Genomic DNA, 57,671 nt, shown 5'->3' with positions numbered 1-57,671 from the left:
CGTTTAAGAATTGTATTACCTCCTCTTGATATTCAGCATAGAGCAGCTCAATTATTAAATGCTGTTCAACATTTATTAATGAATAAAGATTCTTTAGTCGCAGCGATAGAGGACCTTCCACAGTATTTCAATAATATTTCAAACCAAGTAAATCAGCATTCAAAAAACTTACATCATAGCTTTGAACAGCTCCAACATGTATATGCTGATATGTTACATAAAGTTTTTAATGGAGATTTTCTAAATGATTCTTTTCAAAGGTTGAGCAATTAACATAAGTCGGTGCAAAATGGATTGGACAATCCTTGCACCGACTTATTAAATTTCAATAATAATCGGTAAAATCATTGGCTTTCGTTTGGTTTGGGTAAATAAATATTGTCCAACAGCTCTTTTAATTTCCCGACGTAGGACATGTATTTGCTGTCTGCTTTCTTCTTGAAGCTCATTTACGATTTCTTTGGTAAGCACATTGACCTTAGTTAACAGTGCCTCGAAATCTTTAGCATAAACAAAACCACGTGAAATGGTATCAGGTTCTGAAATAAAAGAACCATCTGCTTTATTGAGTGTTAATACAATAACAAGCATTCCATCTTCTGAAAGTTGCTTGCGATCACGGAGGACAATTCCCTCTACTTCACCTATGCCAATCCCATCAACATACGTATCACCAGCTGGAATTTTACGCGTTTGCCTTGCCTTCGCATTTTCAATGTCCACGACATCTCCATTTTTCATAATAAAGGTATGTCCCTTTTGAACACCAATAGATTCCGCTAATAAACGATGTTGATGTAACATGCGATACTCACCATGAATAGGGATGAAAAATTTAGGCTTCATAAACGTCAGCATCAGCTTCAAGTCTTCTTGATGACCATGTCCTGAAACATGCATACCTGTATGACTGGAAGAACCATAAATCACCTTAGCACCAAGCTGAAACAAATTGTCTACAATACGAGAAACGCCCTTTTCATTACCTGGAATCGGAGAAGCGGCAAGAATGACTGTATCATCTGGCAGAACTTTTACCTCACGATGGTTGCCATTTGCTAATCGAGCAAGTGCTGCAAGAGGCTCGCCTTGGCTACCTGTGCAGAGGACCACGACTTCTTCTGGGGGGAGGTATTTAACTTCTCGTGCATCAATTAACAGATCTTCTGGCACAAATAAATAACCTCGTTCAATCGCAACATCCACAACATTGACCATGCTGCGCCCAACTAAAGCTAACTTCCTATTGGTGGCAATTGTTGCATGTACGATTTGTTGGATACGATTAACATTTGAAGCAAAGGTAGAGATGATTACTTTCCGTTCAGCATGTAAAAAGGCTTCCTCAATATGATGCCCTACCAGTTGCTCTGAGGGTGTCAAACCTGGTCTTTCTGCATTTGTACTTTCCGAGATCAGAACTAGCACACCCTTTGAACCGATTTCCGCCATTTTATGAATATCAGCAAACTGGTTATTAACGGGCGTTAGATCAAATTTAAAGTCTCCCGTATGGACAACATTTCCTTCAGGAGTAGCTAAAACGATTCCTAAACAATCGGGTATACTATGATTGGTTCTAAAGAAATTAATATCAATTTGTCCTAAATGTAGAGCTGAGTCAGCGTGAATTTCAATTAAATCCGTTTCTCTCAAAAGCTTATGTTCCTTTAGCTTTAATTCAATAAGTCCGAGAGTGAATCGAGTAGCATACACAGGGACATTTAATTTTTTTAGTAAATAAGGAATCCCACCAATGTGATCCTCATGCCCATGTGTGACAATTAATGCCTTAATTTTTTCCTTATTATCAAGTAAATACGTAATATCAGGAATGATAAGATCAATTCCAAGCAGGGTTTCATCTGGAAATTTTGCTCCGCAATCAATAATAATTATGTCATCTGCATATTGTACTACATACATATTTTTACCAATTTCATTGATGCCACCTAGGGCGAAAATGGATAATAACTGTTTACTTGTGGACAACGTATTCCCTCCTATAGTTTTAAATAAAGCTATCAAATAATTGCTTTTGCCATAGGTAGTATAGCTTTTAGCATTTCATCCTATACGAAATTTGCAATGCTTAATCTTACTACTATGAGATGTAGCATTATGAAAACGTTTTAAGAGAATGGGGAGGATTGAAATTTAAAGCTCCGATGGCGGATTATATGTGGCGGGAAGAGCAATACTATTTAACGAAGCTTGCGCAGACTAGAGGATAAGATAATGAAAACAAGAGGCTATCTAATTTGTATAGATAGCCTTTTTAGTTAGGGATGAATCACTACTTCTGTACCGATTGGCACAATACTGGCAAGCTCTTCAACATCTCGATTATGCATACGGATACAACCATGTGACACAGCATGCCCAATAGAGCTAGGATCATTTGTGCCATGAATTCCGTAGTGTTCTTTAGAAAGACTCATCCACATCGTGCCAAAAGGACCGCCAGGGTTTGGCGCTTTATTAATGATAATAAAACTACCTACTGGTGTTTCGTGAAGCATGCGTCCAACTGCAATAGGGTATTGTTTTTGAAGGATATTGTTTCTATATAAACGTAGCCAGCGATTATTGGTAGAGATCTCGATACGGTAAGGAATTGTCTCGGGGTCGGGCAAGCCAGGGATGACGATTTGTTGACCAATGACAAGATGATCAGGCTGAATTCCTGGGTTCGCAGCGATAATGGATGCTAAAGGTGTACGGTAATCTTGAGAAATTTGAGCAAGGGTTTCACCAGCTTTGACTGTATGAATCAATTATTGTTCCCTCCAATGCAAAGGTTTATTGCTCTACTATATGCATCATATGTTTTATGTAATTTTAGGAATGCAAGGTTTTTCAGTTTTTGGACAGAATAAGCGGTGACATTGCAGGATTAAGGGGCATAAAGATGAAGGAATTTAAAATTACGTATTTTTTTGATGAGATACATTATGTACGAAGATTCATTTATCTTGATTCAGCAGAAAACGTCCACCTCTATAGGTGGTGAGATGAATGTAAAAATGTTCTCTTTGATTTAGTGGGTGTCCAAACACCAACTGAATCAAGATAAAAGCCCCAGCGGATGTCACAGATTTTGAAGATGAGCTTTTCGAGCAAGCTCGAAAAAAATCTGGACGCAATTACGCCTCAGCGTAATTGATATTGAATCGCAACAAGAGGCAGAGAAATTAGTGAAAAGTGAACGTGATCAATATATTTCCTTTACCGATAGTAGGGGTATATACCATGAACTGCACACAAAACATGTACGAGTTATTCAAATAGCTGAGTATCACCGAATTGATAAAAGCGCACAAGGGAAAGACACATAATCTGTCCAGCTTTACACACATTATAGGAAAAGGAGTGTGACAGAATGGATATCGAAAAAATACCACATGAAAAGAAAATGTTCATGAATTTAAATAGCAAGGACAAGCCTGACATGGTTGAATCAGATACAATTAGTCTTTTCGATTTGCATGAGGATATGCAAACTGTAGATGCCATTCCTATAGAGGAGCTCAATAAGCGAGTGAAAAGAGAAGGCGATGAATTGATTGAAATGCAGCAAGATGAATTATAGGAGGTAGAAATACAATGAATCATGAAAAAGAAGCCCAATTTACATCTGCAGGCACGAATATTAATGAAGTGAAGCAAAAAAATGCAGACGCAGGATTATCCTATAATGAAGTGAAGGCATTGTTAGCAAGAAGTGGTGGGCATGGAACATCCATTTATAGTGACACAAATACTGAAGAAGTAAAACAAGACATACACAAGCATCAACAATAAGCGTTTTGGGAGGAGCAAGGTATTGAGTGCTCTTCCTTTTTTACTTTACAATGGGAAAAGTAAAGGAGTTGTAGGAGCATGTCAACTGGAGAAATGAAATGTCCATTATGTGGGGGAGAAAATCATTGTGGTGTGGCAAAAGGCGAAAAAGAGTGCTGGTGTATGACAGTTAGCATTCCAGAACATCTGTTAAATGCAGTGCAGGGAGAGCCAAAAATATGCATTTGTTCTACATGTATAGATACATATAAGAAAGAGCAAGTATAATTTTTTACGATGATGATGGCTGGTAAAAATTGAGCAATTGGTACAATTGTCTATCGCACAACAACCTAGCAGGCATACATTACTCTGAAAGGAGTGTGTCTAATGGCTAAACCAATTGAACTCAGTAATGTGACTAAGGCATATCTAGAGGAATATCAGCGAATCCTCAAAAAAATGATGCAGGGTATGACCTATGTTACCATTACTTGTAGTATCTCAGAAAACTTTATTAAACAAATCCTCCCTCATCAAGTTGCAGCAATCCAAATGTCTGAAAATATTTTACGCTATACAACGAATATCCCTGTACAAAATCTCGCATTAGAAATCATTCGAACACATACAGAAATGGTTGAGAGTCTTGAAGCGATACAAAATCGTTGTTGTGTCGTGCAAAATTCAGAGTATGAATTATACGAGTATATGTGTGCTTATAAAGAAGTTACAGAAGCTATGTTCAATGCAATGTGTGCACCGCCAGTCTCCAACAGCATTAATATCAATTATCTGCGGGAAATGATTGTCCATCATCAGGGTGGTATACGACTGGCACAAAATGTGCTTAGATTCTGCATTTGTCAAGAATTAATTCCAATCCTACGATGCATGATTCAAACGCTATGTGAGCAACTAGAAGCCATGGAAAAGCTACTGGATAGCTTACAAAATTGCGATTGCGAGTGCTAGCACTAACGATAAGTTTATATGGGAAGAAGGCGCTAGGATCAAACGTGATTTTAGCGCTTTTTCTGCGTAAAGACAGTGTTTAACTAGGAAAATAAGAAATTGTCAATAAAGTGGACGAAAAAATAATAAAGTGTAAAGAATTAAATGAGAATCTATTTTTGTCTTTCTATTGTTGGTAAAATATATATGTTTTATTAGTTGAAGGTAATGAAGAGAGATCTATTATTGGCTTTAAAATATTGGTAATTTTATTTTACTTTAATTTAATACAACTAGGAGTGGGAGCAATGTTCAAAAGGAAGAAGATTAATCAAAGTTATGATTATTTCTCGGCTACAAAAAATTCAGACATCGAAACAAATGAACGCTTTAAAGAAAAATTAGATTTCCTTGCTTTATCAAGAATTAGAAGAGAATCTGTTGGGTTTTTACGTAAAATTTACGAGAATAATCGACAGTATATACTCGATAATTTTTATGCTCGTCTACTGGAAATTCCAGAGTTTAATCATGTCATCAATACACATTCAACAGTAGAGCGCTTGAAAGGGTTGTTTGATTCACATTTTATTAGCTTATTTGATGATGAATTAGATTTAGATTATGTCTTTAAGCGACGTAAAATTGCCTATGTTCATGCTCGAATAGGGGTACTACCGAACTGGATGATTTCTGCCTATACACTGATTAACCAATTAATCATTCCGCTTATTGTTAAAGAACTATCACGTGATGAAGAAAAAATGCTGGATGTTTTATTGTCCTATGATAGTTTAGTAACAATTGATCAACAAATCATTTTAGAGACCTATATTGAAATTCAAGCAGGATCTGTTGTCAATGGGTTAGGGGAAATTATTACTTATAATACACAGTTAGATACCATTAAGGAACTGATTGAATTTCAAGAGATTCAGCAACAGGAGATTGTTGCAGCAGATCAATTAATGCATGAGTTAGACGAGAGCATTGAAGAAATTGCCACATCAGTTGGTGATATCTCAGAGCAAACAAAGCATGCCTTTAAAAAATTAAATCAGGATTTGGAATCATTGCAACAAGTATCATCTATTTTACAGACAACCGATGAAGGCCATAAATCAATGCAGGAAGATATTAAGCGTTTAGTTGAACGTGTAAATAGTGTAGCGAAGTTGATGGAATTAATTAAGAAAATTGCAGATCAAACAAATTTATTGGCTTTAAATGCATCGATTGAGGCGGCTCGTGCTGGAGAAGCAGGGAAAGGCTTTGCGGTTGTTGCGGAGGAAGTTCGTAAACTTGCTGATGATACAAGTACATCTGTTAAATCTATACATACAGATATACAGGAGCTACTTCATATTACCCATAATATTAGTTCATTGACGACTCAATTTTCACAAGATTTACATCAAGGTGTTACAGATACCTTATATATTTCACAGACGCTAGCAGAGCTGAATAAAAATTTACAGCAGCAAGGTGCCCGCTTTGAGGAAATAGCCACAACGACAAAGGTACAAGCACAATCTGCTACAACTATTTCTGAACGTAACCATACAATTACGGAGAGTATGCAAAAAAGTAAGGTAATTGTTTTTGATATGGGCTCTGCTATTTATAAGTTAAGTAAAATGATTGATGGATATCGATCCACGACGATTTCTAAAAACTTTATTATTAGCCAAGAGGATATTATTGAATTAGCCATTACTGACCATCTATTGTGGAGATGGAAAATCTATAATTTGCTATTAGGCTTTGAAACGATGACGGAGCAGGATGTAGGGTCTCCAAAAGAATCTCGCCTTGGCGAATGGTATTACGGCACAGGAAAAAAACTGTTAGGTAATGAGCGTGTCTACGCAGAGTTAGAACAGCCATTTATTCACGTTCATGATATTGCAAAAAAAGCAGTCCGTGAATACAATGTAGGCAATAAAACGGGCGCTGAAAAATACCTGAAAGAAATTACGGATGAATCGTATGTTGTTATTGAAAAATTAAAAGCGTTAAAGGAAATTTTATTGAGCGAGAAGAAGCAATATATTCATTAGAAAATTGAGAGCAAACTAGTATGTAGACTAGCTTGCTCTCATGTTGTTGAAAAAAGATCATGTCACTAGCAGAAAAAGACCTTTTAGCAGGGTGAGGGGTTGATTTCCGTTCCGCCAGCGTCCTTTCCAGGGGGCGTCCGATGAGCCGCTTCACTCACTAACGTTCGCTCCAGGGTCTCCTCTGTGACGCTAAATCCCCTAGGAGTGACGCTGGCTCCACTCCAATCAACCATTCTGCAAAGTGTCTTTACTTTTTTTCATAATCAAATCGCCTATTATCTGTATTCTTAGAGGGGATAAGCTCTTATTTTCAGTGTGGAGAAGTGATGCGTGACAACACCTCTTCATAAAGAGTAGTGAGCACCTTCACTTTATTTGAATACCTATGCTAAAAAGTCAGTGGGTTGAAGTGGAAGGCTACTTGACTCCCGTGGGATAGCGAGTCAGGCGAAGCCCTGCACGGAGCGGTAGCGGAGGAAGCGATTCGGCGCTCGCCCACAGGAAAGCAAGCAGCCTGCAACGGAAATCCATTTCTACCTTTCAATTGACTGTTTTGTTTTTCAACACTAAAAGAGCAAGCTAGTTTATAGAACTAGCTTGCTCTTTTATAGATGAATAGGTGGGACACACATAAATGTCACTGTTCGGTTTTTGCTATCATAAAGACACCATTCACGGTGATTGATAACAGAGCCTACATTAACGCCATATTGTTTGTCCTGTAATGCAATAGGCTGCCCATAGCGAATACGAATCGGTAACTTTTTTTGCTGATGATAAAGGCCTGATTCGTGACTATGCCCGAAGAAAAATAATGGTTTTTGAAAAGGTGGGAATGTTGGCTGCCAGCTTACATTCCACTTAAATTGATGTCCGTGCATAAGCGTGGCGCCATCAATCTCCATTGTCTCAGGTAAAGCTTTAAAACGTTCGATGCCAGTAACCTGCGTAATGCGTTCTTCTTGATTGCCTCGTATTGAGGGGAAGGTTAGTAGTTTTTCAAATTCACTTTCTACTATGGCCGCCTTTTGCAAAGGTAAGCCAGATAGGGTTTGTGCCTTTTTCTTACTGACAGTGCATTCATATAAATCACCTAACCCGATGATTTTTGCTTCTTCTGCTGTTTGTTGAATATGAGCTAGAACAGCTTGAGTGTCTTCTATATTAGAATGTAAATCTCCTAAAAGTGCATAAAGCATTTAAACCCGGCCTTTCCTTAAAATGATCGTACAAGTATCATACACCCAATAGAAATTGCTAGAAAAGTAAAATGTCTAAGAATATTTCGTTACTTCAATTACATATTTTGATTGTGTGGAAAAATTGCCAAGAAATTCATTGCTTGTTAAAATATAATCATAATTTTCTGAATTTTAAGAAGTTTAATAGTTTCCCATTCGTGTCTTTTCCGTAATAAAAAATGAATGTATGGAGGGCTTATAATGACGATGTTTATGACAGAGATTCTAGAAAACTATGCAGGGCAGCAACCAAATGCAATTGCAACATTGTATGATGGAAAAACGTTAAGCTATCATGATTTTTATCAACGTGTAGAAAGATTTGCGGCTTACTTGCAGGAACAAGATTTTGAAAAAGGTGATGTGATTGCCTTATATACGCTCAATTCAGATTTATTTTTAATCGCTTATTTAGGTGTCCAATTAGCTGGATTTATTGTGATGCCTATTAACACTAAATTAGCTGCTCCTGAGGTTGATTTTATTTTTAATCATTCACAAGCAAAAGGCTTAATTTTTGATGAAAGATTGACACAGGCATTAGAGGACGTTTCTTATTCATTCCAACATACGATTGGATTTCAAGAAATGAAAAACATAATAGAATACGACAAACGTGAAAGAAAAATTGTGCAATTGGAGGCTCATGACACAGCTGTGGTCATGTATACATCTGGTACAACAGGTAAACCCAAAGGCGTTATGCTCACACATCAAAATATCGTGGCTACCGCAGATATATGGTCGTCTTCTATGAATATGTCTAGCAAGGATAAGATGTTTATTTGTACGCCATTGTTTCATTGTGCAGGTCTTCATGTTTTTGCTATGCCTATGTTTTATCAAGGGGGAACAGTAGTCATTGAAGAAGCATTCTCACCAACTAAAACGTTAGCTCAAATTGCAGCTACTGAGTCAACCATTTTCTTTGGTGTTCCATCTATGTATACCATTATTTTAAATACTCCTGAATTCAAGGAACATAGCTTTAATCATTTACGTTTATTATGTTACGGGGCTGCCCCAATGCCTTATGAGCTCGTAAAGCAAGTGAAAGAAGCATTTCCAAATGTAAAGGTTCAAAATCTTTATGGTCAAACTGAAAATTCACCTGCAGCTACCTCTTTATTAGATACGGATGCATTGACGAAAATTGGCTCAGTTGGAAAACCATTAGCACAGACAGATGTACGTGTAGTTGATAGCGAAGGAAAGACCGTACCAGCTGGCGAGGTCGGCGAAATTTGCGTAAGAGGACCACAAGTAATGAAGGGCTATTTGCGCAATCCAGAGGAAACAGCAAGAGCGATTAGAGATGGCTGGCTGTACTCAGGCGATTTAGGACGTTTTGATGAGGAAGGCTATTTATATATTGTAGATCGAAAAAAAGATATGATCATCCGTGGTGGAGAAAATATTTACCCAATCGAAGTAGAAGAAGTTCTATATCAAATGTCAGAAATTTTAGAAGCAGCAGTGGTTGGATTGCCACATGAAGTATATGGAGAAGTACCAAAAGCATTTGTGGTGTTGAAGGAAGGCAAGTCTCTCGATGAAAATTCGATATTATCCTATTGTCAAACACGACTTGCCAAATATAAAGTACCGTATGAAATAGAATTTTTAGCAGAATTGCCACGCAATGCCTCTGGTAAGGTACTAAAGCATACATTACGGCCGAAAGTGACAACGATTTGAGTCGGTTCAATTATTTCTCAGCATAAATGTTATCCAAATTTTTAAGTTTACTTGAAAAGAAAGAGTCTTGTGTACTTGCCGCTCGCTTTCGGTACAAAAAATAGGTGCTGAATCAAGATAAAATAGGAACGGCTATGAAAGTATCGTATAATAGAGTCTACGACAAATTGAATAAAGAGAATGGCGAAGGGTTTGCTCTTCGCCTTAGAATAGGAGCGGAATTTGTCTTGTGGACGGGGTATAAACGCCTTTTACTTATTGGCATTTTGATTATTATGTTACTTTCAGGCTGTCAGCCATTTTCACAGCAAGATGCTGAACAAAAAAATCAATTAACAGTTTTAACAGTAGAATTTAATAGCGGGGCACCTATTCCAAATCTCTTCCTCACGGTGACAGACGTACAAACAGGTGATGTAGTGGAAGAAGCAATTGGTTCAGAAGAGGGAGAGGCTGTATTTTCGAAGCTAAAGGCAGGGCGAGAATATGCAATTGCAGCAACGACACTTGAAAATAGTTCGACAAACAATAATGGGTATACGACAATCGAGAATTTCACATATGATACAACAAAGCCATACTATCGTTTGCAAACACACTTTTTAAGAGACGAACAGGAGTTAGATGTCCCTGTTGTCATGCAAAACCCTGAGCTTCCACATGGCTGTGAAATTACATCACTCACAGCCGTATTAAATTATTTTGGAATGAATGTGTCAAAACTTGAAATGACTGACAAGTATTTACCAAAGCAAGAAATACGCACAGCGGGCAATCAACGTTTTGGACCAAACCCAAATGAAGCTTTTGCAGGTAATCCTCGTGATAAAGCGCGTGGTATGTATGTTTTTGCTGCCCCAATTGTCAAAGCGGCTGAGGCAGTCATTACAGATAAACAAGCTGACTTACATGTCAAAAATATGAGTAACGCCTCACAAGATGATATTTTACAGCTTGTTCGTGAAGGCATTCCTGTTGTGACATGGGTGACGCTAGATTTATCGAAGCCTAAACGAAATGCAGAAAGAGGCTGGATTTATAAAGGTGAAACAACTCCACATGATGCTTTTATGAACTTACATGCAGTCGTCTTGACGGGGCATTTAGGTGATAAAGTAGTCGTAATGGATCCTTTAAAAGGGTATGTTACTTACAATGTCGATCAATTTTTCAAAAGTTATCAGGAACTAGGCAAACAGGCTGTAGCTGTTCATAAATAAATAAGCTACAAATCGTTAGTATGTTACACTAATAAAAAAGTAAAAGTGAGTTGAGTAGAATGGCCATTGAGCACGTTTTTTTACCGGTTTTACTTGGAGATGAAATGAATGCTTATGGCATGGCCAGAGCATTTTACGAGGCCTATGGTGTGAAGCCACTTGCACTAAACCATACGAACATGGAAAAAATTCAACAAAGTGATTTATGGACTTTTCGTGAGATACCGCGACTTCATATCGAAGAAAGGTTTGTGACCGCGTTAAAAGCCATTGCGGAGGAGTTCCAAGACAAAAAATTACTGCTATTAGCTTGTGATGAATTTTATGTCAAAAAAATCGTAGAACATAAAGAGGAGTTAGCAGAGGATTTTCTAGTTCCTTATGTAGACGCCACACTTGCACATCAACTTTTAACTCGTGAAAGTATGTATGAACTATGCGCACAATTTGGTTTTCAATACCCTGCAACACATGTATGCACGGTGAATGATTATGAAGACTACGACATGCCATTTGATTATCCAGTTGTCATTAAGCCAATGAATATGACAAAATATGCTACATGTATTTTTCCTGGTAAGAAAAAAGTATATATTGCATATGATAAGGATGAAAAGGACAGTATACTACGTGCTATCTATAAAGAATCAGCTTATCGAGATGATCTGATGATTCAACAATATATTCCTGGAGAAGATGCTAATATGCGTGTTGTGAATGCGTATATTGGACAAGATGGGAAGGCAAAACTTCTTGCGGTGGGTAACCCCATTTTAGAAGAGCATTCTCCAGAAGGCATTGGGCGTTATGTAGCAATCATGACAACCTATCATCAGGAATTAATGGATAAAGTGAAGTCATTCCTTGAAGCGATACAATTTCAAGGCTTTGCCACATTTGATATGAAATATGATGAACGTGATGGTCAATATAAATTGTTGAGTATTGAATTACATAATGTACTTTCCAATTATTATGTGACGGCCAGTGGCTATAATTTAATGCAGTATGTCGCGAACGATTTTGTTCGTGGAAGTAAACAATCACTAACATATGTGAAGAACAAGCATCTTTGGACCATTGTGCCAAATGGTGTGCTGTTCAAATATGTACAAAATGAACAACTAGTCATTGAAGCGAAAAGTTTAATACGTCAAGGTATGGCTACAGATTCTATTTTTAATTATAAGGATATGAATGCAAAACGTTGGTTGAATGTCACGCTTGATAATTTAAGCTTTTATCGCAGCTATAAGAAATATTTTAATAATAAAGGTCTGTCTAACACATGAAAAAACAAACTTTAGGAATAATTGGTGGCGTTGGTCCACTTGCAACAATGTTTATTGGAGAAATGATTGTAAGACGTACGAAAGCACAAAAAGATCAGGAGCATTTACATACCATCATTGATAATGATACAAATATTCCTGACCGTACGGCTTTTATTTTAGATAATACAAAGGATAATCCAGTTCCAGTTATTATTGAGGATGCAAAAAAACTAGCTGCGGTAGGAGCAGACATAATTGCTATCCCATGTAATACGGCGCATACGTTTTATCATGAAATTGAAGAAGGTTCTCCTATACCTGTATTGCATATGATTCGCGAAACAGCGAAGCGTGCTGCTGATTTAGGAGCGAAGCGTGTTGGTATTTTAGCAACAACAGGCACCTTAACATCACGGATGTATCAGGAAGCGCTTGAGGAGTTTGGTATTACACCCGTTGTTCCAGACAATGAGATGAGATCATATGTGATGACGATCATTTATGATTACGTCAAGGCTGGGAAGGATGTTACGTTAGAAGACTGGCAACCAATAGAAGAGGCGATGTTAGCATTAAATTGTGATCGTATTGTATTAGGGTGTACAGAGCTTTCTATTGTGAATAGAGATTTGAAGCTAAGTGACATTTATATTGATTCATTAATCGTTTTAGCTGAATGTGCCATTTTGGCTTGTGGTTATGAATTAGTCGATTAGTCGTTGAATGAATTGAAAAGAATCTGCTTGCTTTTCACGGGTAAGCTACAATTCTTGAAAGAGTTGTGGACAGGCTTACTTTTTCGTGTCGAGTGAAGCAGATTTTTTATGAAAGGAAGCAATGTTTTCTTGAAACGATTAGATAATTGCTTTCGTACATATAAAGTAGGAACCTACGGAGTGTGTTAAACTAGTGTCAAGTAGATAGAAGGTGGGAAATAACATGTCAGTCATTAATTTATTAAAAGAAGAAATACAAGCAAAATGGAACTTTGAAACACCCATGAAAATTCAAGATGAAATGATACCAGCTATGCTTGAGGGCAAAGATATTGTAGCAGAATCTCCAACAGGATCAGGTAAAACGTTAGCATATGTCTTACCATTATTAAATAAAGTGAATGGGGCAAAAAAGCAAACACAAGGACTGATCGTAGCTCCCTCGCAAGAGCTTGCTATGCAAATCGTAGAAGTCATTCGTGAGTGGACAGCTGGCACAGATATTACGGTTCAGCAGCTGATTGGTGGTGCCAATTCTGCTCGCCAAATTGAAAAGTTGAAGAAAAAGCCAACGATTGTTGTTGGAACACCTGGTCGTTTAAACGAATTAGCACGAGCAGGAAAATTAAAACTAAAAGAAGTCGAAACGGTTATTTTAGATGAATGTGATCAATTACTAAGTCGTGAATACCGTGTTGTTATCAAATCCTTTATAGAAGGTTCTGCCTATGGCCGACAAGTTGTTGTTGTTTCGGCTACTATTACAGAGGAAATTGAATTAGTGGCAAGTCGTATGATGTTTGAGCCTCTACGTTTTAAAATTAAACCTGAGGATATGTTAAAGGTCGGTAAAGTTGTTCATTCTTTCTTGAAAGTAGAAGAACGCGATAAAACGGATTTCCTACGCCGACTTTCCCATACAGAGGGCTTAAGAGCGTTGGCTTTTGTTAATAATATTGATCAATTATTAATGAAGGAAACAAAACTACAATACCGTTCAGCACCGATTGTCACACTCCATTCGGATATGAAGAAAGAAGAACGTAAAAAAGCGTTAGATGCATTCCGTAAAGGAGACGCACGTATTTTAATTGCGACAGATATTGCAGCTCGTGGTTTAGATATTGCTGGTTTAACACATGTTATTCATGTTGATGTCCCACGAACAATTGAGCAGTATTTGCATCGTTCTGGTCGTACTGGACGTGCGGGAGCAGATGGTGAAGTATTAACGTTATTATCTTATCGTGATGAAAAAACCTATAAAAAGTGGACAAGGGAAATTCCAGGCAAGCCTGTGCAAAAAATATGGCATGATGGCGAGCTAATTGAAGGCAATTCTAAAACAATTGGACAGAAGCGAGGGAAATAGTATGACATTTGAAGAGAAATTACAGGCATATGCAGAGCTTGCAGTAAAAGTGGGTGTTAACATCCAACCAGGCCAGTACTTATTAGTCAATACATCTGTGGATGCTTTAGATTTTGCCCGTTTAGTTGTAAAAGAGGCTTATAAGGCTGGTGCAGGCCGTGTTCATGTAAACTTTTCCGATGATGAATTGGATCGTGCTTATTTTGAGCATGCTTCCGAGGAGGAATTTAATCGCTTCCCTGAATGGGTTGTGAAAATGCGTGATGAACTTATTGAACGTAAAGGGGCTCTACTATGGATTGATGCAGCAGATCCTGATAAGCTAACAGGAATTCCTGCAGACAGACTCGCAACACATCAAAAAGTATCAGGGGCAGCATTGAAAAACTATCGCAATGCAGTCATGAAGGATTTAATTGCTTGGTCCATTGTAGCCGTTCCTTCAGCTAAATGGGCGGCAAAGGTATTCCCTCAATTAACAGAAGAGCAGCAGGTGCCTGCATTATGGGAAGCTATCTTTAAAACGGTGCATATCGGGGAAGGCAATGCAGTTGACAATTGGCGTCAGCATGTAGCTAATTTAGAATCGCGTGCAGAGCTTTTAAATAATAAAAAGTATGCAAAGCTTCACTATACGGCTCCTGGTACAGATTTAACAATCGCTTTAGCACCACAGCATAAATGGCTAACTGGTGGTAGTAAAACACCAGAAGATAATGTCTTTGTGGCCAATATGCCAACAGAAGAAGTTTATACACTTCCAATGAAACAAGGTGTAAACGGTTATGTTAGTAATACTAAGCCATTAGTTTATCAGGGCAATATCATCGATGGCTTTAAATTAACATTTGAAGAGGGCAAAATTATTAAGGCAGAGGCTGAAGTAGGGCATGATTTATTGCAAGAGCTTATTCAAGTAGATGAAGGCTCAAGCTATTTAGGCGAAGTGGCACTTGTCCCTCATGAATCACCAATTTCAGCGTCGGAGATTTTATATTTCAATACGCTATTTGATGAAAATGCTTCAAACCATTTAGCTATTGGTGAGGCATATCCGACTTGCTTAGAAGGCGGTAGAGACCTAGAAAACGGCCAACTTGAGGCATTGGGTGCCAATATTTCTGTGACACATGAAGACTTCATGATTGGCAGTGGTGAAATGGACATTGATGGTATTTTACCGGATGGTACGGTTGAGCCCATTTTCCGTAAGGGTAGCTGGTCTTTTTAATCTTTAGACGAGAAGAAACGGAGGAGAGCAGATGAAGCGATTTTGGAGCTTGTTAGGTATAACGATATTATCCATGACATATTGGACTTCATCTGCTTTTGCTCAAACGGAAAACTATGTGGCGATTGGAGATTCCTTAGCTGCTGGTCAAACACCCTACCAAGAAATTGATGCAGGGTATAGTGATTTGATTGCCATGAAATTAAGCTCGATCGGTCAATTATCATTTTATACAAAAGAACTTGCTTTTCCTGGCTTTACTACGGCAGATGTATTAGAACGAATCCAATCTGAGGAAGCACAAAATTTATTAGCAAATGCGACACTTATTACGGTTTCGGCAGGGGCCAATGATTTATTACGTCTTGTCCAAGTGAACCCAAATGCAGGGACCTTAGCTTTTTCACAGCTTCAGGCAGATTACGCTTTAAATTTGGCAAGAAAAAATATGATATCGATTTTGGATGAATTAGAAGAACGTGCGCCTAAAGCAAAGATCTATGTCATGGGCTATTATTTTGCTTATCCAACAGTTCATCCGACGCAAAAAGAAGGAACCAATGCTCAGCTAGTTAGATTAAATACGATTTTACAACAACAAGCAGAACAAGCTGGAGCGGCTTATATAAATGTCTATGACGCCTTTGGATTGAATGCGACCAACTACTTACCAAATAGTGCTGATGTCCATCCTAATATCGAAGGCTATCGTCAAATGGCTAACTCATTTTTACGGGTTTATAGTGGTAGTGATGCTTTAAACATCTCTTCATTAGAATTACCAGAGCCAAATCCCATATCATTTGAGGAAATCCTAAAGCAACAATCGTCAGTGAAACCTCAGAAGCAAAAAGTGGCACAACATCAAACTTCTCTTACGACTTACGTTATTCAGGGATTCCCAGGATATAAGGCATTTATCAAATACATCTAAATAACCGATATCTAAGGCATCTTACCTAATAAGATGCTTTTTTCTATGAAAACCAATTTTGGCTAGAACTACTAAACCGTTAGAAAGCACTAGATAGGGAATAGTCATGCTAAAATATAGAGAAGACTAGGAGGTACAAGAATGAAAATATTTCATACAGCAGATTGGCATTTAGGAAAGCTTGTTCAAGGTGTCTATATGACAGAAGATCAACATGATATTCTTCAACAATTTATACAAGCGATAGATGAGGAAAAACCAGATGTAATTATCATCGCAGGTGATTTATATGACCGTTCGATGCCTCCTATTGAGGCAGTTAATTTATTAAATGATGTATTAGCGAAAATAGTATTAGAGAAGAAGATTCCTGTTTTAGCAGTGGCGGGAAATCACGATAGTGCAGGACGTTTAAATTTTGGCAGTCGTTTAATGAGGGATAGTGGTTTATATATCAAGGGCCAATTTACAAAAAATCATGCACCTATTGTTTTGAATGATCAACATGGAGAAGTACATTTCCATCTAGTACCCTATGCAGAGCCAGCTGCCATTCGCAACATCTTTGAAGAAGAATCAATCCGTTCTCATCAAGACGCCATGCAAAAAATTATTGAGCATATCACGGAAGACATGGACACAAGTAAGCGACATGTTTTTGTTGGACATGCCTTTGTGACGAAGTATGGTGAGGAAGAAGCCAATACAAGTGATTCCGAGCGACCACTTTCCATTGGAGGTTCAGATTGTGTAAATGCAGCTTTATTTAAACCTTTCCACTATACGGCACTTGGGCACTTACATAAGGCACATTTTGTCTTAAACGAAACCATTCGCTATGCAGGCTCTCCATTAAAATATTCGTTATCTGAACATTTACATGAGAAAGGCTTTTTAATCATCGATTTAGATGAGCAAGGTAATAGCACAGTAAGTAAAAGAAAACTTGTGCCAAGAAGAGATTTACGAGTAGTAGAAGGTCAGTTGGAGGACTTATTAAGGCAAACACCAAGTGAGGACTATGTATTTGTTAGATTGACGGATACAATATCTGTGACTTCACCGATGGAACGCATTCGTAGTGTGTTTCCGCACGCTATGCATGTGGAACGTAAGGTGCTAAGGCAAGATGCGCCACGTGAACTACAAGTGGTGGAAGCTGAAAAACTAGAGGATATTGATTTATTCCGTTCATTTTTCACCGATATTATTGGCATTCAGCCAGATGAAGATACGGAACGTCTTTTCACAGAGATGCTACAGGAATTATTAGATGAGGAGCGAGAGACAGTAAAATGAAGCCATTAAAGTTAACAATTACTGCATTTGGTCCATATAAAGACACGGAAGTAATTGATTTTCAAGAACTAGGAGAACATCGATTGTTTGCTATTTCTGGTAAAACTGGTGCTGGGAAAACAACCATTTTCGATGCTATTTGCTATGCTCTTTACGGATCAGGCAGTGGGGAGGATCGTCAGGATACAGCTTTACTGAGAAGCGGCTTTGCTCATGATGATGTCTATACAGCTGTAGAACTCATCTTTGAAATGCATGGAAAAGTCTATCAAATCGTAAGACAGCCAGGTCATATTAAAGAAAAAAATAAAACGGTTACTGGGAAGAAAATAGAGCTAGCTGGAGTAAAAGAGGGAAAGCTTGATTATAGTATTGTAGAAAAGCAGCAAACCCTTGAAGTCGATAAGAAATTACATGAAATTATAGGTCTCACAAAAGATCAATTTAGCCAAATTGTGATGTTACCTCAAGGTGAATTTCGTAAACTATTAACCTCTGATTCTACAAATAAAGAAGTAATTCTACGGAAAATCTTTAAAACAGATCGTTTCGGCGTCATGGCAAAAAAGCTTGATGCCAAACGTAAAGAGGCAGAAAGTGACCTTGAGCGTGCCAAACAATTAAAAGAGCATTTACTTGGTCAAATAGTCGGCGCTTTACCACAACGTTCTTCCTCTTTATTCACATTGATTGCTGATAATACGGGAAATTTACATCAGCTGACGCAGGCACTTGATGAGGAGTTTAGCTTCTATAAGAAATGTATAGAAAATGAACAGCTACAATACGATGAAGCTTATAGCCTTCATCAAAAAGAGCAAGAATATTATCGCTTAGCTAAAACGCTTAATGAACAATTCGATGAGCAAGCTAATAGACAGCAACGACTACAGATGCTGTTACAAGAGCAGGATAGATACCAAGCAAAGGAGCAGGAGATCGCTTTAGCAGAACAAGCAGAGCGACTTGTGCAGCTAGAACAACAAGGCAGGGATTTACGTGCTGAACTGAACGTAAAAGAACAAGCCTTTCAACAAGCGAAAGTTAAACAACAGCAGGCAGAAGAACAGTTGCAAGGTGCACAAGAAGAATATGCAGTAGAAGAGGCTAAAGAGCCTGAACGTCAGCAAATCTTACAGCAGGAAATGCAGTTACAGACGTTATTGCCCAAATTTGAAGCGTATGAAAATAATGTACAACAGCTGCAAATAGCGGAGCAATATGTTGAAACAGCAAAACGAGCAGTAATTGATAACCTTATGCTTTTGGAAAAAGAACAAGAGCAATTGAAGCATTTTTCTCAAACGGTGGAGGGCTATGAAAAACAGGGTGAGCCATATGAAAGCTACTTAGAACAGTTACCGAAACTACGGGAACAGGTAGCTTTAGTCAAGCAGGTTGAGAAATATAAAAATACAGTAGAGTTAGCAAAGCAGGATGTAGCCGCTTCAGCTATTCTCTATCAAGAAAGCAAAGAGGCACTTCAGCTATTGCAGCAACGGTGGTTGACGAGTCAGGCTAGTATTTTAGCCAAACAGCTGAAGGAGGGGGACCCTTGTCCTGTCTGTGGTAGTATGACTCATCAGAAAGCACACAATGAGCAACTGGAAGTTATCGAGCTTGCTGAAGTAGAAACATTAAGAGCGAAGGCATCTTCAGACGAGCGTAAATATCTAGAAAAAGAGGCATTTTTAGCATCTGCACAACAACTTCTTCAAGATGCATGTCAACAACTTGAGGCACAGCATATTAAACAAGAAGACCGAGCACAGATCACCGCTACTTTACATGAAGTGGAGAAAGAAATTGCTACCTTAAAAATTATTCATAACCAATTAGCTGATTTGCGATTAAAAATAAAACATCAGCATGATCGAATAGAACAGCTACGAAACAAGCAGAGCAAACTAGAGCAATATTTAGCGGAGCAGATGAAAGAATGGACAGGATTACAAGCGGTTGTAGAAGAACAGCTGAAGCAGATGCCAGCTAACTTACCAACTATACAGCAATTAAAGCAACAACTTACTGATGTCAGCAAACAGAAAGAAAATCTGCAAAAAAGATGGCAAGCGAGTCAAGAAAATTTGCATGTGGCAAAGGAAGCGGCTAGCAATGCAAAATTAACTGTAGAAATTGCCAAACAGTCTTTTGAGGAATTACAGCTCAAAATGAATGAAAAGCTTCAGCAATTTTCAGCAAATATGCAGGAAATAGGTTTCAATAGCTACGAGGAATATGCTACTGCCAAACGGAGTGCCATGCAATTAGATGCCATTCGAAAAACATGCAGCGACTATGCTTTACAAGTACACACTTTGCAAATCCAAATTACCGAAGGGGCTACATATCTTCAAGGGAAAGAGAAGCAAGATTTAGTGTTGATGGAAGCAAGGGTAGAACAGCATCGTATTTCCTATGAGGAAGCATTTAAACGTTTGCAACAGATGAATGGCTTTGCACAAGCATGCCAGGGCTTTATTGAAAAGGTAGAAGAAATAGCGAGAGAGCTTCAATTACTTGAACAGGAAGCAGGGCGAGTAAAGGAACTCTATGGATTATTAAATGGACAAAACGCGAAAAAGCTATCCTTTGAGCGTTATATACAAATTAATTATTTAGATCAAATTACAGAAGCTGCCAATATACGGCTGTATCATTTATCAAACGGTCAATTTGAGCTCAGACGCTCAGATAGATTGGAAAAGCATGCAAAGCAGAGTGGACTTGGTCTTGATGTTTATGATGCCTATACGGATCAATTACGAGATGTTAAAACATTATCAGGAGGCGAAAAATTTAATGCTTCGCTAAGTCTTGCTTTGGGAATGGCAGATGTGATTCAAAGCTTCCAAGGTAATATTCATATTGAAACGATGTTTATTGATGAAGGCTTTGGTTCACTCGATGAGGAATCACTAAATAAGGCAATTGATACATTAATTGATTTACAGGATTCTGGTCGTATGATTGGCGTTATTTCTCATGTACCTGAATTGAAATCTGCGATGCCAGCAGTTTTACATGTAGAAAAAACATTGAATGGACATAGTCAAACACATTTTGAAGTGAAATAAAACGAAGGCGTATTTCCGAAAAAAAGGAATACGCCTTCGTTTTATTTTTTTCGAGGTGTGGCTGTAGGCGTTGTTCCCTTTTTTGCAGCCATTACTTTTCTGACGATAGGAATAACAATCGGTGCTAACTTTACGGCGGTTTTCACAACGTTTGATACTTTCATCCAAAAACAGCTCCTTTTACAATTACTACTACCTGTTTCTCTTAAAAATAAAACATTAACGGATAACGCGAACAGCCTGAATAATATTCCAGATCACAATACCAAGTGAGACGAGGGCATAGATGGCGAATGAAGCAAACCAAATAATCATCACTGTATTATTACTGGAGGTTGGATCTAAACTAAATGTGGAAAAAACAAAGACAATAAAGAACAGGATGCCAAAAACAAAAGGAATTAAATGAGAGACAAGTGCACGAATCGAATGTTTTTTTACATCACTATCTTTTGTCACAATGTACACAATTAATGGAACGATGAAAGGGGCGAAGAAAATACTAAGATAACTAAAGGCAGCTAAAATTTTTTGATTCTCCATAGTTGTACCTCCTTTTTTAATATTTACGCATGAATAATAGCAAAGTTTCAAAAAAATAATGTATGGAAGAGGTTGTAATCCTCCTATCCTTTGCGTACAATGAAAATGTTCAAATAAATTCAGATGTAACGACCACAAGGGGAGCTGATGATGTCAGCTGAGACTGGGCACGTAATGCCTTGACTCTTCGAACCTGTAAGTTAACGCTTGCGTAGGGATGTGGATAGAAACCGACACTTGTACGATGTGAGGCTCTGTCCTGGCATCGTTTTTTTCATTCTTGGGGGAAAATGGTGTCAGAAAGAGACATATCAGTGCATTTCTATTCCTGCTCTTGTATCCTACATCGGAACAAAGGAGAGAATATGTATGGACAAAAAAAGACTGTTAATGCTAGTGGAGATTGCGATATTTGCAGCGATTGGGCTAGTACTTGATCAGGTATCCTTTAAAGTATGGGCACAAGGTGGCTCAGTTAGTCTTGTCATGGTACCTATTATGTTAATCGCGTTTCGTTGGGGCCTAGTAGCTGGGCTAACAACGGGACTACTTGTGGGTGTTATGCAAACAATGTTTGGTTCCTATATCGTGCACTGGCTACAAGGATTACTAGATTATGGTGTTGCTTTTACAGTTGTAGGATTAGCGGCAGTTGTACGTGGACCAGTGTTGGACGCTGCTAAACATATGAACAAAACAAAAATGGCACTTTATATTATAATAGGTACCGTTTTCGCAGGCTTCTTACGATACGCGGCACATACAATTGCTGGTGCTGTATTTTTTGCAGAATATGCTGGCGATCAAAATGCTTGGATCTATTCCATCATCTATAACGGTACATATATGCTACCAGCAACTATATTAACGGCAATCGTTGGTGTTCTTTTATTCACAGCCGCTCCACAATTAATGCAAAGAAAAGCTTAATGCAAGTCCCTTCACATGAGTGGGGGGACTTTTTTATTGTGAATAGCTCTTTTAGCACTTTGCAAAGTAGGAAAGCATACAATATTTAAAGCGTTTATCGTTATACGCATAAAAAGTTATGTTATATTAAAGAATAGATATTAGATGAAAGGGACGTTATAGATGATTGTAAAAACACAAGAAGAGATTGAAGCTTTTAAAAAAATAGGACGCATTTGTGCTGAAATTCGCGAAGCGATGAAAGCTGCAACAAAACCAGGTGTTACAACACTTGAACTAGACGAAATTGCTGGCCGCATGTTTGCGGAGGCAGGCGCTATTTCTGGACCGAAGGGAGAATATGATTTCCCTGGGTATACATGTATTAGTGTCAATGAAGAAGTGGCGCATGGTATTCCAGGAAAGCGTGTTATTCAAGAAGGAGATATTGTGAATATTGATGTTTCTGGCTCCTTAAACGGCTACTTTGCTGACACAGGTATCTCATTTGTTGTTGGTGAAGGCTATGAAGACAAAGAAAAGCTATGCCGTGTTGCCAAAAGTGCCTTTGATCGAGCAATGACAAAGGTAAAGGCTGGATCTAAATTAAATCAAATTGGTAAAGCAGTTGAACGTGAGGCGAATGCTAATGACTTAACTGTTATTATGAATTTAACAGGTCATGGCTTAGGTAAATCTTTACATGATGAGCCAAATCATATTTTAAACTATTATGATGCATGGGATTCTACCATTATGAAAGAAGGTATGGTGCTTGCGGTTGAGCCATTTATCTCAGCAAAAGCAGAGCATATTGTAGAAGCTGGTGATGGCTGGACATTCGTGACACCTGATAAATCACTTGTAGCTCAAATCGAACATTCAGTCATTGTGACAAAGGATAAACCAATTATCCTAACGTCATTAGACGAAGAATAGGATATAATGAAAAATCCTGCTAACCAATTTATTTTTGGTAGGCAGGATTTTTTTTAATAAATAAAATGCCAACAAAGAGAACACCACATAAAAATAAGGCGGCTGTAGTGACAAGTAGCTCATCAAAACCATTATGTATGGCGATTCCAATATAAGCCCAAATAAAAACACTTGGATACATAACATCAAAGTGATGGAAACGGATATGTAGCGCAATGGCTCCTCCTAATGTTAGTAAAATCACTGCCCAAAGAGGCGTACTAAGACCAAAGCCGTTCCAACCATAAGCCGTTAATGTAAAGCTTGTATTTGTGATAAAAATAAATGTCATCCATGCTAAATAAATGGAGAAAGGAATACGACCAGACAAGGCTTTGTCCTGAAGAGGGTACGTATTATACAGCATAAATAAATACAAGACTAAGAGTAATGTAATGCCAAGAGAAACAATAAATAACTCATGATGCCAGACGTATACCGTCAATGCTTGCAATATATTTATGCAACTAAAGAGCGCAGACTGTTTCAAAGTTGTCTTTTTGATGTTCATAACTAACCAATAACCGAGTAATAAATAAATGATAATCCAAATTACATGACTTATACTAACCGGTGCAAATACTACAGAAAAACGATTAGCGATTTCTAGCGAAGATTGACCGTTGATGTTCACGAAAAAGGATGAAAAGGTTAGGATGATTGAGACAAGATAAGAGATTGTCATCATGATAAACCGAGGCATGTTTTCCTCTCCCTTCGTGTTAGATTGTATAGGGAAAAGACAAATAAGTATAGTACTGTCACTTTTTTTATTATAACGGAAATTCCTAACAATGTATCGTGTTGTTTTACTAATAATATCTACAATTTACCATGCCTGATAGGCATCCATATATTTCTTTAGTACAATAAGAATATCCAAATAAAAGGAGTGAAGTTTCATGGCACAAAATTTGAAAAATCTAGACCTATCCATTGAACTAGACAAAAAGATGTATAAAAAGAAATTAAAAGTACTCCAATATGAAATGTTAAACGCGCAACAGTTTTTATTAAAAAATAAAATTGGCTTAATCTTGGTATTTGAAGGAATGGATGCGGCTGGTAAAGGTGGCGCTATTAAACGATTAATCGAACGCGTCGATCCACGCGGTTATGTTGTACACCCTATATCTGCTCCTCAAGCACATGAATTACGCTACAACTATTTACAACGATTTTGGAGAAAATTGCCTCAACATGGACAAATCGCTATTTTTGATCGCTCATGGTATGGTCGCGTATTAGTAGAACGCATTGAAGGATTTGCAACGAAGGATGAATGGTCTCGTGCTTATGAAGAAATTAATAATTTTGAGAAGATCTTAACTGCAGGAGATTACATAATTATTAAGTTCTGGCTTCATGTTTCAGATGAGGAGCAATTAAAACGCTTTAAAGAACGTGAACAAAACCCTTATAAATCTTGGAAGCTAACAGCTGAAGATTGGCGCAATCGTGATAAATCGCCACAGTATATTGAAGCAGCAAATGCAATGTTTGAAAAGACCGATAAAAAAGATGCTCCATGGATCTTAGTCGCTGGAGATGACAAAAAGTATGCACGTGTTCAGGTGCTTCAAGAAACAATTGCACACATCGAACGAGAAGCTCAAAGACGTGGTCTTCATTTAACAAATGTGTTAGACAATGCACAACTAGAGGATGCTGAATCATCCAGTTTGGAAATAGTAAACGAGAACAAGAAAGAACAAAAAACTAAATAATTGAATTGTGCTGCTATGACAATAAGACATGAGCTGTTTTGGTTGTAGCAGCATCTTTTTTTACATACAATAAAATATAAATAGGGTTTTCAATCAATGGATTGTAGCCAATGTAACAAAAAGGAATGTATTGATATTTATTGGAAGGCTAGTGTGGAGAATGGTGCTTAAAATTTGGAATCTATTAAGAAAAAAGGGTGGGAATGTGGTAACGATAAAGGGGGAAAAATGCTACATCCGCACATTCCAAGAAAAAGATGCACGAAGTTTAATGGGTCTCGTAAGCCGTAATAAATACTTTTGGTCTATATATGAGCCACTGCAAAGACCTGAATACTATACAGTTGACGCTCAATACAAAAAAATTCAAGAAAGTCTCTATTTAATGGAGTCAAAGCGAGAATTTACGTTTGGTATTTTTGAGCATGGTACAAACAATCTAATAGGACATATTGCACTTTATGCTGTAAAACGCTTACCATACTCAAGTGCATTTGTTGGCTATGCGATGGATGAAATTTACGTAGGGAAGGGCATTGTCACAGAAGCTGTGAATATGGTGGTTCGATTCGCATTTGAGCAAATTGGTCTACATCGTGTAGAGGCATATGTGTCAACACAAAATAGCGCCTCCATGCGTGTCTTAGAGAAGGCTGGATTTCAACAGGAAGGTCTGCTAAGAAAGCTGCTGTATATCAATGGTCACTGGGTAGATCATTATATGTATGCACGTTTAGAGGATGAATAGAATAACAAGTGCCTATCTCCCGTAGTGAGGGGTAGGCACTTGTTCATTTATTACTGTACATCAAAAAGTCATTTTATTGTTTGTTACCATCTTCAATTATATCTAGATGACCTGTATTCGGATCAATAATTAAACCATGGACAGGCACGTCTTTTACCATTAAAGGGTGATTACGAATTGTATCGACACTTTTCTTAACACTTGTTGCTACATCACCGAAACCTCGTAAAAAATCCTTTAAATCAAAACCAGAATATTCCAACATTTTGATGGTTTCTGGATCAATGCCTCGCTTCACCATTTCGCTTAGCATGGCATCAGGATCAACCGCGCTCATACCACAGTCATAATGTCCCACGACATACACTTCATCGGCTTGTAGGCCGTAGACAGCAACTAATAAACTACGCATAACTGCACCGAAAGGATGGCTCACTAACGCACCAGCACTTTTCACTATTTTTACATCGCCATTACGCAAATTCATCGCTTTTGGTAAAAGCTCTACAAGACGAGTATCCATACAAGATAAAACAACAATACGTTTATCAGGATATTTCGTAGTGATGAATGGTTCATATTTTTTTTCTTGTACAAACTCTTTGTTAAATTCTAGAATATCTTGTAACATTGTCATGAATATTGCTCCCTTCCTTACAAAAAATATTGTAGAGCAAAATTTTCAATATGCAAACAATAAAGACTTTATTCAGATAATTTTTACAATAAAGGAGCAGTTTCTTACGCTTTAGTAGATTAAATAACTTGTAAGCGATAAAAAAACAGCTACCTATATAGTAGCTGTTTTTTACACATTAAAATTTTTCGTTTGGCTTTGGATCTACAGTTACTGAAGACTTGCTATCTAAACCAACTTGTAGGTAGTGGATGAAGAATCCCGTTGAAATTAATAAAACTGCTGAAAAGCCAAGAACAGTTGTAATGAACATTATTAGAGCTCCTCTCTACTTAAATGATCTACTAAATTTCCCTAAAACAATTATACAATAGGTTACTAGGAAAATCTAAGGATAATTTATGACAACCTTAACATACTTAGCCTAGAATACTATTAGTAGGAATGGATTATTTAGAATGCCCAATTTCCATTGCGGAATATTGGGTCTATTTGATCATCCTGTGTTATTCCATCTATATTCATGTTGCTCGATCCGATCATAAAGTCTACATGTGTCAAACTTTGGTTAAGTCCATGCGCACTTAGCTCCTCAGTAGTCATTTCTTTACCACCCTCAATGCAAAAGGCATAGGCACTACCAATGGCTAAATGATTGGATGCATTTTCATCAAACAATGTATTGTAAAATAATAAGTTCGATTGTGAAATAGGTGATTTATGTGGTACTAATGCTATTTCCCCAAGGTAATGAGCACCCTCATCCGTTTCAATAAGGGAAGCTAAAATTTCTTGGCCTTGCTCCGCCTTGACGTCAATGATCCGACCATCTTTAAATGTTAATGTGAAATTGTCTATAATATTGCCGCCATAGCTTAAAGGCTTAGTGCTTGTTACATAACCATTAACACCTGTTCTTAAAGGTGCTGTAAAAATTTCTTCAGTTGGCATATTGGCCATAAATGTTTGGCCTTGTGTGCTAATACTACTACCGCCTGCCCACACATGATGTGGAGGCAGCTCAATTGTTAGATCCGTGCCTGGAGCAGTATAGTATAGTGACTTAAATTGCTTTGCATTTAAATAATCAGCTTTGCTATGTAATTCCTGATCATGGGCATGCCAAGCTTCAACAGAGTTTTCAACGTCAATACGTGTTGCTGCAAAGATAGCTTCCCATAATGCATCTATTTGTTGTTCTTCTGGTAAGTGAGGAAATACTTTCGCTGCCCAAGCCTTAGAAGGTGCAGCAATGACTGACCAGCTAAATTTATCTGCCTGTAGCCACTGATAATAGTTTGCAAGTGCTTGACCAGATGCTTTTTGGAATGTCATGATTCTATCACGTTCAATTCCTTTTAATAAATCTGGATTTTGAGAACTAATGCTTAAGAAAGCAGCACCGTGTTCAGCTAACCATTCACGTTCCTGCACTTTCCAAGGTGGGAAGAAATCAAATGAGTCTTTTGGTGCTCCTTCATAGCGAGCACGTACAAGTTCATCATCGGATATATCGACAAAAACTTGTTTTGCACCATTTTTATAGGCTATTTTAGTAATTATTTGTGCAAGTTTTAGATTATCAGTCGAACAGCTTATATAAAGATACTGATCTTTTTGGATATTTACTCCTACTTTCACCGCTAACTCTGCATATTTTAGTAATTTTGTGTCCAACGATAATAACAAAATCATATCCCCTTTCAATTTAAGACAGTTAAGTGTAATATTCTTAATTCAATATAATCAAAAATGGTCGAAATGTGAATAAAAAGCATTAATTACATCGAAAAATATATGAAATACATTTATACTAGGATTATATATTTAAAATATGGAAAAAAAGACGAAATAACATTAGATAGTAGATTTGGAGGTTCTAGAATGGATAAGTCGTCGATTATAGGGTTAATACTTGCTTTTGTAGCATTATTAACAGGGATGGTAATGAAGGGTGTTAGTTTATCTGCATTTTATAACCCTGCAGCTATCCTAATTATCATTTTTGGTACTATGTCCGCAGTAACAATTGCCTTTCCGATGCAGGAGTTAAAGCGTGTACCAAAGCTATTTAAAATTCTTTTTAAAGAAACAAAATTAGCGAATGATATAGAGATTATTAAAATGTTTTCACAATGGGCTGACTTAGCTCGTCGTGAAGGGTTATTAGCGCTTGAAAGTAAAGCCTCAGAAATTGAAGACCCATTTTTGAAAAATGGTCTTACATTAGCAATTGATGGTCAAAATGCTGACTACATACGTGATGTTCTAACGGAAGAAGTAGAAGCGATGGAAGAACGTCATACTAGTGGAGCAGCTATTTTTACACAAGCAGGTACATATGCACCTACTTTAGGGGTTCTTGGTGCAGTAGTAGGGTTAATCGCCGCATTGGCTGATATGAACGATATCGAAAAGCTAGGACATGCTATTTCAGCTGCCTTCATGGCTACATTACTCGGTATCTTTACAGGGTATGTTTTATGGCATCCATTTGCGAACAAGCTAAAGCGTAAGTCTGCTTTAGAGGTAAAACAAAAGAGAATGATGATTGAGGGTATCCTTTCAGTATTAGAAGGGGAGGCTCCTCGTGTAATTGAACAGAAACTTTCATCATACTTAACGATGGAAGAACGTCGTCAAATTTCTGGTGAAAGCGGGGCGGGTGGCCTTGGCAAAGAAAGCTAAGAAAAAAAAGCATGATGAACATATTGATGAATCTTGGTTAGTTCCATACGCAGATATTTTAACTTTACTGCTAGCCGTGTTTATTATTTTGTTTGCCTCAAGTTCAGTCGACCAAGAAAAGCTAGAAAGAATGTCGGCAGTTTTTAATCAAGTATTTGATGGTGGAACTAGTTTTCTAGAGCAACCTGCACCAGTGCCTACTCCGAATGCGGATAGCGACCAAACGCCACAGCAAAACTCTGCCTATTTAAAGGATCAACAGGAGTTAGCTGAAATAAAAGATAGTGTGGATAATTTTATTGCAGTCAATGAAATGGAAGATCAATTTGCCACAGAAATGACCGATGAAGGGCTGCTTGTGACAATCCGTGATAGTATTTTATTCGATCCAGGGCAAGCAATAGTTAAGCCTGAGTATGTCCCTATTGCCAAAGAGCTATCAACTATGCTGGTATCTGATCCAGCTCGAAATATTGTTATTACAGGTCATACAGATAATGTACCAGCAGGTCCGAACTTCTCATCAAACTTTGAGCTATCTGTATTGCGTGCAACGAATTTTTTAAATCTTCTTATTGAAAGTAATGACCAATTAGATCCTACGCGCTTTAGTGCAAAAGGAAACGGTGAGTACCGTGCGATTGCACCGAATGACACAGCCGAAGGACGCGCAAAGAATCGTCGTGTAGAGGTATTAATTCAACCATTAGTTACTGAGGATGGTTCAGAAACGAAGAGTACACAGTAATAAAAAAGCTATTAGCAGCAGACAAATGTCTTTCGCTAATAGCTTTTCATTTTACCTATTTACGTAAAGATCCTAACTCAGCAACAATCGCTTGCATTTCACTTGGACTAAAAGTTTCTCTTTTCATAACCATTTCATATAAATACACTAAATCTTCATAATTGGCTTCATCGAAGTTTTCTGATTTCATCGCATCGACATTCACCATGCGAAGCTTGTCCTTCATTTGATCGACCATATACACAACGTTTTCTTTAGATGGAACTGATAAATCCATTTTTTACCCTACCTTTCATAATCCTCGCACATATCATTTCATTGAATAAAAAAAATGTCAACTCCGTAATTGGACATTGCTTTAAAAATAGACTGTTATTGGGTAGAATAAGTGCAGTAGACTGTTTATTTATGAAATAATAGGGAATATGCAACTATACAAGCAGGGGGTTTTAATATGGGTCAAAGTAAATTATTCGCATCTATTGTAGCAGGAGCAGCAGTAGGAGCAGCATTAAGTATGTTAGATCGTGCTACACGTGAAAAAACAATTGCCTCAACAAAAAAGATGAAGGAAGCCATCTCATACTATGCAGCAAATCGAGAAGAATTGCAGGTTTTGGTTGAGGAAAAAGTATTAGCGGCAAAGGTGCTTTGTGAAAGCGTGTCAGATAATGTCAACACAATTGCTGAAAAGGTGGATGAATTTAAGGATTTACCTTCCACGATACAGGGAATGATTGAAGATACGAAATCAGCCTTTACTTTACCTGATAAGGAGTAAAGGTCGTTTTAGGAGGAATTGTATGGAAAAGAATAAAGCAACATTGCATAACGCTTTTGGGTTTGTAAAATCGTTTGTCTCTCCAGAGGAGGGAGCGATTGATATTATGACATCCAAGGGCTTTATCCAAGATTTAATAGGTCGGCTCAAGCGAGTTGAAATATCTGCGCTTGCTGCACAATTGGCTTATTTCTTTTTACTATCGTTCTTCCCCTTACTTATTTTCTTAGTGACACTACTACCATATCTTAACTTAGAAACGACACAGGTCTATGCATTTTTAGTGAATGTATTACCTGATGAGGTGTATAAGCTTATTGAAAATACACTGAATGAGATTTTAACGAATCGAAATAGTAGTTTATTGTCCATTGGGGTTCTCGGTACAATTTGGTCTGCATCTAAAGGCATTAATGCACTCATTCGTTCTTTAAATAAAGCCTACGATACAGAGGGGAGAGCAGGTATATTGGATAGGGGCTTATCATTAGTTTTTACAATCGCCCTCGTCATTGTTATTGCTGTTGCTCTCTTATTACCCGTCTTCGGACAGCAAATTGGACATTTCCTATTCTCAATCGTCGGAATAGAGGAGCAATTTGAATCGGTCTGGCATAGATTAAGATGGTCGATACCGCCATTACTGATTTTTGTTGTTTTAATGGGCATCTATTGGTTTGTGCCAAATACCAGTCCACGTTTGAAAGTAATGGGCGTATGGCCAGGGGCGGTGTTTGCTACACTTGCTTGGTTAGCAGTCACATATGGTTTCTCTTTTTATATTAATAATTTTGCAAATTATTCTGCTACATATGGTAGTATTGGTGGCGTCATTATTTTAATGCTCTGGCTATACTTTACGGGAATCATTTTAATCTTTGGTGGCGTATTAAACGCTACCATGCAGAAAAGAGCACTTCAAAAGGAAATTCGTCGATAAGGAAATAATAAGCATTAACAAAAGCCTCGCTAAACTCATAAAGAGTAGCGAGGCTATTTTAAATGCACCAATTGTTCAATGGGTGTTTACACAACGACTGAAACAATATTGAAGCCCCATCGGATGTCACAGATTTTTTCGAGCAAGCTCTAAAAAAATTAGGACGCAATTACGCTGAGGCATAATTGATGTTAAACATTTTTATTGAGCATACGTAAACCATTTAGAATAACTAGTATTGTACTCCCTTCATGCCCGATTACGCCTAAAGGTAAGTCGACTACTTGTAAAAAGTTAGAGGCAATTAATAACATAATGACCCCAATAGAGAAGAAAATATTTTGTTTCACAATACGTTGCATTTTACGTGATAAACGAACAGCATAGGCGATTTTCGATAAGTCATTTTTCATCAGCACAACATCGGCTGTTTCTAGCGCAACGTCTGTTCCTTCACCCATAGCAATGCCAGTAGTTGCCGTAGCCAATGCAGGGGCATCATTAATACCATCGCCTACCATGCCAACGAATTGATGCTGTGTAAGTAGGCGTTTCATTTCAGTAACCTTCGTTTCAGGCAGACATTCTGCGACATATTCAGTAACGCCAGCTTCCTGCGCAATAACTTTGGCCGTTTTTTCGTTGTCACCTGTAAGCATCACTACTTGAATACCAAGCTCTTTTAATAATGTTACAGCTTTCTTAGCCTCGTTGCGTACAGTATCTTTTAGCGCTGTTAATGCAACAATCCCATGTTGATCCCGAATGAAAATAACTGTTTTGCCCTCGGCTGCAAGTTTTGTAGCCGCATTGTTGGCAAAATCACTAGCAAGCTGTGCACCAACAAACTCTGGTTTACCTACTTGATAAGCTTCATTATGAATCGTTCCTTTTATCCCCCAGCCAGGAATATCTTCAATCGTTGCTTGTGGCAATGCGTGGATTCCCTCAGCCTTAGCATACGAGGTAATAGCTTGGGCAAGGGGGTGATTGGATTGAGATTCGATTCCTGCAAGAATTGCTAAAGCCATATCACGCTCTACGCCATCTCGGACAATAAAATCTGTAACAACTGGTTTGCCTTGAGTTAAAGTACCTGTTTTATCGACAGCCAAGGCACGTAATACACTAAGATGCTCTAAATGTAAACCACCTTTAAACAGCACACCATTTTTTGCACCATTTGATATAGTAGCGAGTGTGGCAGGCATAATGGATGCTACGAGTGCACAAGGAGAAGCAACCACTAATAACACCATTGCTCGGTAAAATGTTGTTGTCCAGTCCCAGCCAAGCAAGAAGTGGGGAAGAAACATCATAATGGCAACACCTAGTAAAACAAATTTTACATAGGTCCCCTCAAACTTTTCGATGAATTGTTGAGAGGGAGATTTTTCACTTTGAGCACTTTGGACGAGCTGTATAATTTTTTGGAAAAGTGTTTCTGAATTCGCCTTTGTCATTTCCATTGTAATTGCACCATTTAAGTTTACTGTGCCCGCAAATACTTCGTCCCCTTCGCTTTTTGAGATAGGCAGTGGCTCTCCACTTATAGCTGATTCATCAATGGACGACTGGCCTTTGAAAATAATACCATCTGCTGGAATACGTTCACCTGGTTTAATCAATAAATGATCACCGATTTGTAATGTGGACACTGACACCTTCATAGGCTCAAATCCACCACGCACTAACCAAGCTTCTTCTGGCTGTAAATTCATAAGGGCTGATATTTCGCGATGACTTTTATTCATCGCATATGTTTCTAGTGCACCACTTACCGCAAAAATAAATATAAGGATAGCGCCCTCTGTCCAATAGCCTATTGCGGCTGAACCAATCGCCGCTAATACCATCAACAGCTCAACATTTAGCTTTCGTTCTTCTATCGTTTCTTCAATACCTTCTTTTGCTTTCGCGAAACCACCCACACAAAAGGCAATTAAATACAGTAGAACAGAAGCCGTTGTTTGTCCACCAGTGTCTAAACGCCATGCAAGTAAGATGAAAATACCGGCCATCAATGCAGCGATTAATTCTGCATGTTCTTTTATTTTCTCAATTAAATTTATATTTTCTCGATTAGAGTATTCCAATCATATCCCTCCTGATAATGAAAATCAATATCAAAACCTTTATTAAATAACATTTTATAGAGATGTTCAATTGAAAATGGATTTCATTTACCATCTCTTTTATTTAGAATTATTATAACAAAGGAATTTGTAAAAATAAAGTGGGAAGTTTGAAGGAGATTGAAATAATTTGAAAAAGACTTTTAAATAGAAAAAGGCACAGTCTATTCACTAGGAATATTCTGTGCCTTACAAAATTGTGCAATAAAATGGGTTACTGCTACCTATTATTTAATTAGAAAACTCTTTCCGCATGCAAAGCAAGCTTTTCTAATGATGATTTATCCACATCTGCATGTAGTGAGTTACCATGTGAGTCCATTGTTACAACTGCTGTAAAGTTTTCAACATTTAAGTGCCACATAGCTTCAGGAATACCAAATTCCATTAAATCAACACCATCAACGCCTTTAATGCAGTCTGCATAGTACTGAGCTGCTCCACCGATTGCATTCAAGTAAACGCCACCATGTTCATTAAGCGCTTTTAATGTTTTTGGTCCCATTCCACCTTTACCAATGACAGCACGGATACCGAATTTTTTCATGATATCTCCTTGATAAGGCTCCTCACGAATAGAAGTAGTTGGACCAGCCGCTTTTACTGTCCAATTGTCTTCTTCATCCTTAGCCATTACAGGTCCACAGTGATAAATAACTTGTCCATTTAAATCAACTGGTGCATCGTGGCTCATTAAATGGTGGTGGATGGCATCACGGCCAGTATACATACGACCAGTAATAGAAACGACATCACCAACTTTTAGTGAACGAATTTGTTCTTCAGTAATTGGCGCAGTAAGTTCGACTACATCTGTAGTTGTATCTTCTGTTGTAGCAGCTACTTCATTTTCTTTGAAGGTAATTTTTTCACCTTCTTGGTAGTGCCAGTTCATAATTTCGCCAGTTTGAGGATCGATATCCACAGCCATACGACGGTAAGCCCAACAATTATACGCTACTGATACATAGAAAGAAGCAGGGATACGGTGCATTACGCCGATTTTACATCCTAGTAATGTTGCTTCACCACCGAAGCCCATTGTACCGATACCAAATGTGTTAGCTGTTTTAACTACATACTCTTCTAATTTTGCAAGATCAGCATTTGGATTTGTATCTTCAACATGACGGAATAATTGCTCTTTTGCTAAATCATAGCCAGAAGAACGGTCTCCACCAATACCTACACCAATGAAACCAGCAGAACAGCCTTGACCTTGAGCTTGGTAAACAGAATGTAAAATACATTTACGAATACCATCTAAGTCACGACCTGCACGACCAAGACCTTCTAATTCACATGGTAAACTGTACTGAATGTTTTTATTTTCACAGCCGCCACCTTTTAGAATTAATTTAATTGTGATGTAATCTTTTTCCCATTGCTCAAATTTCATTACTGGCAAACCATCTCCAAGGTTGTTCCCACTGTTTGCACCAGATAATGAATCCACCGCATTTGGACGTAATTTAGCATCTGCAGTTGTATCATTGATTGCTTTTTTGATTGCAGCTTTAATTTCTAATTGGTTTACGCCAACAGGAGTATAGATTTTGAAAGTTGGTAATCCTGTATCCTGGCAAATTGGTGACACGTTATCTTCTGCCATAATAATATTATTCGCGATTGTGTCTAAGCTCATTGCTGCACGTGTACCAGCATTCTCAGCTTCTTTTGCTTTTTTAATAGCACGACGTACATCCTTAGGTAAATTCGTAGATGTTTCAGTAATTAAATCGTAAAGACTTTTCTCCAAAGTTTGTAGATTCATTGGTATTGCCCCCCATAGAAAAATTGATTATTTCCACGTTACATTATACTCTTTTCAACTAATGAAAAAAAGAGTCCTTATTTGGTAGGTGAGTATTGATTTTATAGAACGTTTGTTCTAAAATGAGGATAAATCCATAATTAGGAGGAACTTGTATGGCTGCTAAAACATTACTTGAAATACCAGAAGCGTTTGAACAATATAGACCGTTAATAGAAGGAACAGTGAAGCCTGTTGTATTGGTTGATACGGAGATAAGAAAAACATCTTTGTTTCAAAGTAAGTTTGCAGGAGATCCTTATTTTCCGTTGGCGATGGAATATCCAAAAAACACGAAGGGACAACCGTTAAAGCTATTAGCTCAAATTAACTTTGCAGAGGTACCAAAGCACCTACCCCATTTCCCAGAAGAGGGAATACTGCAGTTTTATATTGATGGTTATGACGATGTTTTAGGAATGGATTTTGATAATGGGCAAAATCAAGAAGGCTTTCGTGTAATTTTCCATGAACAAATTACCCAAGATGAAGCACAGCTTATTCAAGACTTTTCATTTATAGAAATAGATGATGAGGAACTATATTTTCCCGTGGAGCGTGAAATGGCATTATCCTTTAAGGCAGATGTTGAACCGATGTCGATTGATGATTTTAGGAGCAATGACATGTACGCAAGTATCTTAACAGCTTTGGAGAATGACGAGGCATTAGAAGACGGCTTCTATGATGCTATGACTGGTGATGGTCATAAAATAGGGGGGTATCCATTCTTTACGCAAGAAGATCCACGAGCATATGGTGATTATACAGATTCAATCATTATGCTGTTACAGATAGATAGTATTGGTGACAATATTCTTTGGGGCGATTGTGGTGTAGGCAATTTCTTTATCACAGAGGAAGAGTTAATCAATAAAGATTTTAGCAAGGTACTTTATAATTGGGATTGCCATTAAAAAACAAGCGAGCACACGATGCTCGCTTGTTTTTTATTCATTATTGTTCACGAGCATGAAACTGCTCCATTTTGTCCTCTAAATCATCCATCATTTGGATTAAGCGATCAATATCTTCTAACTCAGCTGTTTCAGGGTCAAGGGCATCTAATACTTCTAAAAACATCTCAAGACGCTCTTTTAAATAGGTTACTTGCTGCTCTTTATCAGTGATTGGCTTTGACATTCGTACACCTCATTTCATCCCTTTCATCGTAGCTGATTTGAGCTTAAATTTCAATGTTTAGGTAAACACCTAGGACTAAAAGATTAATTTCAAAAAACAATAGACAGAATATTTACAATATTGAGGATGTATGTTAAAGTTGTTTTAAGATAAAGTAAAGGAGCTGATCAAAAAAAGTCATTTGCAACGCTAACTCGAAAAGGAGGGAGTTTAAACAAGTACTCGGTAATACTCAAAAGCCGAAATTCGTGTTTATACAATTAAATGAGGATAAGTATTAGTTAGGCCTTAGCGTAAAATCACATGTGGTGAGCGCTAAGGCTTTTTGGTATGCTGTTCTTTGGAAGAATGACTTGATGTTGGAGGAAAAAATGACGTACTTCTCAGATTACAGCAAAAAAAGATTTACCATTTTAGTATTAATTGTATCCATATCAGGCTTTTCACAAGGAATGCTATTACCGCTTATTTCGATAATATTTGAACGAGATGGGGTATCCTCTGCATTGAATGGCTTGAATGCAACTGGCTTATACATAGGAACATTACTAATTTCACCATTTATCGAGCAGCCCTTACGCAGGTGGGGCTATAAACCGATTATTTTAATTGGTGGAGCACTAGTTTTTGCGTCTTTACTTGCATTTCCTTTATGGAAAAGTGTGACTTTTTGGTTTGTCCTTCGTTTATTAATTGGTGTTGGCGATCATGCCCTGCATTATGCAACACAAACATGGATTACAAGTACAGCAGATCATAAAAGCTTAGGGAAGGGAATGGCCATCTATGGCTTGTCATTTAGCATAGGTTTTGCCGTTGGACCACTGATGGTGAAGCTAATTGAAATTGCTGAAGCCCTACCGTTTATCGTATCTTCGATTATGTGCCTATTTGCATGGTCCTTTGTATTTTTCTTACAAAATGAAAAGCCTGAGCGTTTAACAGGTGACTTAAATGCCAGAGGATGGCAACGGTATAAAATGGCTATCTTATTTGGGTGGATTGCCTTTTTAGGTCCTTTCGTTTACGGGTTTTTGGAATCTTCGTTAAATGCCTTATTCCCTGTTTATGCATTACGCAAAGGTTTTGAAGTCGGCATGATTCCTATCATTTTATCTGTGTTTACATTTGGTGGTATTTTAACGCAAGTGCCGCTTGGTGCACTAGGAGATAAAGTAGGGAGAAGGAATATTTTGATGATTGGGTCATTTGGTGGCGCAATTATGTTCGCGATTGCAAGCTTTTTAGAGCATTCACAATTCGCTGTGGCTGTCGCCTTTTTCTTAACGGGTACGCTAGTTGGCTCGATGTTTTCTTTAGGGATTACATTTATGGCTGATTTGACACCAAAGGAGCTACTGCCTACGGGGAATTTACTTTGTGGAATTGCTTTAAGTATTGGTAGTTTAACAGGGCCATTTTTAGGTGGGGTTTATTTAGAATATGTAAAAAATTATAGCTTCCTTTTACTAGTGGCAATGCTTTTGCTAGCTGTTGCAATAGTTTTACTTATATTTGGACGCCACAAGCATCAACAAACAACGATGGCAAAATAAAAAGAGCGGGGCTCATCTCCCGCTCAAAAAACAAAAAACGCCCAGCAAATCCGTGCTGTTATGGCGTTTTTTGGCGTAACAAGGATGTTCCGTCCAAGTTACATAGGTTTGGCACCTAGAAAGTTATTATACAGGCTTGTTCTAATGAAATCAATAAAAAAGAAAATGGGGAATTTTGGACATTATTCATCTTTCTATTTATAATGAAAGAACACTTGCTTAAAAAGGAGGTTTTATTATGACTGAAATGAAAAAGCTATCTATCCACCGTGCCTTAACAGAATTAAAGATGCTAAATCTACGAATTGAAGCAGCCACAAATGAGGTTAGCGTAGTCGTAGCTAATCGAAAAAGCAATCGTAAAATTAATGGTGTAGACATTCATGAATATGAAAAGCAAATGCAAGCATCCTATGATAAAGTAGTAGGCTTAATGAGCTATCGAAATAAAATAAAAGCGCTAGTTGTGCAGTCCAACGCAAACACGAAGGTGATGGTGGGCAAGGAGGAAATGACTGTAGCTGAGGCAATTGAGCGGAAACAATCCATTCAATACGAAAAGAATTTGCTAGAAATTATACAGCATCAGCACCGCTCAGCAATCAATACCGTTGCCAAAGAAAATGATGCATTACCTGGAAAACTGGAAACCTATTTAATTAACATATTGGGCAATAAAGATAAACAATCGCCAGAGGAAGTCAAATTACATACCGAAACATTTATGAAAAGAAATGAGTTTGAAATCATTGACCCCCTAAATGCCAAACAGCAAATAGAGAGATTGAGCAATCGGATTGAAGAATTTGAAACAGAGGTTGACGCTGTCTTATCAGAATCGAACGCTACAACCTTTATTGAAGTGCAAGTTTAACAAGATTTGCATGGCCTAGCGAAAATGGAAAACGAAAAGTCGCTCGCGCTTCAAGGCATGTGTGCGAGTTAAAACGTAAAACATGCCTTACACAAATGGTAACTTTCAACTAAACTGATTTGAAAGCTCAAAGGTGAAAGATGAAAGTACAAAGCTTACGTGTCAAAGTTCTTTTGATAAAAGCTGAAAGTTTAACATTTAAAAATCATTTAAATCCTGGGATATCGGTTAAGGTATCGACTTTTCTGGACCATCCATCATCCACCAGGCAGCTTGTGCTGTGCATTAGAAAAAAACGTTTCCTGTTATATGGAAACGTTTTTTTCGTTACTTAAGAAAAAAGCAAATTATAATCTATGTCAATCATCTAATTATTTTACATAAAAAAAATAATAAGTAATATATGGTTTGATATACCATAAATGACAATTAAATCAGAATAAACTAGTACTAATAAAGCAAAAAGGAGGTGGATAATGATGTCAGAAGAATTTTTTGAAATGAATCAGGTTGATATTGAAATAGACTTATCTCAGCAAATGAAAGATTTATATGATGAGGAAAAAATGAGCTTTGTAGGCTCAAAAGAAGAAATGTGGGAGAAATATATCAAACATCCTTCGAAATGTAATAGCCCTTGTAAGAAAAAGTTCTCTACATGTTTTATAAAAGAGGCACCTGTGAATTTACTTGCTGTTTCTAAATATGGATTCAATGCATCAGCTGATTTTTCAAGACTTCATTGTATAGTGAAGCCGTGTACTACTTATGCAACAATAAATATTCCAGGTTGTCCTCCAGAAAAAGTGAAAACTAAATTAAATGCAGTTCATATTTGTGGACAATTAGGTTATTGGTTTAATTTTAAGGAAGTTTTTATAGATGGTTGTAAGAAAAAACTTGACTTTAGAACTGCAGCTGGTCAAGGATCAACATCTGTAGATCAGGTATTGTGCTATTTACCTGAATGTGAATCAGATTGCCCGATAGACCTTTGTCATTCAAAAATTTCAGTTCATTTAAGTGATTTTATTAGATGTGAAGATAAAGTGTATTTAGTTTATCATATCGAATTTACTCTCCCACCATGCCGTAAATATAAATGTCATGATTGAGAAGTTAGAATATGACAAAGAGAATGTAATAATTGTTTTTTATAAATATAAAATAGCTATAATAAATTATAAATGAATTGACTAAGGGGGACCTAAAGTTCAGTCCCTCTTTTTTTATGCACTTCAATTAACTTAAAAAGGTGCAGTCCGCAGTTTGCAGAACAGCACCTTTTAGTCGTTATTTCATTTCTGTCTATCGGTTTTAAGAATCATGGAACAGACGTATTCCACCTGCATTGTTCGAATCCTCTTTTTAGTTTTCAACCATCAAATGAAATTGTATTCCTAGTCCTGAAATCCCCATTTCACTAAATTGCTCTAATTGGGTCGGAATTTTGGATAGTATAGTAGGATATAAGGAATCTATTGCAATGATTCCAATCTAAAGATAAATAATTCTTTAATACTTGTTTACTTTGTCATAAGCAACCTCCTTAATAGTTATTAAATTATGTATCTTTGTTAATTTTGTTATATTAATAATATAACAGATGTTGATAGAGTTCAATAATACCCATCTATTTGATTTACTTCCAAATTTGTTAAACACACAAAAAACAGATAACTGTAATTAGTTATCTGTTTATAGTCGCCAATAATTTTATGATTTCTTCTGATAATCTGATTTAAGAACCATGGAGCAAACACATTCAACCTGCGCAGTCTGTGCGAACATATCGACTGGCTGAATATACTCAACATCATACAGCTTCGCTAATTGTTGTAAGTCCTTTGCCAAAGTGGATGGATTACAAGAGGTATAAACAAAACGCTTAGGTTTTAGTTTAAGGACTGTTCGAATAAATTCAGGTGCTAGTCCTGTGCGTGGTGGATCTACCGTAATCACATCTGGAGTAAATCCTTCCTTGCGCCATTTTGCTAGGACACTTTCCGCTGTACCAACTGCATATTTCGTATGCTTGAAGCCATGGTTGCGAGCATTTTTACGAGCATCCTGAATGCTTTCAGGAATGACATCCATTCCACGAACTTCTTTCGCTTGATCTGCTAACCATAGTCCAATTGTGCCAACGCCACAGTATGCATCAACTACTGTTTCTTTTCCTGTTAAAGCAGCAGCCTTTTTAATTTCATCATAAAGATGAACTGTTTGTGTTGGATTTAGTTGGAAGAAGGCGCGTGCTGATAAATCAAAAGCCAATTCGCCAAGCTCTTCATGAATTGTTTCTTTGCCGTCAAGTACAATGGTTTCATCACCGAAGATTAATGATGTTTTTTCACGGTTAATATTTTGTGCAATGGATACAATACTTGGATCGATTTTTTTAATACGTGTAATCAATTCAGCTAAATGAGGGATTTCTTTTCGTGTTGTGACAAGAACGACTTGTGTCTCACCTGTACGAATCCCTGTACGTACAACAATCGTACGCACTAAACCATCTAGCGTACGACCATCGTAAATAGTGATATTTAGCTTTTGTAAAATTTTCCGAGTGGCTACGGTAATTTTAGAAGTAATGGGGTGCTGAACAAGACAATCATTAATGTTTAATAGCTTATTGCTTCCTTCAGCAAATAAACCTGCGTAAACACGCTTGCCTTCTTTACGCACTTGGAATTGGCTTTTATTACGGTAATGCCAAGGGTCATCCATACCAAGTGTTTTTCGCACTTCAATCGTTTCAACTAAAGGTTTGGCATAACGCTCTAATGCTTGCATAACAATGTCACGCTTTTCTATTAGCTGTTTGTCATATGTCATATGCTGAAGCTGGCAGCCGCCACAGTCATCGTACACTGGACAAGGTGCTTCCTGACGATGCTTTGAAGCTTTACGAATGGCTAAAATCTCTGCTTCAGCAAAATTACGCTGTGTTTTCGTTATTTGAGCTGTGATTTCTTCTCCAGGAATAGCTCCCTTTACAAATACCACATTACGTTTATAAAATCCTACACCTTCACCATTAATGCCTAGCCTTTTTATTGTGAGTGGGAATTTTTGTCCCACGGTCATTGTTGTTTGCTGTGTCAAACATTCCACGTCCCTGCTCTATAATGTCATCTCCCCATTATAGCGAAGGAGCAGGCGATTGCAAAGCAACAGGGAAATCTTCATATTCTAATACTAAATCGTCAAGCGATAAGAAGGTATAACCCTGTTTTTTAGCTTCTGCAATAAACATTGGTAAAGCTTCTGCATTATCCTGTGCCACTGTATGCATTAAAATAACGGCACCTGGATGCAATTGTTCCATAAGTGCATTATAAGCATAATCTGCACCACGACGCTCATCCTTCATCCAATCCTTAAAGGCCACAGACCAGAAAATATGACGATAGCCTTCAGCATTGCCCACCTCTAGCACTTTTGCATTAAAAATACCTTCAGGTGGACGAGCATATGTGGTACGATCGATGCCTGTCAGTTCACGTAACTTGCCATCAAATTTTTTCCATTCGGCACGTATGCCATCCTGTGAGAGTCGTGCCATATTAGGGTGACCATATGAGTGATTCCCAATAATATGACCATCCTTCACCATGCGTTTCACTAAATCGCTGGCACTGTCTAAGTAATGGCCTGTTAAAAAGAAAGTTGCAGGTACATTCTCTTTTTTCAATGTATCCAAAATACTTTCAGTAAAGCCGTTTTCATAGCCATTATCAAATGTTAAATAGGCAATTTTTTTATCTGCCTTTCCTTTATAAATCGCACCATATTTGTCGAGTAACTGATCGAGTTGTGCCCCTGCCTCTGCTTGTTCACCGTTTTTAGCTCGCTTAAAGCCCCAATGATGTTCATCAGAACCAGCAGCAAAATATGGATTAAAGCTAATTCCTGCGGCAATAATAAAAGTAGCAATTACCGCACCTACAATATGTTGTTTCCACATAAAAAACGCATCCTTTCTTTTTCATTAGAATGCGTAATTACTAAAAAAATTATCCAACTTAATTTTTTCTAATCTTGAGCCTTTAACAAATTTTCAAGTGCCTGCTTTAAATAAGGGTATTTAAATATAAAATGTTGTTGTTCTAAAAGGGTTGGCAGCACATGTTGTCCTTCTAGTACAAGTGTGCTTTGTTCGCCGAGAGCACAACGCATCGCAAAGCTAGGAACAGGTAGCCAATGACGTCTGTCCATGACTTCTGCAATCGTTTGACCAAATTCCTTCATTCTCATCGGGTGCGGCGCTGTTATATTAAATGGACCGTGAACATCTTCATTTGTAATAGCGAAATAAATCGCACGTGCTACATCTTCAATATGTACCCATGAAAGCCACTGCTCTCCAGAACCAATCGTTCCACCTACATGCATTTGATAGGGCAATAGCATGGGTGGAAGTGCACCACTATCTCTCCCTAAGATGACACCAAAGCGTGCAAGAGCCACACGTATACCTAACGCCTCTGCTCGTTTCGCATGTCGTTCCCAATCATGAACAGTAGTGCCCAAAAAATCAGTTGCATAATCCGTAAAATCTTCATTATAGATGGCTTGAGTGGAAGTAGGATATATACCAACTGCACTAGCATTGACAAGTACTTTTGGCTTTATCGTGAGCATGTCCATTATGCGTACTAATTCCAATGTTGCATTCATTCGGCTCCAATAGATAGCTTTCTTTTGTTTTTTTGTCCAACGACCATTATTTAATGAAACACCTGCTAAATTCACAAAGGCATCCACATCTTCAAATATTGCCAAAGGTTGCTCGTGCTGTTGCAGCCATTGTACATAGTGAACGCCATTTTCTAGCTTTGACTCATGACGTGTTAAGACAAAAAGGTCATGTCCATTGTTCTGCAATAGCTTTATAAGTGCCTTTCCAACAAAGCCAGTGCCACCTGCAATAACGATTTTCATAACAAGCACCTCTTTTCTAATCGAATAAAAACGCTTCCTAATAAGTTTATCATGTAACAAGAAAGTAAACATCTTTAGGCATTCATTGCAGAGCATAAGAACTACTCGCGGAAGGGGAGTGAATACTCGCAAATGAAGGCAAAATACCCGCGCTAAATGTCAGAACCCCCATAAAGAAATGCTATAATGACAATAGTGAGGTGTTTGCTATGCGTATGATTACGAAAATTGCACGTCAAAAAAACAATCCTGAACGCTATAATATCTATTTAAATGAAGAATATGCTTTTCCGGTTGATGAAGCCATTCTCATTCAGTTCGGTTTAACAAAGGGAAAGGTGCTCGATGAATTCGAAATCCAGGAGATTGCCTATGAAGATGAGATACGTAAGGCATTTAATAAGGGATTAAACTTTCTCTCTTATCAAATGCGAAGTGAGCATGAGGTAAAGAAAAAACTACTCGCATTAGAATTTGGAGAAGCTGTGGTGTTAGAGGCGATCCAAAAGTTAAAATCCTATGGCTTTATTAATGATGAAAACTATTCGAAGGCATTACTTAATACTAAGAAAGCTACGATGAAAAAAGGACCAAGAGCCATTAGACAAGACCTGATTAAAAAGGGCATTGAGAAAAACTTGCAGGATGAGGTGCTTGCTACATATAGTTTTGAGGAACAATTAAAACTGGCAATGCAGTTAGCGGAGAAAATTATTCGCTCAGAGAATAAGAAAACGCCAACCCAAATAAAGACCAAAATCCAGGATTTTCTTTTAAGAAAAGGGTATGCATTTCCGATCGTGGAAGAGGTGCTTAGCCAAGTGGAGATAGCGCAGGATGATGACAACTGGCAGCAGTTGTTAGATACTCAAGGCGAAAAAGTTTGGAAAAAGTACGTATCGAAGTATACTGGTTATGAGCTAAAAATGAAGGTTAAACAGGCGCTCTATCAAAAGGGTTTTCCTATAGAAGTAATAGATTGTTTTATAGAAGAGAAGGAGAATGAAGAATGAGTGAAAAAAATTATGCAGCTATGTCTGAGCATGAACTGCGAGAGGAAATTGCTTTTCTAAAAGAGAAAGCTCGAAAGGCAGAACAGCTAGGAATTATCAATGAGTTTGCTGTTTATGAGCGCAAAGCTTTAATGGCTGCGGCTTATTTGGTGGATCTGGATACGATTGTTCCAGGAGAAATGTATCGTATTGATGGTTCAGATAATGAGTTTTTCCAAGTAGATTATTTAAAGGGACGTTTTGCTTGGGGACACCGTTTAGGCGGGGACAAGTACCAAGAGGCATTACCCGTATCTATCCTTTCCCCTGTAAAGGTGGGCAAATAAATGGATGAGAAAATTGAAAAATTAACAGCAGAGTTATTAGCAAAGAATCCACAGATGTCTGTTGGACGGGCACGGGTTTGGGTGGAATTGCTATGGAGTGACTTTGAATCAACTGCCGCGAAAGCAGGGTATGATTATCGTGGAGCAGCGTATACAGAAAATCTCGTTCGTCAATTAATTGCTAGCTACGGTGATAAATTACACGCATTTGCAGGACGTAATCCGAAGTATATACATTTACTAGATGCTAGTGATGATATGGCACAATAATAAAACCCTGACCAGTCTTGGTCAGGGTTTACTGCTTAATTACTTGCGCCAATTTGTAATTTTCTCTGGAGCTTATCTTCTGTAAAGATCCAGCCTGTGTAAGACGTAACGATGTCATTATCATCATTTAAATGTGCAACAGCCACGAAAGGATAGCGATTGTCACTACGGTAACGCAAATCGATTAGCCTTACTTCTATTAGGCCGTTTTCAAGCTCTGAAATCTCCCATCGGTACATTGGAGAGAAGGACACAAATGCAGCTAAGTTAGGATCTTTCATTGCGGCATCTATAAGCGCAGTTTTAGGTAAAGGCTTAATTTCGAATTTATCGTAAATATTAACAGTCCTTCCATATGCACGCCCAACGTAATAATGTGTTTTAGATTTGGCTGCGATACGCCAGTGGAAGAAGCGCATAGTAGGCGCTACAATGACATATTCTTCATCTTGAATAGTATGATGCACTGCATTTTTTACCGCTTTTTGAACGGCAAATCGTAAAATATAGTAAATCACGATAACCATATACATGATACTAAATGTCCATACTGGATTTGTACCGAATGCCCATAACACAATACCAACACAATGTAATGAAAAGATAATGGGATCGAAGGTATTAATGACACCTAACGCAACCCATTTTCTAGAGAATGGTCGAATTGCTTGCGTACCATACGCATTAAAAATATCAACAAAGACATGAAGACCAACAGCTAAAAATGTCCAAAGCCATAAATGAAACACATTTACGTCTTGCAAAATAAGTGATAAAACAATTGTAATTAAAATAGGCCAAATAGCTACAGCTGGTAGTGAATGTGTAATTCCTCTGTGATGTCGAATATAGATGGCGTTATTACGTAGTTTTAACACAGTGTCGACATCTGGAGCTTGTGAGCCAATAATTGTACCTGCCATTACTGCTGTAAAAGTCATTGAATGATCGGCTACTACAGGGTCGGCTAATGCAAGACCGCCAAGGGCTATACCCATAACGAAATGTGTACCTGAATCCAAAAATATCCACTCCTAGTATGCATTAAAATCGAGTACAATGTGCATACAACTTTATTTCAAAAATAATAAAAGGTATATTGAAATATTCTGACATTCGTGTGAAAGAGACGGTTTTTGTCGAGTATACACGAATATTCTTTTCTTCATTGTATACCCTTTTCATCATAAATTAAATCGTAAAAACAACGGAGGTCACTGTGAATTACCCATATGTAACAGAATTTCGACAATCTTTAGTCGACTGGTTTAACACGGAGAAACGTGATTTGCCGTGGAGACACACAACGGACCCTTATAAGATTTGGGTATCGGAAGTGATGCTGCAACAGACACGTGTCGACACAGTTATTCCTTATTACAATCGTTTTATGGAAAGTTTTCCAACATTAGATTTGCTGGCGGAAGCACCACAAGAATACTTATTAAAGCATTGGGAAGGTCTTGGCTATTATTCCCGTGCTCGCAATTTACAAGCAGGTGCTCGTGAGGTTTTAGAAAATTACGGCGGTATAGTACCTGACAATCGCCATGAAATATCTAAATTAAAAGGTGTTGGTCCCTATACTGCAGGCGCTATATTAAGTATTGCCTATAATAAGCCTGAACATGCAGTTGACGGTAATGTTATGCGAGTTCTCAGTAGGGTGCTTGATATACATGATGATATAGCTCTTCCAAAAACGAAGAAGATTTTTGAAGTGGCGGTTGAGGAACTAATTGATCCTCATCATGCTTCATCGTTTAATCAAGGCTTAATGGAGCTGGGTGCACTTATTTGTACACCTACCTCTCCAAAATGTTTATTATGCCCAGTCAGAGAGTATTGCACGGCTTTTAATGAGGGAGAACCAGAAAAATTACCTGTCAAATCAAAAAAAATAAAAATGAAGCATCTCACATATGATGTACTCGTATATGAAAATGACAATGGACAATTTTTAATGCAACAACGTCCTGAGGAAGGCCTGCTAGCTAATCTATGGCAATTTCCCATGATGGAAACGAGCCAAATTTCAGCAGAAAACTATACAAAGGAATGTACAGAAAATGGACAGGCCAAACAGGAGCTGCTTACATTTAAACATGTTTTTTCACATTTAACTTGGCATATAAATAGCTATTATATAAAATGCGAATCCGCTGAGCTGGGTGATTGGCTAAGTCGTGAGCAAATAGAACTTTTGCCGATGCCTGTTCCGATGCTAAAAATTTGGGAAGAAGTAAAAAAGCAAACAGCAGGAAAATAAAACCTTCTTAAAATAATCAATTCATGAGCATAAAAGTCATCACCTCCGTACACAATAACTAGCGTGGAGGTGAATGAAGGATGAAAAAACAAAACAACCAAAATTTCCAACCGAATAAAAACATGCAACGTCAAAGTGAAGAGTTTGGTTATGAGACGGACGTAAATGAAGTGCAAAAGCAAAATGCGAAAGCAGAGCAAAAGAAAGCTCCAGCTTCAGGTCGTTTCTCTAAAACTAACCAAGATTTAGGTGAGTAACACTTTGTAACTGCATAATTGCATTTACCTCTAAGGGGCTGTCTTAAATCCGAAAAGATGAAAAAGACAGCCCCTTTCAAATTGTTCAGTTAAGTAAATCATCAGCTGTAAAGGAAATCCTCTAGAGGTGGAATATTTGCGGAATTAACTAAAAAATCCCATCAAAGCTGACATTATAATAAAATTCGCTTATAATTGACTAAATTTTATACAAATTCAAAATAGCGTAGTGAAATTTGTGGTTTTCTAACTACACCTTTCGCGTACACATTGCTATAATATACTAGAGACTGCTAGATTTAGGTAGCATAGACGAAAAGGTGGGCTAACAAAATGGCATTACCGGTAGAAGGAGAAACGATACAAATACATAGTTATAAGCACAATGGCCGTATCCACCGTGTTTGGCAAGAAACGATGGTTTTAAAAGGAACGAAAAATATCGTAATCGGTGCGAATGAACGGACACTTGTGACAGAATCCGATGGTCGTACATGGCTAACGAGAGAGCCCTCTATTTGCTACTTCCATGCGGAACACTGGTTTAACATCATCTGTATGCTACGTGAAGACGGTGTGTATTATTATTGCAATCTAAGCTCACCATTTGTTTTCGATAATAATGCCATTAAATATATCGACTATGATTTAGATATTAAAGTTTTTCCTGACATGTCTTATACCCTTTTAGACGAGGATGAATATGAGCTCCATCGTAAGGAAATGTCTTATCCTGATGTCATAGATAAGATTTTAAAGCGCAATGTCGATAAATTAATAAGCTGGATTCAACAAAAAAGAGGACCATTTGCACCCGATTTCATCGATGTCTGGACAAATCGTTACAAGTTCCAGCTTGATATGCAGTCAGATGATCGTTAATGACACCTATTAGTTTAACTAATAGGTGTCATAGTGTTGAAAAACAAAACCATCAATAGAATTTTTGTGAAAGGTGAAAACAGATTTCCGTTGCAGGCTACTTGCTTTCCTGTGGGCGAGCGCCGAATCGCTTCCTCCGCTACCGCTCCGTGCAGGGTTTCGCCTGTCTCGCTATCCCACGGGAGTCAAGTAGCCCTCCACTCCAACCAATAAATATTTAACTTTTTAACAAAGGTTTTCAAATAAAGTGAAGGTGTTCACTACTCTTTATGATGTCACGCATCACTTCTCCACATTGAAAATAAAGGGCCTATCCCCCTAAGAATACAGTTATTGGGCTATTTGATTGCTATGCTAGTATGAAAAAAGTAAAGACACTTTGCAGAATGGTTGATTGGAGTGGAGCCAGCGTCACTCCTAGGGGATTTAGCGTCACAGAGGAGACCCTGGAGCGAACGTTAGTGAGTGAAGCGGCTCATCGGACGCCCCCTGGAAAGGACGCTGGCGGAACGGAAATCACCCCTTCATCTTGCTAAAATATCTTTTTCTGCTAGTGACATGATCTTTTTTCAACAACATGACACCTATTAGTTTAACTAATAGGTGTTTTAGTGTTGAAAAACAAAACAGTCAATTGAAAGGTAGAAATGGATTTCCGTTGCAGGCTACTTGCTTTCCTGTGGGCGAGCGCCGAATCGCTTCCTCCGCTACCGCTCCGTGCAGGGCTTCGCCTGTCTCGCTATCCCACGGGAGTCAAGTAGCCTTCCACTCCAACCCACTGACTTTTTAGCAAAGGTGTTCAAATAAAGGGAAGGTGTTCACTACTCTTTATGAAGAGGTTTTGTCACGCTTCACTTCTCCACATTGAAAATAAGAGCTCATCCCCTCTAAGAATACAGTTAATGGGCGATTTGATCGCGATGCTACTATGAAAAAAAGTAAAGACACTTTGCAGCATGGTTGATTGGAGTGGAGCCAGCGTCACTCCTAGGGGATTGAGCGTCACAGAGGAGACCCTGGAGCGAACGTAAGTGAGTGAAGCGGCTCATCGGACGCCCCCTGGAAAGGACGCTGGCGGAACGGAAATCAACCTCTCACCTTGCAAAGTTGCTTTTTCTGCCGTTGACATCATCTTTTTTCAACAGCATGACCTATTAGTTTAACTAATAGGTGTTTTTTTATTGGAGGGGATCAGAGAGCTGTAAAGACAAATGTAAAATAGTTCGCTATAAAGTCATCATAACTGTATTCTAATCGAAATATTGCTATAATACTTAGGGCATTCATCATCGAATGCCTGTTTCTTTTTGTAAGGATGTGATGATAAATTGGGAAGCATAAAGCGATATATGCGCTTTGTAAAACCATATACATGGGAAATTATTTTAACGATTATCATTGGTATAGTAAAATTTGCTATTCCTCTATTTATTCCACTGCTCATTAAGATTGTATTGGACGACATTATTGCAGCAGATGACTTAACAGATGTAGAAAAAACAAAAGAGCTATTTTATTGGCTGGGTGGAACTATTATTGTGTTCTTTATTATCCGTCCACCTATTGAGTACTATCGACAATATTATGCACAACACGTTAGTAATAAGGTGCTGTTCGATATTCGAAAAGAGATTTATGCACATTTACAGCGCCTAAGCTTAAGATACTATGCCAATACACGTGCAGGTGATGTTATTTCAAGGGTTATTAATGATGTTGAGCAAACGAAGACCTTTGTTATGACGGGCTTAATGAATGTGTGGTTGGATCTTGCGACGATAGTAATTGCAATTGCCATTATGCTAACAATGGATGTGAAGCTAACACTAGTAGCTTTAATCGCATTTCCATTTTATGCATTCAGTGTGAAGTACTTTTTTAGCAAATTGAGGGATTTAACACGGAAACGTTCTCAAGCACTTGCAGGTGTACAAAGTTATTTACACGAACGTGTAGCTGGTATGAGCATTATTAAAAGCTTTACTTTAGAAAAGCATGAACAAAAATTGTTCGATTCAGCAAACGGCGAGTTTTTAGAAAAAGCACTTGATCAAACAAAGTGGAATGCAAAATCATTTGCTGTCGTAAATACAATCACGGATGTTGCACCATTGTTAGTGATAGCCTATGCGGGCTATCAAGTAATAAATGGGTCACTTTCAGTTGGAACAATGGTTGCTTTTATAGCTTATATTGAACGTCTGTATGGTCCACTTCGTCGTCTTGTTAGTTCTTCCACCACTTTAACACAGTCTATCGCTTCAATGGATCGAATGTTTGATTTAATAGACGAGCCTTATGAAGTGAAAGATAAGGACTACGCTCGTGAACTCCCACGCGCAAATGGGGCGGTTTGCTTTCACAATGTAGCCTTCCAATATGAAGAAACTGGTTCACCTATTTTAAATGCAATTGATTTAACGATTAATCCCGGGGAGACTGTTGCCTTTGTAGGGATGAGTGGTGGTGGTAAGTCCACGATTATCAGTTTAATTCCTCGCTTTTACGATACAACAAGTGGGAAAGTGACCATTGATGGATATGATGTACGAGACGTCACTTTACATTCGTTACGATCGCAAATTGGTATTGTCTTGCAAGATAATATACTTTTTAGTGATTCTGTCAAAGAGAATATCTTAATGGGGAGACCAGATGCAACAGATGAACAGGTCATCCAAGCAGCGAAAGCGGCAAATGCCCATGACTTTATTATGAGTCTGCCTAACGGTTATGACACAAAGGTTGGAGAACGAGGAGTAAAGCTATCCGGCGGACAAAAACAAAGGGTTGCCATTGCACGTGTGTTTTTAAAAAATCCACCGATTTTAATCCTTGATGAGGCTACTTCTGCGTTAGACTTAGAAAGTGAAGCACTGATACAAGAATCATTAGACAAACTTGCTCATGAACGAACGACTATTATTATTGCGCACCGTCTTTCTACAATTACCCATGCTGATAAAATTTTTGTCATCGATCATGGACAATTAATCGAAAGTGGAACACATGAGCAGTTAATGGACAGCCAAGGAACATATTATAATTTATTCCAGGTGCAGCATTTAGATTGAAAATTAACGTAAATTCCACGATTTATAAATTTTTTTTTAAAAAAGTCTTTCATTTTTTTGAAAATGGAAGGCTATTTTTTTTTGATAAATGTAAGAAATTATCTCTTTATAAGATTTAATTATTATCGAAGACGATTATTGTAGAAATTCTATGTAATTTGCAGAATATTAATGATTGAAAGAGTCGGGATTTTTAGTTAGAATTATCTGAAAATAAGGAATTTAACGAAAGTTATAGTATTCTATTAATATTATTATACATTTAAGTAAAATATAGGTAGGGTGGGGCGTTACACATGAGGAAAAAACTACTAGAAATAAAAGGTTTGAAAACGACCTTTTTCACAGATAATGGGCAAATTCCTGCTGTAGACGATATCGATTTTTCTGTCAATGAAGGAGAAATTTTAGGGATTGTAGGAGAATCGGGAAGTGGTAAAAGTGTTACGTCGCTGTCCATCATGGGATTAATTCCATCACCACCAGGAAAAATAACAGGTGGAGAAATTTTGCTAGATGGCAGAAATATTGCTAAATGTACGGATAAACAAATGCAAAAAATACGTGGTAAAGACATTGCAATGATTTTTCAGGAGCCAATGACTTCGCTAAACCCTCTGTTTACGATTGGTGACCAGTTAAAAGAGGCGATATTAATCCATAATCCAAAATGGTCGAAAAAGGAAGCGTTTGCAAGAGCGGTTGAAATTATGAAATTAGTGGGTCTACCACGTGCTGAGGAATTGCTAAAGGATTACCCACATCAGCTGTCTGGTGGTATGCGTCAACGTGTGATGATTGCTATGGCACTTGTCTGTGATCCTCAGGTATTAATTGCGGACGAGCCTACAACTGCATTGGATGTTACGATACAAGCCCAGATTTTACAGCTTATGAAAGACTTAAATAAACGCTTGAATACAGCTGTGTTGTTAATTACACATGATCTGGGTGTTGTCGCAGAAACTTGTGAGCGAGTGATTGTTATGTATGCAGGACAAATAGTGGAAGAGGCACCGATTCATGAAATTTTCACTAATCCTAAACATCCCTATACGCAAGGACTCATTCAATCAGTACCTGATATGCGTTATAAAAAGGATAATCTATACTCCATTCCTGGGAGTGTACCGAAACCAGGAAGTATTCAGGTTGGCTGTCGTTTTGCAGCACGCTGTGAGTATGCGATGGAACGTTGTTTACAGGAAACACCACCTTTATTTGAGGCAGCTGAGAATCATAAATCGAGATGTTTTTTACTAGAGAAGCAGGAGGTGGAGCAACGTGTCGAAAGCGCTATTAAAGGTTGAGGGGTTAAAAAAGTATTTTCCGATTCGAAAGGGAGTCCTTAATTCGCATACGGGAGATGTAAAGGCAGTAGATGATGTTTCATTTGAAGTATTTGAAGGAGAAACATTAGGGATTGTTGGCGAATCAGGCTGTGGTAAATCGACAACGGGTCGCTTGTTAATGCGCTTACTAGAGCCAACTGGAGGTAAGATAGAATTCGCAGGTAAAATGATTTCAGAATTATCCAATAATGAAATGAGGAAGGCGCGTAGAGATATTCAAATGATTTTTCAGGATCCCTATGCCTCGCTGAATCCACGCCATAACATCGGCAAAATATTAGAGGAGCCTCTTATTGTTCATGGGATAGGTAATGCCAAGGAGCGCAAACAGAAAGTGTTGGAGCTACTTGAGATTGTTGGATTGAATGAATATCATATCAAGCGTTATCCGCACCAATTTAGTGGAGGGCAAAGGCAGCGTATCGGCATTGCTAGAGCCTTAATGACCAATCCACGCTTAATTATTGCGGACGAGCCAGTATCTGCGCTCGATGTGTCCATACAGGCACAGGTTTTGAATTTATTGCAAAAGCTGCAAAAAGATTTAAAGCTGACTTATATTTTTATTTCCCATGATTTAGGGGTAGTTCGCCATATCAGTAATCGTGTTGGCGTTATGTATTTAGGTAAATTAGTAGAGTTGACAGCGAGTGAGGACTTATATGCTGAACCGCTTCATCCATATACACAGGCACTTTTATCTTCGGTTCCTGTTCCAGATCCTACGTTTGAACGGGAACAGATTATTATTACAGGAGATATTCCAAGTGCATCAAACCCGCCAAGCGGTTGTACGTTCCATACGAGATGTCCATTTAAAAAGGAACAGTGCTCACAGGTAGTACCTAAAATGCAAGAAGTGAAACCGGGTCATTATGTTGCTTGCCATCTTTATGAGGCACTCCAACATTAAATGATATAAAAACTCATAGGGGGAAATTCGATGAAGAAAAAGAAGTTTTGGACTTTAGGTGTAATGCTACTCCTTATCCTCTCGACAATCTTAGCGGCTTGTGGCGGCTCAGATACTAAGGATACGGGTAGTAAAGATACTTCAACTGGTGGCGATACAGCTGGCAGTGGAGAACCAAAAATTTTAGTGTATGGTCGTGGTGGAGATTCTGTAGCACTAGACCCTGCTGTTGTTACAGACGGTGAATCCTTCACGGTAACAGCTAATATTTATGAAACATTAGTAAACTTTGGTGAACGAGATGTAACGATTCAACCAGGCTTAGCAAAATCATGGGAGGCATCAGAGGATGGTTTAACGTATACTTTCCAGCTAGAAGAAGGTGTGAAATTCCATGACGGCACAGATTTCAATGCTGAGGCTGTTGTTAAGAATATTGAACGTTGGAAATCAGGTGCGGATAAACACCCTTATTTTAGTTCGCAATTTGTCGTTGGTGACAAGCAAGTAATTGAATCAGTAACTGCAGAGGGTGACTACACAGTTGTCTTTAAATTAAGCCAACCACAAGCACCATTCCTGAAAAATTTAGCAATGTCTCCATTCGCGATTGCTTCTCCAACTGCATTTGAAGCAGATGAAGAAGGTTTATCTGCAAATCCTGTAGGAACAGGTCCATTCAAGTTTGTAAGCTGGGTACGTAATGATTCAATCACAATTGAAAAAAATCCAGATTACTATATTGATGGCTATCCTAAATTAGATAAAGTGATTTATCGTTCTATTCCAGAAAACTCTGCACGTTTAAATGATTTATTAGCAGGCAATATTGATGTAGCTGATGGCTTAAGCCCATCTGATAAAGCAACAATTGAAGGCGATGCTAATTTACAGTTAATCGAGCGTCCATCTATGAACGTTGGTTATCTTGGTTTAACAGTTACTCGTCCTCCTTTTGATAATGTAAAAGTGCGTCAAGCAGTTAACTATGCAATCGATAAACAAGCATTAGTGGATGCATTTTATGAGGGGCTAGCTGAGCCAGCGAAAAACCCAATGCCACCAGTAATTTCTGGTTACAACGATGACGTTACAGGCTATACGTATGATCCTGAAAAGGCGAAAGCATTACTTGCTGAAGCAGGCTATGATGGTAAGGAAATTGAGCTTTGGGCAATGCCAGTACCACGTCCATACATGCCAGACGGTCAAAAAGTGGCAGAAGCGATTCAAAAGAATTTAGAAGATGTGGGCATTAAATCTAAAATTGTGTCATTTGAATGGGCTACGTATTTAGAGAAAGCACAAAATGGTGAAGCAGATGCGTTCCTACTTGGCTGGACAGGCGACAATGGAGATGCGGATAACTTCCTATACACGTTATTAGACGGCGATAATATTGGCTCTAATAACTATACATTCTATGATAATCCTAAATTACACGAAATTTTTGTTAAAGCTCAAACTGAAATTGACGAGGACAAGCGTAATGAACTTTATAAGCAAGCTCAAGTAATTATTTCTGAGGATGCTCCATGGGTTCCACTTGCTCACTCAACACCAATTTTAGCGGCTAACGTGAAAGTGACGAATTATATTGCGCATCCTACTGGCTCTGACCGTTTAGATGCAGTAGATATTCAATAGTAAATTTCATCATTTTCAATTGAACAAAGAAATGTGAAGAATCTGCTTGCTTTTCTGCGGGTAAGCCGTGGAAATCTCGCAGATTCTTTTCAAGTAACGATAATGATTATTTCCTGTATGAAAGAACTCAACTAAACATTCAAAACCGTTTAGTGAAGGCTCAACCTTTCAACAGTATATAAAGACTTCAAAGTAGATTATGAAAATCATAGAGAGGTGATGAAAATGCTTCACTATATGGGGAGACGTTTACTTCAACTAATCCCAGTTTTGCTTGGAATGACTTTTATCGTCTTTATGTTGATACGAGCAATTCCTGGAAATCCAGCACAAGTTATTTTAGGACAACAGGCGACAAAAGAGGCGGTCGAGGCGTTAAACGCAAGTTTAGGATTAGATAAGCCGTGGTATACACAATATTTTAGTTACTTAGCAGGTATTTTTCAGGGGGATTTAGGGGTTTCCCTACGTACGAAACTACCTGTATCAGAAGAAATTTTTCCATACTTAGCAGCAACGGCCGAACTTGCACTATTTGCGATGATTATTGCGATCGTTATTGGTGTGAATGCCGGCATTATTTCTGCATGGTTCCAAAATTCATGGTTTGATTATACAGCGATGATTATAGCATTAATCGGTGTTTCTGTACCTGTGTTCTGGCTTGGCTTAATGGAGCAGTGGACATTTAGTAGTAAGCTTGGTTGGCTGCCTACCTCTGGTCGAGAAGATGTGCGAAATCCAATAACCGCCATAACCCATTTTTATTTACTAGATACGCTCATTCAAGGTCGCTTTGATCAATTCGTCGAAGTCATAAAGCGATTAATATTACCAGGAGTAGCACTTGCAACGATTCCGATGGCTATCATCGCAAGAATCACAAGGTCTTCAATGCTGGAAGTTATGCGCTCAGATTATGTACGAACTGCAAGGGCAAAAGGCCAAAAAATGTTTATTGTTGTTTATAAGCATGCATTAAAGAATGCGGTTATCCCTGTGTTAACGGTAATTGGTCTACAAACAGGATTACTGCTAGGTGGAGCCATTTTAACAGAGACGATTTTTAGTTGGCCAGGAATTGGTCGTTATATTTATGATGCGATTGGCTTTAGGGATTATCCTGTTATTCAATCAGGTATTCTAATCGTTGCATTTATTTTCATCATGATTAACTTAATCGTGGATTTACTGTACACAGTAGTCGATCCACGTATTAAATACAAATAGAAGGGAGTTGCAATGATGACTGGAGCAATTGATATAAAAAAAGAAGCAGCACCAGTTCGAGAAAAGGCAGTAGGTCCATGGCTCGAAGGCTGGCGTAGCTTTAAGAAGAGCAAAGTATCCCTCGTAGGAGCAGGAATTGTTATATTTTTTATTTTACTGGCTGTCATTGGTCCATACATTGCACCACAGGGCATCAATGAACAAAATTTAACAAAGCGTTTACTGGCACCATCCGCTGATCATTGGTTTGGAACGGATGATTTTGGACGGGATATCTTTTCGAGAATCATTCATGGTGCAAGGATTTCGTTATGGGTAGGCTTTTTCTCAGTTATTTTATCCGTCATAATTGGCAGTTTACTTGGCATCATTGCAGGCTATTATGGAAAATGGATTGATACGATTATTT

General features: G+C 38.0%; 56 protein-coding genes and 1 riboswitch (2 of these 57 running past the window's edge). Of the genes, 39 read left to right on the top strand and 17 right to left on the bottom strand.

What is annotated here, in order from left to right:
* Positions 1–273 carry the final stretch of a restriction endonuclease subunit S gene (locus tag MHB65_RS21325; RefSeq protein ID WP_342441640.1) on the top strand. The gene continues 381 nt to the left of window position 1, outside the view, so the window shows 273 of its 654 coding nt (coding positions 382–654); the start codon falls outside the window, past its left edge; its stop codon occupies positions 271–273.
* A gap of 45 nt (positions 274–318) precedes the next feature.
* Here MHB65_RS21325 and MHB65_RS21320 read toward each other — a convergent pair whose 3' ends face one another.
* Together MHB65_RS21320 and MHB65_RS21315 are read right to left on the bottom strand one after the other, a co-directional pair.
* Positions 319–1,992 carry a ribonuclease J gene (locus MHB65_RS21320; RefSeq protein WP_342441639.1) on the bottom strand — a complete coding sequence of 558 codons (1,674 nt, stop codon included), beginning with the start codon at positions 1,990–1,992 and terminating at the stop codon, positions 319–321.
* A gap of 290 nt (positions 1,993–2,282) precedes the next feature.
* The gene (locus MHB65_RS21315) at positions 2,283–2,777 is read right to left on the bottom strand and encodes a L,D-transpeptidase family protein (protein ID WP_205445672.1); all 495 of its coding nucleotides are present in this window, start codon (positions 2,775–2,777) and stop codon (positions 2,283–2,285) included.
* A gap of 605 nt (positions 2,778–3,382) precedes the next feature.
* Here MHB65_RS21315 and MHB65_RS21310 point away from each other — a divergent pair.
* The 5 genes from MHB65_RS21310 to MHB65_RS21290 all read left to right on the top strand — a co-directional run bounded on the left by MHB65_RS21310 (position 3,383) and on the right by MHB65_RS21290 (position 6,797).
* Positions 3,383–3,592: a hypothetical protein gene (locus MHB65_RS21310; protein WP_342441638.1), complete on the top strand. Its 210-nt coding sequence runs from the start codon at positions 3,383–3,385 to the stop codon at positions 3,590–3,592.
* A 14-nt stretch (positions 3,593–3,606) separates the two neighbouring features.
* The gene (locus tag MHB65_RS21305) at positions 3,607–3,804 is read left to right on the top strand and encodes a gamma-type small acid-soluble spore protein (RefSeq protein WP_342441637.1); all 198 of its coding nucleotides are present in this window, start codon (positions 3,607–3,609) and stop codon (positions 3,802–3,804) included.
* A gap of 78 nt (positions 3,805–3,882) precedes the next feature.
* On the top strand, positions 3,883–4,071 hold the full coding sequence (locus MHB65_RS21300; protein WP_342441636.1) for a cysteine-rich CWC family protein: 189 nt from the start codon (positions 3,883–3,885) through the stop codon (positions 4,069–4,071).
* A gap of 102 nt (positions 4,072–4,173) precedes the next feature.
* On the top strand, positions 4,174–4,758 hold the full coding sequence (locus tag MHB65_RS21295) for a DUF305 domain-containing protein (protein WP_342441635.1): 585 nt from the start codon (positions 4,174–4,176) through the stop codon (positions 4,756–4,758).
* Between the two features lie 287 nt (positions 4,759–5,045).
* A complete protein-coding gene (locus MHB65_RS21290) occupies positions 5,046–6,797 on the top strand; it encodes a methyl-accepting chemotaxis protein (RefSeq protein WP_205445666.1) in 1,752 nt (583 codons plus the stop codon).
* A 605-nt stretch (positions 6,798–7,402) separates the two neighbouring features.
* Here the strand turns inward: MHB65_RS21290 and MHB65_RS21285 are convergent.
* Positions 7,403–7,996: a metallophosphoesterase family protein gene (locus tag MHB65_RS21285; protein ID WP_342441634.1), complete on the bottom strand. Its 594-nt coding sequence runs from the start codon at positions 7,994–7,996 to the stop codon at positions 7,403–7,405.
* 243 nt (positions 7,997–8,239) lie between these two features.
* On the opposite strand from MHB65_RS21285, the gene MHB65_RS21280 reads away from it, so the two are divergent.
* From MHB65_RS21280 to MHB65_RS21240, 9 genes are all read left to right on the top strand, one after another.
* Positions 8,240–9,736 carry a long-chain fatty acid--CoA ligase gene (locus MHB65_RS21280; RefSeq protein ID WP_342441633.1) on the top strand — a complete coding sequence of 499 codons (1,497 nt, stop codon included), beginning with the start codon at positions 8,240–8,242 and terminating at the stop codon, positions 9,734–9,736.
* A 134-nt stretch (positions 9,737–9,870) separates the two neighbouring features.
* Positions 9,871–10,956, top strand: a complete 1,086-nt coding sequence (locus MHB65_RS21275) for a C39 family peptidase (protein WP_342441632.1) — start codon at positions 9,871–9,873, stop codon at positions 10,954–10,956.
* Between the two features lie 59 nt (positions 10,957–11,015).
* On the top strand, positions 11,016–12,248 hold the full coding sequence (locus MHB65_RS21270; RefSeq protein ID WP_342441631.1) for an ATP-grasp domain-containing protein: 1,233 nt from the start codon (positions 11,016–11,018) through the stop codon (positions 12,246–12,248).
* Entirely contained in the window at positions 12,245–12,946 is a 702-nt protein-coding gene (locus tag MHB65_RS21265; RefSeq protein WP_342441630.1) for an amino acid racemase, read from the top strand. Before MHB65_RS21270 ends, MHB65_RS21265 begins: the two co-directional genes overlap by 4 nt.
* A 223-nt stretch (positions 12,947–13,169) precedes the next feature.
* Positions 13,170–14,318: a DEAD/DEAH box helicase gene (locus MHB65_RS21260; RefSeq protein ID WP_205445659.1), complete on the top strand. Its 1,149-nt coding sequence runs from the start codon at positions 13,170–13,172 to the stop codon at positions 14,316–14,318.
* 1 nt (position 14,319) lies between these two features.
* On the top strand, positions 14,320–15,549 hold the full coding sequence (locus tag MHB65_RS21255) for an aminopeptidase (protein ID WP_342441629.1): 1,230 nt from the start codon (positions 14,320–14,322) through the stop codon (positions 15,547–15,549).
* A gap of 31 nt (positions 15,550–15,580) precedes the next feature.
* Positions 15,581–16,483 carry a GDSL-type esterase/lipase family protein gene (locus MHB65_RS21250; protein ID WP_205445656.1) on the top strand — a complete coding sequence of 301 codons (903 nt, stop codon included), beginning with the start codon at positions 15,581–15,583 and terminating at the stop codon, positions 16,481–16,483.
* A 141-nt stretch (positions 16,484–16,624) separates the two neighbouring features.
* On the top strand, positions 16,625–17,782 hold the full coding sequence (locus tag MHB65_RS21245) for an exonuclease SbcCD subunit D (RefSeq protein ID WP_205445654.1): 1,158 nt from the start codon (positions 16,625–16,627) through the stop codon (positions 17,780–17,782).
* Entirely contained in the window at positions 17,779–20,859 is a 3,081-nt protein-coding gene (locus MHB65_RS21240; protein ID WP_342441628.1) for an SMC family ATPase, read from the top strand. Before MHB65_RS21245 ends, MHB65_RS21240 begins: the two co-directional genes overlap by 4 nt.
* Positions 20,860–20,900: 41 nt before the next feature.
* On the opposite strand, the gene MHB65_RS21235 is transcribed toward MHB65_RS21240, so the two are convergent.
* Both MHB65_RS21235 and MHB65_RS21230 read right to left on the bottom strand, forming a co-directional pair.
* Entirely contained in the window at positions 20,901–21,023 is a 123-nt protein-coding gene (locus MHB65_RS21235) for a hypothetical protein (protein ID WP_279381306.1), read from the bottom strand.
* 55 nt (positions 21,024–21,078) lie between these two features.
* Entirely contained in the window at positions 21,079–21,402 is a 324-nt protein-coding gene (locus MHB65_RS21230; protein WP_205445651.1) for a DUF4870 domain-containing protein, read from the bottom strand.
* 127 nt (positions 21,403–21,529) lie between these two features.
* Positions 21,530–21,637: riboswitch (TPP riboswitch) on the top strand.
* A 134-nt stretch (positions 21,638–21,771) separates the two neighbouring features.
* On the opposite strand from MHB65_RS21230, the gene thiT reads away from it, so the two are divergent.
* Together thiT and map are read left to right on the top strand one after the other, a co-directional pair.
* The gene (gene thiT / locus MHB65_RS21225; RefSeq protein WP_205445649.1) at positions 21,772–22,332 is read left to right on the top strand and encodes an energy-coupled thiamine transporter ThiT; all 561 of its coding nucleotides are present in this window, start codon (positions 21,772–21,774) and stop codon (positions 22,330–22,332) included.
* 162 nt (positions 22,333–22,494) lie between these two features.
* Positions 22,495–23,250 carry a type I methionyl aminopeptidase gene (map, locus tag MHB65_RS21220; protein WP_342441627.1) on the top strand — a complete coding sequence of 252 codons (756 nt, stop codon included), beginning with the start codon at positions 22,495–22,497 and terminating at the stop codon, positions 23,248–23,250.
* 28 nt (positions 23,251–23,278) lie between these two features.
* Here the strand turns inward: map and MHB65_RS21215 are convergent, their stop codons facing one another.
* The gene (locus MHB65_RS21215) at positions 23,279–23,992 is read right to left on the bottom strand and encodes a hypothetical protein (RefSeq protein WP_205445645.1); all 714 of its coding nucleotides are present in this window, start codon (positions 23,990–23,992) and stop codon (positions 23,279–23,281) included.
* A 199-nt stretch (positions 23,993–24,191) separates the two neighbouring features.
* Here MHB65_RS21215 and MHB65_RS21210 point away from each other — a divergent pair, with 199 nt between their 5' ends.
* Both MHB65_RS21210 and MHB65_RS21205 read left to right on the top strand, forming a co-directional pair.
* Complete coding sequence (locus MHB65_RS21210; protein WP_342441626.1) at positions 24,192–25,016, top strand: polyphosphate kinase; 825 nt, start codon at positions 24,192–24,194, stop codon at positions 25,014–25,016.
* Positions 25,017–25,176: 160 nt separating this feature from the next.
* Positions 25,177–25,764 (top strand): GNAT family protein, encoded by a 588-nt coding sequence (locus tag MHB65_RS21205; RefSeq protein ID WP_342441625.1) that lies wholly within the window; start codon positions 25,177–25,179, stop codon positions 25,762–25,764.
* 73 nt (positions 25,765–25,837) lie between these two features.
* Here MHB65_RS21205 and MHB65_RS21200 read toward each other — a convergent pair whose 3' ends face one another.
* From MHB65_RS21200 to MHB65_RS21190, 3 genes are all read right to left on the bottom strand, one after another.
* Positions 25,838–26,401, bottom strand: coding sequence for a carbonic anhydrase (locus MHB65_RS21200; RefSeq protein WP_205445640.1), 564 nt, complete (start codon positions 26,399–26,401; stop codon positions 25,838–25,840).
* A 178-nt stretch (positions 26,402–26,579) separates the two neighbouring features.
* Entirely contained in the window at positions 26,580–26,714 is a 135-nt protein-coding gene (locus MHB65_RS21195) for a hypothetical protein (RefSeq protein ID WP_004225590.1), read from the bottom strand.
* A 140-nt stretch (positions 26,715–26,854) separates the two neighbouring features.
* Positions 26,855–28,096, bottom strand: coding sequence for an aminopeptidase (locus tag MHB65_RS21190; protein ID WP_342441624.1), 1,242 nt, complete (start codon positions 28,094–28,096; stop codon positions 26,855–26,857).
* Positions 28,097–28,285: 189 nt separating this feature from the next.
* Between MHB65_RS21190 and motA the strand changes: the two genes are divergently transcribed.
* Both motA and motB read left to right on the top strand, forming a co-directional pair.
* Positions 28,286–29,089 carry a flagellar motor stator protein MotA gene (gene motA, locus MHB65_RS21185; RefSeq protein ID WP_205445636.1) on the top strand — a complete coding sequence of 268 codons (804 nt, stop codon included), beginning with the start codon at positions 28,286–28,288 and terminating at the stop codon, positions 29,087–29,089.
* Positions 29,073–29,837, top strand: coding sequence for a flagellar motor protein MotB (gene motB / locus MHB65_RS21180; protein ID WP_342441623.1), 765 nt, complete (start codon positions 29,073–29,075; stop codon positions 29,835–29,837). Before motA ends, motB begins: the two co-directional genes overlap by 17 nt.
* A 55-nt stretch (positions 29,838–29,892) precedes the next feature.
* On the opposite strand, the gene MHB65_RS21175 is transcribed toward motB, so the two are convergent.
* Positions 29,893–30,114, bottom strand: coding sequence for a DUF1128 domain-containing protein (locus MHB65_RS21175; protein WP_016995366.1), 222 nt, complete (start codon positions 30,112–30,114; stop codon positions 29,893–29,895).
* Positions 30,115–30,291: 177 nt separating this feature from the next.
* Here MHB65_RS21175 and MHB65_RS21170 point away from each other — a divergent pair, with 177 nt between their 5' ends.
* The gene (locus MHB65_RS21170) at positions 30,292–30,618 is read left to right on the top strand and encodes a YtxH domain-containing protein (protein WP_205445635.1); all 327 of its coding nucleotides are present in this window, start codon (positions 30,292–30,294) and stop codon (positions 30,616–30,618) included.
* A 22-nt stretch (positions 30,619–30,640) separates the two neighbouring features.
* Positions 30,641–31,558, top strand: a complete 918-nt coding sequence (locus MHB65_RS21165; RefSeq protein WP_342441622.1) for a YihY/virulence factor BrkB family protein — start codon at positions 30,641–30,643, stop codon at positions 31,556–31,558.
* 191 nt (positions 31,559–31,749) lie between these two features.
* Here the strand turns inward: MHB65_RS21165 and MHB65_RS21160 are convergent, their stop codons facing one another.
* Together MHB65_RS21160 and MHB65_RS21155 are read right to left on the bottom strand one after the other, a co-directional pair.
* Positions 31,750–33,654, bottom strand: a complete 1,905-nt coding sequence (locus MHB65_RS21160) for a heavy metal translocating P-type ATPase (protein WP_342441621.1) — start codon at positions 33,652–33,654, stop codon at positions 31,750–31,752.
* A 274-nt stretch (positions 33,655–33,928) separates the two neighbouring features.
* On the bottom strand, positions 33,929–35,467 hold the full coding sequence (locus tag MHB65_RS21155) for a fumarate hydratase (RefSeq protein WP_205445631.1): 1,539 nt from the start codon (positions 35,465–35,467) through the stop codon (positions 33,929–33,931).
* A 155-nt stretch (positions 35,468–35,622) separates the two neighbouring features.
* Here MHB65_RS21155 and MHB65_RS21150 point away from each other — a divergent pair, with 155 nt between their 5' ends.
* Positions 35,623–36,423, top strand: a complete 801-nt coding sequence (locus tag MHB65_RS21150) for a YwqG family protein (RefSeq protein WP_342441620.1) — start codon at positions 35,623–35,625, stop codon at positions 36,421–36,423.
* A 40-nt stretch (positions 36,424–36,463) separates the two neighbouring features.
* Here MHB65_RS21150 and MHB65_RS21145 read toward each other — a convergent pair whose 3' ends face one another.
* Positions 36,464–36,649, bottom strand: coding sequence for an SE1561 family protein (locus MHB65_RS21145; RefSeq protein ID WP_016995373.1), 186 nt, complete (start codon positions 36,647–36,649; stop codon positions 36,464–36,466).
* A 371-nt stretch (positions 36,650–37,020) separates the two neighbouring features.
* Here MHB65_RS21145 and MHB65_RS21140 point away from each other — a divergent pair, with 371 nt between their 5' ends.
* From MHB65_RS21140 to MHB65_RS21130, 3 genes are all read left to right on the top strand, one after another.
* Entirely contained in the window at positions 37,021–38,205 is a 1,185-nt protein-coding gene (locus MHB65_RS21140) for an MFS transporter (RefSeq protein WP_342441619.1), read from the top strand.
* Positions 38,206–38,443: 238 nt separating this feature from the next.
* Positions 38,444–39,079 (top strand): hypothetical protein, encoded by a 636-nt coding sequence (locus tag MHB65_RS21135; RefSeq protein WP_342441618.1) that lies wholly within the window; start codon positions 38,444–38,446, stop codon positions 39,077–39,079.
* A 476-nt stretch (positions 39,080–39,555) separates the two neighbouring features.
* The gene (locus MHB65_RS21130; protein WP_342441617.1) at positions 39,556–40,194 is read left to right on the top strand and encodes a hypothetical protein; all 639 of its coding nucleotides are present in this window, start codon (positions 39,556–39,558) and stop codon (positions 40,192–40,194) included.
* Between the two features lie 601 nt (positions 40,195–40,795).
* Here MHB65_RS21130 and rlmD read toward each other — a convergent pair.
* The 3 genes from rlmD to MHB65_RS21115 form a co-directional block, all read right to left on the bottom strand.
* The gene (gene rlmD, locus MHB65_RS21125) at positions 40,796–42,190 is read right to left on the bottom strand and encodes a 23S rRNA (uracil(1939)-C(5))-methyltransferase RlmD (RefSeq protein ID WP_205445623.1); all 1,395 of its coding nucleotides are present in this window, start codon (positions 42,188–42,190) and stop codon (positions 40,796–40,798) included.
* A gap of 37 nt (positions 42,191–42,227) precedes the next feature.
* The gene (locus MHB65_RS21120) at positions 42,228–43,052 is read right to left on the bottom strand and encodes a polysaccharide deacetylase family protein (protein ID WP_342441616.1); all 825 of its coding nucleotides are present in this window, start codon (positions 43,050–43,052) and stop codon (positions 42,228–42,230) included.
* A gap of 68 nt (positions 43,053–43,120) precedes the next feature.
* A complete protein-coding gene (locus tag MHB65_RS21115; RefSeq protein ID WP_342441615.1) occupies positions 43,121–44,029 on the bottom strand; it encodes a TIGR01777 family oxidoreductase in 909 nt (302 codons plus the stop codon).
* Positions 44,030–44,238: 209 nt separating this feature from the next.
* Here MHB65_RS21115 and recX point away from each other — a divergent pair, with 209 nt between their 5' ends.
* Genes recX through MHB65_RS21100 form a run of 3 tightly spaced genes read left to right on the top strand, consistent with a single transcriptional unit; the run spans position 44,239 to position 45,638 of the window.
* A complete protein-coding gene (gene recX, locus MHB65_RS21110) occupies positions 44,239–45,042 on the top strand; it encodes a recombination regulator RecX (RefSeq protein ID WP_342441614.1) in 804 nt (267 codons plus the stop codon).
* Positions 45,039–45,368, top strand: a complete 330-nt coding sequence (locus tag MHB65_RS21105) for a YfhH family protein (RefSeq protein ID WP_036076977.1) — start codon at positions 45,039–45,041, stop codon at positions 45,366–45,368. Before recX ends, MHB65_RS21105 begins: the two co-directional genes overlap by 4 nt.
* Positions 45,369–45,638, top strand: coding sequence for a YfhJ family protein (locus MHB65_RS21100; RefSeq protein ID WP_205445613.1), 270 nt, complete (start codon positions 45,369–45,371; stop codon positions 45,636–45,638).
* Positions 45,639–45,673: 35 nt separating this feature from the next.
* Here the strand turns inward: MHB65_RS21100 and MHB65_RS21095 are convergent, their stop codons facing one another.
* Complete coding sequence (locus MHB65_RS21095) at positions 45,674–46,660, bottom strand: metal-dependent hydrolase (RefSeq protein WP_205445612.1); 987 nt, start codon at positions 46,658–46,660, stop codon at positions 45,674–45,676.
* A 197-nt stretch (positions 46,661–46,857) separates the two neighbouring features.
* Here MHB65_RS21095 and mutY point away from each other — a divergent pair, with 197 nt between their 5' ends.
* From mutY to nikC, 9 genes are all read left to right on the top strand, one after another.
* Positions 46,858–47,907, top strand: a complete 1,050-nt coding sequence (gene mutY, locus MHB65_RS21090; protein ID WP_342441613.1) for an A/G-specific adenine glycosylase — start codon at positions 46,858–46,860, stop codon at positions 47,905–47,907.
* An 80-nt stretch (positions 47,908–47,987) separates the two neighbouring features.
* Positions 47,988–48,164, top strand: a complete 177-nt coding sequence (locus MHB65_RS21085; RefSeq protein WP_008173504.1) for a gamma-type small acid-soluble spore protein — start codon at positions 47,988–47,990, stop codon at positions 48,162–48,164.
* A 333-nt stretch (positions 48,165–48,497) separates the two neighbouring features.
* Entirely contained in the window at positions 48,498–49,046 is a 549-nt protein-coding gene (locus tag MHB65_RS21080) for a DUF402 domain-containing protein (RefSeq protein ID WP_205445608.1), read from the top strand.
* 1,328 nt (positions 49,047–50,374) lie between these two features.
* Positions 50,375–52,120, top strand: coding sequence for an ABC transporter ATP-binding protein (locus MHB65_RS21075; RefSeq protein ID WP_342441612.1), 1,746 nt, complete (start codon positions 50,375–50,377; stop codon positions 52,118–52,120).
* A gap of 296 nt (positions 52,121–52,416) precedes the next feature.
* A complete protein-coding gene (locus MHB65_RS21070) occupies positions 52,417–53,430 on the top strand; it encodes an ABC transporter ATP-binding protein (protein ID WP_342441611.1) in 1,014 nt (337 codons plus the stop codon).
* Entirely contained in the window at positions 53,405–54,385 is a 981-nt protein-coding gene (locus tag MHB65_RS21065) for a dipeptide ABC transporter ATP-binding protein (protein ID WP_205445605.1), read from the top strand. Before MHB65_RS21070 ends, MHB65_RS21065 begins: the two co-directional genes overlap by 26 nt.
* A gap of 30 nt (positions 54,386–54,415) precedes the next feature.
* The gene (locus MHB65_RS21060) at positions 54,416–56,032 is read left to right on the top strand and encodes an ABC transporter substrate-binding protein (RefSeq protein WP_342441610.1); all 1,617 of its coding nucleotides are present in this window, start codon (positions 54,416–54,418) and stop codon (positions 56,030–56,032) included.
* Between the two features lie 225 nt (positions 56,033–56,257).
* Positions 56,258–57,262 (top strand): ABC transporter permease, encoded by a 1,005-nt coding sequence (locus tag MHB65_RS21055; protein ID WP_205445602.1) that lies wholly within the window; start codon positions 56,258–56,260, stop codon positions 57,260–57,262.
* Positions 57,263–57,274: 12 nt separating this feature from the next.
* Positions 57,275–57,671, top strand: partial view of a nickel transporter permease gene (gene nikC, locus MHB65_RS21050; protein ID WP_205445601.1) — the beginning only. Its footprint extends 500 nt past the window's final position; the window shows 397 of its 897 coding nt (coding positions 1–397); it begins with the start codon at positions 57,275–57,277; its stop codon lies beyond the right edge, outside the window.

This window comes from Lysinibacillus sp. FSL K6-0075 (assembly GCF_038592945.1).
Taxonomy (GTDB): Bacteria; Bacillota; Bacilli; order Bacillales_A; family Planococcaceae; genus Lysinibacillus; species Lysinibacillus fusiformis_F.
The sequence above is the reverse complement of the archived record's forward strand: the minus strand, read 5'-3'. Positions and strand labels throughout refer to the sequence as shown.

Coding starts and splice junctions, on each gene's coding strand:
- MHB65_RS21250 (WP_205445656.1), top strand. CDS start 15,581: ATGAAGCGATTTTGGAGCTTGTTAGGTATAACGATATTATCCATGACA.
- MHB65_RS21165 (WP_342441622.1), top strand. CDS start 30,641: ATGGAAAAGAATAAAGCAACATTGCATAACGCTTTTGGGTTTGTAAAA.
- MHB65_RS21070 (WP_342441611.1), top strand. CDS start 52,417: ATGAGGAAAAAACTACTAGAAATAAAAGGTTTGAAAACGACCTTTTTC.
- MHB65_RS21260 (WP_205445659.1), top strand. CDS start 13,170: ATGTCAGTCATTAATTTATTAAAAGAAGAAATACAAGCAAAATGGAAC.
- MHB65_RS21310 (WP_342441638.1), top strand. CDS start 3,383: ATGGATATCGAAAAAATACCACATGAAAAGAAAATGTTCATGAATTTA.
- MHB65_RS21155 (WP_205445631.1), bottom strand. CDS start 35,467: ATGAATCTACAAACTTTGGAGAAAAGTCTTTACGATTTAATTACTGAA.
- MHB65_RS21060 (WP_342441610.1), top strand. CDS start 54,416: ATGAAGAAAAAGAAGTTTTGGACTTTAGGTGTAATGCTACTCCTTATC.
- MHB65_RS21175 (WP_016995366.1), bottom strand. CDS start 30,114: ATGGATTTATCAGTTCCATCTAAAGAAAACGTTGTGTATATGGTCGAT.
- MHB65_RS21270 (WP_342441631.1), top strand. CDS start 11,016: ATGGCCATTGAGCACGTTTTTTTACCGGTTTTACTTGGAGATGAAATG.
- MHB65_RS21275 (WP_342441632.1), top strand. CDS start 9,871: ATGAAAGTATCGTATAATAGAGTCTACGACAAATTGAATAAAGAGAAT.
- MHB65_RS21295 (WP_342441635.1), top strand. CDS start 4,174: ATGGCTAAACCAATTGAACTCAGTAATGTGACTAAGGCATATCTAGAG.
- MHB65_RS21115 (WP_342441615.1), bottom strand. CDS start 44,029: ATGAAAATCGTTATTGCAGGTGGCACTGGCTTTGTTGGAAAGGCACTT.
- recX (WP_342441614.1), top strand. CDS start 44,239: ATGCGTATGATTACGAAAATTGCACGTCAAAAAAACAATCCTGAACGC.
- MHB65_RS21135 (WP_342441618.1), top strand. CDS start 38,444: ATGACTGAAATGAAAAAGCTATCTATCCACCGTGCCTTAACAGAATTA.
- MHB65_RS21105 (WP_036076977.1), top strand. CDS start 45,039: ATGAGTGAAAAAAATTATGCAGCTATGTCTGAGCATGAACTGCGAGAG.
- MHB65_RS21170 (WP_205445635.1), top strand. CDS start 30,292: ATGGGTCAAAGTAAATTATTCGCATCTATTGTAGCAGGAGCAGCAGTA.
- MHB65_RS21150 (WP_342441620.1), top strand. CDS start 35,623: ATGGCTGCTAAAACATTACTTGAAATACCAGAAGCGTTTGAACAATAT.
- MHB65_RS21285 (WP_342441634.1), bottom strand. CDS start 7,996: ATGCTTTATGCACTTTTAGGAGATTTACATTCTAATATAGAAGACACT.
- MHB65_RS21240 (WP_342441628.1), top strand. CDS start 17,779: ATGAAGCCATTAAAGTTAACAATTACTGCATTTGGTCCATATAAAGAC.
- MHB65_RS21255 (WP_342441629.1), top strand. CDS start 14,320: ATGACATTTGAAGAGAAATTACAGGCATATGCAGAGCTTGCAGTAAAA.
- MHB65_RS21100 (WP_205445613.1), top strand. CDS start 45,369: ATGGATGAGAAAATTGAAAAATTAACAGCAGAGTTATTAGCAAAGAAT.
- MHB65_RS21290 (WP_205445666.1), top strand. CDS start 5,046: ATGTTCAAAAGGAAGAAGATTAATCAAAGTTATGATTATTTCTCGGCT.
- MHB65_RS21215 (WP_205445645.1), bottom strand. CDS start 23,992: ATGCCTCGGTTTATCATGATGACAATCTCTTATCTTGTCTCAATCATC.
- MHB65_RS21120 (WP_342441616.1), bottom strand. CDS start 43,052: ATGTGGAAACAACATATTGTAGGTGCGGTAATTGCTACTTTTATTATT.
- MHB65_RS21205 (WP_342441625.1), top strand. CDS start 25,177: ATGGTGCTTAAAATTTGGAATCTATTAAGAAAAAAGGGTGGGAATGTG.
- motA (WP_205445636.1), top strand. CDS start 28,286: ATGGATAAGTCGTCGATTATAGGGTTAATACTTGCTTTTGTAGCATTA.
- map (WP_342441627.1), top strand. CDS start 22,495: ATGATTGTAAAAACACAAGAAGAGATTGAAGCTTTTAAAAAAATAGGA.
- MHB65_RS21230 (WP_205445651.1), bottom strand. CDS start 21,402: ATGGAGAATCAAAAAATTTTAGCTGCCTTTAGTTATCTTAGTATTTTC.
- MHB65_RS21300 (WP_342441636.1), top strand. CDS start 3,883: ATGTCAACTGGAGAAATGAAATGTCCATTATGTGGGGGAGAAAATCAT.
- MHB65_RS21195 (WP_004225590.1), bottom strand. CDS start 26,714: ATGTTCATTACAACTGTTCTTGGCTTTTCAGCAGTTTTATTAATTTCA.
- MHB65_RS21305 (WP_342441637.1), top strand. CDS start 3,607: ATGAATCATGAAAAAGAAGCCCAATTTACATCTGCAGGCACGAATATT.
- thiT (WP_205445649.1), top strand. CDS start 21,772: ATGGACAAAAAAAGACTGTTAATGCTAGTGGAGATTGCGATATTTGCA.
- MHB65_RS21130 (WP_342441617.1), top strand. CDS start 39,556: ATGATGTCAGAAGAATTTTTTGAAATGAATCAGGTTGATATTGAAATA.
- MHB65_RS21190 (WP_342441624.1), bottom strand. CDS start 28,096: ATGATTTTGTTATTATCGTTGGACACAAAATTACTAAAATATGCAGAG.
- MHB65_RS21200 (WP_205445640.1), bottom strand. CDS start 26,401: ATGACAATGTTACAAGATATTCTAGAATTTAACAAAGAGTTTGTACAA.
- MHB65_RS21265 (WP_342441630.1), top strand. CDS start 12,245: ATGAAAAAACAAACTTTAGGAATAATTGGTGGCGTTGGTCCACTTGCA.
- MHB65_RS21080 (WP_205445608.1), top strand. CDS start 48,498: ATGGCATTACCGGTAGAAGGAGAAACGATACAAATACATAGTTATAAG.
- MHB65_RS21210 (WP_342441626.1), top strand. CDS start 24,192: ATGGCACAAAATTTGAAAAATCTAGACCTATCCATTGAACTAGACAAA.
- MHB65_RS21280 (WP_342441633.1), top strand. CDS start 8,240: ATGACGATGTTTATGACAGAGATTCTAGAAAACTATGCAGGGCAGCAA.
- MHB65_RS21055 (WP_205445602.1), top strand. CDS start 56,258: ATGCTTCACTATATGGGGAGACGTTTACTTCAACTAATCCCAGTTTTG.
- MHB65_RS21235 (WP_279381306.1), bottom strand. CDS start 21,023: ATGAAAGTATCAAACGTTGTGAAAACCGCCGTAAAGTTAGCACCGATT.
- MHB65_RS21085 (WP_008173504.1), top strand. CDS start 47,988: ATGAAAAAACAAAACAACCAAAATTTCCAACCGAATAAAAACATGCAA.
- MHB65_RS21245 (WP_205445654.1), top strand. CDS start 16,625: ATGAAAATATTTCATACAGCAGATTGGCATTTAGGAAAGCTTGTTCAA.
- MHB65_RS21145 (WP_016995373.1), bottom strand. CDS start 36,649: ATGTCAAAGCCAATCACTGATAAAGAGCAGCAAGTAACCTATTTAAAA.
- MHB65_RS21140 (WP_342441619.1), top strand. CDS start 37,021: ATGACGTACTTCTCAGATTACAGCAAAAAAAGATTTACCATTTTAGTA.